The 57,671-nt window shown below is 44.3% G+C and carries 58 protein-coding genes (1 of these 58 running past the window's edge); 19 read left to right on the forward strand and 39 right to left on the reverse strand.

Translation table 11 applies throughout. The features are described from left to right. Positions 1-41: 41 nt before the first annotated feature. The 5 genes from uvrC to serC form a co-directional block, all read right to left on the reverse strand. Positions 42-1,889, reverse strand: coding sequence for an excinuclease ABC subunit UvrC (gene uvrC / locus D1155_RS00005; RefSeq protein ID WP_160200360.1), 1,848 nt, complete (start codon positions 1,887-1,889; stop codon positions 42-44). Position 1,890: 1 nt separating this feature from the next. After that, a complete protein-coding gene (locus D1155_RS00010; RefSeq protein WP_160200361.1) occupies positions 1,891-3,207 on the reverse strand; it encodes a D-alanyl-D-alanine carboxypeptidase family protein in 1,317 nt (438 codons plus the stop codon). A gap of 6 nt (positions 3,208-3,213) precedes the next feature. Further along, complete coding sequence (locus D1155_RS00015) at positions 3,214-4,116, reverse strand: serine hydrolase (RefSeq protein WP_160200362.1); 903 nt, start codon at positions 4,114-4,116, stop codon at positions 3,214-3,216. Between the two features lie 137 nt (positions 4,117-4,253). Further along, positions 4,254-5,468, reverse strand: a complete 1,215-nt coding sequence (locus D1155_RS00020; protein WP_160200363.1) for a cofactor-independent phosphoglycerate mutase — start codon at positions 5,466-5,468, stop codon at positions 4,254-4,256. A 363-nt stretch (positions 5,469-5,831) separates the two neighbouring features. Beyond that, positions 5,832-6,923: a 3-phosphoserine/phosphohydroxythreonine transaminase gene (gene serC / locus D1155_RS00025; protein ID WP_160200364.1), complete on the reverse strand. Its 1,092-nt coding sequence runs from the start codon at positions 6,921-6,923 to the stop codon at positions 5,832-5,834. Positions 6,924-7,097: 174 nt separating this feature from the next. On the opposite strand from serC, the gene D1155_RS00030 reads away from it, so the two are divergent. From D1155_RS00030 to D1155_RS00040, 3 genes are all read left to right on the forward strand, one after another. Next, on the forward strand, positions 7,098-8,231 hold the full coding sequence (locus tag D1155_RS00030) for a 3-phosphoglycerate dehydrogenase (protein ID WP_160200365.1): 1,134 nt from the start codon (positions 7,098-7,100) through the stop codon (positions 8,229-8,231). 366 nt (positions 8,232-8,597) lie between these two features. Next, positions 8,598-8,795, forward strand: coding sequence for a helix-turn-helix transcriptional regulator (locus D1155_RS00035; RefSeq protein WP_160200366.1), 198 nt, complete (start codon positions 8,598-8,600; stop codon positions 8,793-8,795). Between the two features lie 4 nt (positions 8,796-8,799). Then, entirely contained in the window at positions 8,800-9,243 is a 444-nt protein-coding gene (locus tag D1155_RS00040; RefSeq protein WP_160200367.1) for a hypothetical protein, read from the forward strand. A gap of 154 nt (positions 9,244-9,397) precedes the next feature. Here D1155_RS00040 and D1155_RS00045 read toward each other — a convergent pair whose 3' ends face one another. From D1155_RS00045 to D1155_RS00085, 9 genes are all read right to left on the reverse strand, one after another. Beyond that, a complete protein-coding gene (locus tag D1155_RS00045) occupies positions 9,398-10,531 on the reverse strand; it encodes an NlpC/P60 family protein (RefSeq protein WP_160200368.1) in 1,134 nt (377 codons plus the stop codon). A 26-nt stretch (positions 10,532-10,557) separates the two neighbouring features. Continuing rightward, positions 10,558-11,742, reverse strand: coding sequence for a G5 domain-containing protein (locus tag D1155_RS00050; protein WP_160200369.1), 1,185 nt, complete (start codon positions 11,740-11,742; stop codon positions 10,558-10,560). Positions 11,743-11,912: 170 nt separating this feature from the next. After that, positions 11,913-12,557 (reverse strand): phosphatidic acid phosphatase, encoded by a 645-nt coding sequence (locus tag D1155_RS00055; protein WP_160200370.1) that lies wholly within the window; start codon positions 12,555-12,557, stop codon positions 11,913-11,915. A gap of 10 nt (positions 12,558-12,567) precedes the next feature. Beyond that, entirely contained in the window at positions 12,568-13,458 is an 891-nt protein-coding gene (locus D1155_RS00060) for a diacylglycerol kinase family protein (protein WP_160200371.1), read from the reverse strand. 17 nt (positions 13,459-13,475) lie between these two features. Beyond that, the gene (locus D1155_RS00065; protein WP_160200372.1) at positions 13,476-14,189 is read right to left on the reverse strand and encodes a DUF1287 domain-containing protein; all 714 of its coding nucleotides are present in this window, start codon (positions 14,187-14,189) and stop codon (positions 13,476-13,478) included. Beyond that, entirely contained in the window at positions 14,186-15,013 is an 828-nt protein-coding gene (locus D1155_RS00070) for a YihY/virulence factor BrkB family protein (RefSeq protein WP_160200373.1), read from the reverse strand. The genes D1155_RS00065 and D1155_RS00070 overlap by 4 nt, the downstream gene beginning before the upstream one ends. After that, positions 15,014-15,616, reverse strand: a complete 603-nt coding sequence (locus D1155_RS00075; RefSeq protein WP_160200374.1) for an XTP/dITP diphosphatase — start codon at positions 15,614-15,616, stop codon at positions 15,014-15,016. Between the two features lie 47 nt (positions 15,617-15,663). Beyond that, positions 15,664-16,371 carry a ribonuclease PH gene (gene rph / locus D1155_RS00080; RefSeq protein WP_160200375.1) on the reverse strand — a complete coding sequence of 236 codons (708 nt, stop codon included), beginning with the start codon at positions 16,369-16,371 and terminating at the stop codon, positions 15,664-15,666. Positions 16,372-16,383: 12 nt separating this feature from the next. Further along, complete coding sequence (locus D1155_RS00085) at positions 16,384-16,932, reverse strand: manganese efflux pump MntP family protein (RefSeq protein ID WP_160200376.1); 549 nt, start codon at positions 16,930-16,932, stop codon at positions 16,384-16,386. Positions 16,933-17,055: 123 nt separating this feature from the next. Here D1155_RS00085 and D1155_RS00090 point away from each other — a divergent pair, with 123 nt between their 5' ends. Further along, the gene (locus tag D1155_RS00090) at positions 17,056-17,967 is read left to right on the forward strand and encodes a D-2-hydroxyacid dehydrogenase (protein WP_160200377.1); all 912 of its coding nucleotides are present in this window, start codon (positions 17,056-17,058) and stop codon (positions 17,965-17,967) included. A 58-nt stretch (positions 17,968-18,025) separates the two neighbouring features. Here the strand turns inward: D1155_RS00090 and D1155_RS00095 are convergent, their stop codons facing one another. The 10 genes from D1155_RS00095 to gpr form a co-directional block, all read right to left on the reverse strand. Next, a complete protein-coding gene (locus D1155_RS00095) occupies positions 18,026-19,003 on the reverse strand; it encodes an alpha-hydroxy-acid oxidizing protein (RefSeq protein ID WP_160200378.1) in 978 nt (325 codons plus the stop codon). A gap of 49 nt (positions 19,004-19,052) precedes the next feature. Beyond that, positions 19,053-20,018 (reverse strand): cation transporter, encoded by a 966-nt coding sequence (locus D1155_RS00100; protein WP_160200379.1) that lies wholly within the window; start codon positions 20,016-20,018, stop codon positions 19,053-19,055. A gap of 85 nt (positions 20,019-20,103) precedes the next feature. Then, positions 20,104-20,484 (reverse strand): DUF4190 domain-containing protein, encoded by a 381-nt coding sequence (locus D1155_RS00105; RefSeq protein ID WP_160200380.1) that lies wholly within the window; start codon positions 20,482-20,484, stop codon positions 20,104-20,106. Positions 20,485-20,493: 9 nt separating this feature from the next. Then, the gene (locus D1155_RS00110) at positions 20,494-21,606 is read right to left on the reverse strand and encodes an acyltransferase family protein (RefSeq protein ID WP_160200381.1); all 1,113 of its coding nucleotides are present in this window, start codon (positions 21,604-21,606) and stop codon (positions 20,494-20,496) included. A 32-nt stretch (positions 21,607-21,638) separates the two neighbouring features. Continuing rightward, the gene (glpK, locus tag D1155_RS00115) at positions 21,639-23,129 is read right to left on the reverse strand and encodes a glycerol kinase GlpK (protein ID WP_160200382.1); all 1,491 of its coding nucleotides are present in this window, start codon (positions 23,127-23,129) and stop codon (positions 21,639-21,641) included. A 23-nt stretch (positions 23,130-23,152) separates the two neighbouring features. Continuing rightward, complete coding sequence (hemW, locus tag D1155_RS00120; RefSeq protein ID WP_160200383.1) at positions 23,153-24,277, reverse strand: radical SAM family heme chaperone HemW; 1,125 nt, start codon at positions 24,275-24,277, stop codon at positions 23,153-23,155. Then, positions 24,261-26,069 carry a translation elongation factor 4 gene (lepA, locus tag D1155_RS00125; protein WP_160200384.1) on the reverse strand — a complete coding sequence of 603 codons (1,809 nt, stop codon included), beginning with the start codon at positions 26,067-26,069 and terminating at the stop codon, positions 24,261-24,263. Before lepA ends, hemW begins: the two co-directional genes overlap by 17 nt. 54 nt (positions 26,070-26,123) lie before the next feature. Continuing rightward, the gene (locus tag D1155_RS00130) at positions 26,124-26,282 is read right to left on the reverse strand and encodes a hypothetical protein (RefSeq protein ID WP_160200385.1); all 159 of its coding nucleotides are present in this window, start codon (positions 26,280-26,282) and stop codon (positions 26,124-26,126) included. Between the two features lie 2 nt (positions 26,283-26,284). After that, positions 26,285-27,142 (reverse strand): stage II sporulation protein P, encoded by an 858-nt coding sequence (gene spoIIP, locus D1155_RS00135; RefSeq protein ID WP_160200386.1) that lies wholly within the window; start codon positions 27,140-27,142, stop codon positions 26,285-26,287. A gap of 33 nt (positions 27,143-27,175) precedes the next feature. Beyond that, the gene (gpr, locus tag D1155_RS00140; RefSeq protein WP_160200387.1) at positions 27,176-28,063 is read right to left on the reverse strand and encodes a GPR endopeptidase; all 888 of its coding nucleotides are present in this window, start codon (positions 28,061-28,063) and stop codon (positions 27,176-27,178) included. 167 nt (positions 28,064-28,230) lie between these two features. On the opposite strand from gpr, the gene rpsT reads away from it, so the two are divergent. Beyond that, positions 28,231-28,503, forward strand: a complete 273-nt coding sequence (gene rpsT, locus D1155_RS00145) for a 30S ribosomal protein S20 (RefSeq protein WP_160200388.1) — start codon at positions 28,231-28,233, stop codon at positions 28,501-28,503. Positions 28,504-28,617: 114 nt separating this feature from the next. Continuing rightward, complete coding sequence (gene deoD / locus D1155_RS00150) at positions 28,618-29,322, forward strand: purine-nucleoside phosphorylase (RefSeq protein WP_160200389.1); 705 nt, start codon at positions 28,618-28,620, stop codon at positions 29,320-29,322. Positions 29,323-29,326: 4 nt separating this feature from the next. On the opposite strand, the gene D1155_RS00155 is transcribed toward deoD, so the two are convergent. Next, the gene (locus D1155_RS00155) at positions 29,327-29,758 is read right to left on the reverse strand and encodes a DUF2383 domain-containing protein (protein ID WP_160200390.1); all 432 of its coding nucleotides are present in this window, start codon (positions 29,756-29,758) and stop codon (positions 29,327-29,329) included. A 233-nt stretch (positions 29,759-29,991) separates the two neighbouring features. Between D1155_RS00155 and D1155_RS00160 the strand changes: the two genes are divergently transcribed. Further along, entirely contained in the window at positions 29,992-30,879 is an 888-nt protein-coding gene (locus D1155_RS00160) for an Rpn family recombination-promoting nuclease/putative transposase (protein ID WP_160200391.1), read from the forward strand. Positions 30,880-30,938: 59 nt separating this feature from the next. On the opposite strand, the gene D1155_RS00165 is transcribed toward D1155_RS00160, so the two are convergent. From D1155_RS00165 to D1155_RS00190, 6 genes are all read right to left on the reverse strand, one after another. Further along, positions 30,939-31,985 carry a hypothetical protein gene (locus tag D1155_RS00165; protein ID WP_160200392.1) on the reverse strand — a complete coding sequence of 349 codons (1,047 nt, stop codon included), beginning with the start codon at positions 31,983-31,985 and terminating at the stop codon, positions 30,939-30,941. 108 nt (positions 31,986-32,093) lie between these two features. Continuing rightward, a complete protein-coding gene (locus D1155_RS00170) occupies positions 32,094-33,518 on the reverse strand; it encodes a UDP-N-acetylmuramoyl-L-alanyl-D-glutamate--2,6-diaminopimelate ligase (protein WP_160200393.1) in 1,425 nt (474 codons plus the stop codon). Between the two features lie 166 nt (positions 33,519-33,684). Next, the gene (locus D1155_RS00175; protein WP_160200394.1) at positions 33,685-34,902 is read right to left on the reverse strand and encodes a Sapep family Mn(2+)-dependent dipeptidase; all 1,218 of its coding nucleotides are present in this window, start codon (positions 34,900-34,902) and stop codon (positions 33,685-33,687) included. A 63-nt stretch (positions 34,903-34,965) separates the two neighbouring features. Next, the gene (locus D1155_RS00180; RefSeq protein ID WP_160200395.1) at positions 34,966-35,709 is read right to left on the reverse strand and encodes an aspartate/glutamate racemase family protein; all 744 of its coding nucleotides are present in this window, start codon (positions 35,707-35,709) and stop codon (positions 34,966-34,968) included. A 12-nt stretch (positions 35,710-35,721) separates the two neighbouring features. Further along, positions 35,722-36,819, reverse strand: coding sequence for a DUF917 domain-containing protein (locus D1155_RS00185; RefSeq protein ID WP_160200396.1), 1,098 nt, complete (start codon positions 36,817-36,819; stop codon positions 35,722-35,724). 31 nt (positions 36,820-36,850) lie between these two features. After that, positions 36,851-38,131 (reverse strand): cytosine permease, encoded by a 1,281-nt coding sequence (locus D1155_RS00190; protein WP_160200397.1) that lies wholly within the window; start codon positions 38,129-38,131, stop codon positions 36,851-36,853. Between the two features lie 174 nt (positions 38,132-38,305). Here D1155_RS00190 and D1155_RS00195 point away from each other — a divergent pair, with 174 nt between their 5' ends. After that, positions 38,306-39,454, forward strand: coding sequence for a PucR family transcriptional regulator (locus D1155_RS00195; RefSeq protein ID WP_160200398.1), 1,149 nt, complete (start codon positions 38,306-38,308; stop codon positions 39,452-39,454). A 40-nt stretch (positions 39,455-39,494) separates the two neighbouring features. On the opposite strand, the gene nadE is transcribed toward D1155_RS00195, so the two are convergent. The 4 genes from nadE to D1155_RS00215 form a co-directional block, all read right to left on the reverse strand. Further along, positions 39,495-40,268 (reverse strand): NAD(+) synthase, encoded by a 774-nt coding sequence (nadE, locus tag D1155_RS00200; RefSeq protein ID WP_160200399.1) that lies wholly within the window; start codon positions 40,266-40,268, stop codon positions 39,495-39,497. Between the two features lie 4 nt (positions 40,269-40,272). Then, a complete protein-coding gene (locus D1155_RS00205) occupies positions 40,273-40,809 on the reverse strand; it encodes an isochorismatase family cysteine hydrolase (RefSeq protein ID WP_160200400.1) in 537 nt (178 codons plus the stop codon). A 76-nt stretch (positions 40,810-40,885) separates the two neighbouring features. Next, complete coding sequence (locus D1155_RS00210) at positions 40,886-41,332, reverse strand: hypothetical protein (RefSeq protein ID WP_160200401.1); 447 nt, start codon at positions 41,330-41,332, stop codon at positions 40,886-40,888. Between the two features lie 478 nt (positions 41,333-41,810). Then, entirely contained in the window at positions 41,811-42,485 is a 675-nt protein-coding gene (locus D1155_RS00215; RefSeq protein ID WP_160200402.1) for a Crp/Fnr family transcriptional regulator, read from the reverse strand. Positions 42,486-42,587: 102 nt separating this feature from the next. Here D1155_RS00215 and D1155_RS15895 point away from each other — a divergent pair, with 102 nt between their 5' ends. The 10 genes from D1155_RS15895 (at position 42,588) to D1155_RS00260 (ending at position 51,140) form a co-directional block, all read left to right on the forward strand. Continuing rightward, a complete protein-coding gene (locus tag D1155_RS15895; protein WP_279261281.1) occupies positions 42,588-42,713 on the forward strand; it encodes a hypothetical protein in 126 nt (41 codons plus the stop codon). Between the two features lie 37 nt (positions 42,714-42,750). Further along, positions 42,751-43,407 (forward strand): AbgT family transporter, encoded by a 657-nt coding sequence (locus D1155_RS00220; RefSeq protein ID WP_160200403.1) that lies wholly within the window; start codon positions 42,751-42,753, stop codon positions 43,405-43,407. Next, the gene (locus D1155_RS00225) at positions 43,407-44,087 is read left to right on the forward strand and encodes a YoaK family protein (protein WP_160200404.1); all 681 of its coding nucleotides are present in this window, start codon (positions 43,407-43,409) and stop codon (positions 44,085-44,087) included. Before D1155_RS00220 ends, D1155_RS00225 begins: the two co-directional genes overlap by 1 nt. A 140-nt stretch (positions 44,088-44,227) precedes the next feature. Then, a complete protein-coding gene (locus D1155_RS00230; protein ID WP_160200405.1) occupies positions 44,228-44,473 on the forward strand; it encodes a TM1266 family iron-only hydrogenase system putative regulator in 246 nt (81 codons plus the stop codon). After that, the gene (gene hydE / locus D1155_RS00235) at positions 44,460-45,521 is read left to right on the forward strand and encodes a [FeFe] hydrogenase H-cluster radical SAM maturase HydE (protein ID WP_160200406.1); all 1,062 of its coding nucleotides are present in this window, start codon (positions 44,460-44,462) and stop codon (positions 45,519-45,521) included. The genes D1155_RS00230 and hydE overlap by 14 nt, the downstream gene beginning before the upstream one ends. Before the next feature lie 55 nt (positions 45,522-45,576). Continuing rightward, positions 45,577-47,007 carry a [FeFe] hydrogenase H-cluster radical SAM maturase HydG gene (gene hydG / locus D1155_RS00240; RefSeq protein ID WP_160200407.1) on the forward strand — a complete coding sequence of 477 codons (1,431 nt, stop codon included), beginning with the start codon at positions 45,577-45,579 and terminating at the stop codon, positions 47,005-47,007. Further along, entirely contained in the window at positions 46,982-48,205 is a 1,224-nt protein-coding gene (gene hydF, locus D1155_RS00245) for a [FeFe] hydrogenase H-cluster maturation GTPase HydF (RefSeq protein WP_160200408.1), read from the forward strand. Before hydG ends, hydF begins: the two co-directional genes overlap by 26 nt. Continuing rightward, entirely contained in the window at positions 48,198-49,004 is an 807-nt protein-coding gene (proB, locus tag D1155_RS00250; RefSeq protein WP_160200409.1) for a glutamate 5-kinase, read from the forward strand. Before hydF ends, proB begins: the two co-directional genes overlap by 8 nt. Before the next feature lie 3 nt (positions 49,005-49,007). Then, positions 49,008-50,261, forward strand: a complete 1,254-nt coding sequence (locus tag D1155_RS00255; protein ID WP_160200410.1) for a glutamate-5-semialdehyde dehydrogenase — start codon at positions 49,008-49,010, stop codon at positions 50,259-50,261. Between the two features lie 87 nt (positions 50,262-50,348). Next, positions 50,349-51,140 carry a ZIP family metal transporter gene (locus D1155_RS00260; RefSeq protein WP_160200411.1) on the forward strand — a complete coding sequence of 264 codons (792 nt, stop codon included), beginning with the start codon at positions 50,349-50,351 and terminating at the stop codon, positions 51,138-51,140. Positions 51,141-51,269: 129 nt separating this feature from the next. On the opposite strand, the gene D1155_RS00265 is transcribed toward D1155_RS00260, so the two are convergent. The 3 genes from D1155_RS00265 to D1155_RS00275 are packed head-to-tail and all read right to left on the reverse strand — an operon-like array spanning position 51,270 to position 55,403. Continuing rightward, positions 51,270-52,166 (reverse strand): hypothetical protein, encoded by an 897-nt coding sequence (locus D1155_RS00265; RefSeq protein WP_160200412.1) that lies wholly within the window; start codon positions 52,164-52,166, stop codon positions 51,270-51,272. Positions 52,167-52,210: 44 nt separating this feature from the next. Beyond that, the gene (locus tag D1155_RS00270) at positions 52,211-53,101 is read right to left on the reverse strand and encodes a hypothetical protein (protein WP_160200413.1); all 891 of its coding nucleotides are present in this window, start codon (positions 53,099-53,101) and stop codon (positions 52,211-52,213) included. Between the two features lie 28 nt (positions 53,102-53,129). Then, a complete protein-coding gene (locus D1155_RS00275) occupies positions 53,130-55,403 on the reverse strand; it encodes a S8 family serine peptidase (protein ID WP_160200414.1) in 2,274 nt (757 codons plus the stop codon). 612 nt (positions 55,404-56,015) lie between these two features. On the opposite strand from D1155_RS00275, the gene D1155_RS00280 reads away from it, so the two are divergent. Then, positions 56,016-57,395 carry a TrpB-like pyridoxal phosphate-dependent enzyme gene (locus tag D1155_RS00280; protein WP_160200415.1) on the forward strand — a complete coding sequence of 460 codons (1,380 nt, stop codon included), beginning with the start codon at positions 56,016-56,018 and terminating at the stop codon, positions 57,393-57,395. A 262-nt stretch (positions 57,396-57,657) separates the two neighbouring features. Here the strand turns inward: D1155_RS00280 and D1155_RS00285 are convergent, their stop codons facing one another. Further along, positions 57,658-57,671, reverse strand: the 3' end of a protein-coding gene (locus D1155_RS00285; RefSeq protein WP_160200416.1) for a DMT family transporter. Its footprint extends 889 nt past the window's final position; the window shows 14 of its 903 coding nt (coding positions 890-903); the start codon falls outside the window, past its right edge — the gene reads right to left on this strand; it ends in the stop codon at positions 57,658-57,660.

The following is a 57,671-nucleotide window of genomic DNA, read 5'->3' on the forward strand; positions in this document are numbered from 1 at the left end:
TTGCTTTTTGGTGCTAATATTGCACTTATTTTTGGACTTTTTCAATTACGGTTGACACTAAAATATTCTTTTATGTTCTTTGCGATTGTTTCTGTGATGCCGGGAACCTCTGAAAGCTGTTCCAAGGAGGCTTTTTTGATATTGTCGATGGACTCAAAATGATTCAAAAGCGCATTGCGCCTGGTCGGCCCTACACCACTGATATTATCGAGGACAGAGCGAATCGCATTTTTATTTCTCAGACTTCTGTGATAGTCAATCGCGAAACGGTGCACCTCTTCCTGAATAGTTCCTGCATATTTAAACAGAATAGGTCTTTCCCGAAGTTCCATCTCTCTTCCGTCTTCAAAAACAATCGCTCTGGTTCTGTGGCTGTCATCTTTTGCCATACCCACCACCGGAATATCAAGCCCCAGCGCAAAGAGTACTTTTCTCGCTGCAGTGACCTGTCCCTGTCCGCCGTCCATAAAAATTGCATCAGGAAGCTTTGCAAATGCCGGATCTCCTGCTTTCGCTCGCTTAAATCTTCTATAAATCATTTCCTGAAGACTGCCGTAATCATTAGGGCCTTCAATGGTTTTTATCTTAAACCTTCGGTAATCCCTGCGAATCTGTTTCGTTCCTTCAAAGACCACCATTGCTCCGGCAGAATCCACGCCGTTAGTGTTGGAAATATCATAGGACTCAATCCGATATGCCTTCTTTTCTTCCGGAATATAGCCTGCCTGCCGCATCACATCTGCTACCTGCTGCCGTACTGCCGTCTGCTTTTCTTCGTTGAGCTTTGCCTTCTGTGAAAGTGTCTTAGTCATTTCGATACAATCGCTCTGTGCCATTTTCAGAAGTGCCCGCTTCTCCCCTTTCTGCGGCACAAAAATCCGTACTTTTCTGCCATCCCTGCTCAAAAATTCTTCCAGAAGTTCCTTGTCAGCAGGTTCCTCTTCTACCAATATCTCCGGCGGCACAACAGCCCACTGACTGTAATACTGCTTGATAAATTCCATTACCATTTCACTTCTCGCATCGTTTTCCCCAGTTTGAATCTGAAAGTTTTCTCTGCCGGAAAGTTTACCGTCACGGACAGTAAACAGTACGATAAAAGAATTCTCCTGGTCTTTGACTGGCAGCACCACATCCAAATCCTTATCATGAACCATGGTAACGCGCTGCGTTTCGGAAATTGCCTCAATAGATAAGATATAGTCTCTATATTTGGCGGCTTCTTCAAACTCCAATTTCTCCGAAGCCTCCTGCATTTTCTCCGAAAGACTGCGAAGCAGCGGCTTTTCTTTTCCACCGAGAAACTCAAGCACCTTGTCAATCTGCTGCCTATATTCTGCTTGGCTGATCTTTCCTGCACAGACACCACGACACTGATTGATATGAAAATTCAAACAAGGTCTGTGACTTGCAGGAAACTCTCTGGCGCTGCATCTTTTCAGCGAGTAAATATTGGAGAGCAGCTCAACGATCTGATTCACTGCACCTGCATCACTATAGGGACCAAAATACTTATTGCCGTCCTTTGCGATGATTCGCGTCTTTACAACTCTGGGGAAATCCTCTGTCGTGGTCACCTTTATATAAGGATAGGTCTTGTCATCTCGCAACAGCACATTGTATTTGGGCATATACTTCTTGATTAAATTACACTCTAAAATCAGCGCTTCCATCTCCGTACTACAGGTAATGTATTCAAATTCTGCAATATGAGAAACCAGCGCCCGTACCTTGGGGTTGGTCTTTGCCGCACTCTGAAAGTACTGTCTGACGCGATTTCTCAGAGAAATCGCCTTTCCAACATAAATAACCTGACCCAGTTTATCCTTATGCATATAAACTCCCGGACAATCCGGGAGCTTTTTTAAATTCTCTTTGATATCAAACATGTCAGAACCGCCAATCTCTTTCCTTATGTTCCTGTTCTCTTCGCATTTCCTCTAAAGCGATTTCCATCACCTTCTGCTGGCGCAGTCTTCTCTTGCGACGGCGTGCCCTAGCTCTTGCCGCAGAAATCCAGACATAAGCTACAGCTGCCACAACGATAAAAATGCCGATTAAAACTGCCGCCAAATTGGAAATACCCAGATAAGAAGTGAACCAGCCAGTTTCAATATCTTCTTTGATAATTAAGTCGACCTCATTAACAAGTTCATCACCCACATAGATTTCCAGCTTACCTGCAACAGTTCCAGATTTAACCGGTGCTTCTATATCACTGCGCATAACAGTCTGCGTCGCAACCAATGACTTAGACGCCTCTTTCGGCAAATAAGCATAACCTGTTTCTGCAGTGTAAGCCTCCACACTGGTCTTTTCTCCGTGTTTGATTCTTACCTTGCCTTTTTCTTTGTCCTTGCCAATAACCTTTACACCCTCTACCTTAGCACAGGCATAACGAATCAGTTTTTCTACATCATTGGTCCGTTCTTCTGCCGTATCTCCCAGCACTACAATAAAAAGTTCCAGTCCGTCATTCTGGTAGCCCAAAGCGATACTGCAGTTGTTGGCATCCCAATAGCCTGTCTTTCCACCATAAACGCCTGAATCCTTATCTTTTAAAAAACTGAGATGCGTCTTCAGGTTTCGTTCCTTGCTCTTATTGGTCTTTTTTACAGTGTAGGAAGTACTTCCTGCCGCCTTTCTGATAACATCGTTAGACAATGCGGTCTTAGTTATCAGCATCATGTCGTAGGCTGAAGTGTGATGACCTTTTTGCTTCATACCATTTGGATTCTTAAACTGGGTGTTTTCGCAGCCGATGTTTACAGCCGTCTTATTCATCAGCTTAACAAAATCCTTCATGTTTCCAGATACTGCCTCGCCAAGAGCATAAGCAGCATCATTGCCCGACGGCAGCAGCGCGCCGTAAATCAAATCTTTTACGGTTAAAACCTCTCCTGCTTTTAAATTCATGGAAGCCTCTTTTTGGGAAGCCGCCGCGTGAGAAATAGTTACTTCTTTGTCTAAAGGCAGATTCTGCACTGCGAGAAGCACCGTCATCAGCTTGGTTACACTATACGGAGCAATTTTTTTGTTCATATTCTTAGAATAAACAACTTCTCCTGTATTCTGGCAATATACAATAGCGCCTCCTGCCGTCACATCCGGTTTTTCCACCTGTGCGCCAAAGGCATGCGCTTCTGCAAAAAACAGCAGTATCATGACAATCAGTATAGATAATGTTTTCTTCAATGCATTACTCATAGTTTATCAATTCTCTTTCTCAGCCTGCCATGTCAGTTTTTTGTAGCTGTAATTCAAAATTCTATTGGTCGATGTGTATCTTCCGCCAGTAGTATCTTTCAGCACTACTGCGTAGACCAGTTTTCCTTTCCGCTGACAGGCTGAAACCAGTGACGCATTTTTGCCATCCCAGGTGCCGGTCTTTCCTGCAAAAACTCCAGACTTCGGGTATTTCTTTCCCGCAACCAAATAATTAGTCGTAGATATGTATCTCGCTTTATGTTTATTGGTTTTCGACATTTTATACATTTCCGTGCTGCATGCTGTTCTAATTAAATCTACCTCCATGGCAGCCTTTGCAATCTTTGCCATATCATATGCGGAAGCGTAGTGATCTTTTGCTTTCCATCCATGGGGGTTTGAAAAGTGACTGTCCACACAGCCCAGTTCCTTTGCCTTCTGATTCATAAGCACTGCAAACTTAGCCTTAGATCCAGATACACCATGAGCCAGTGCCACAGCCGCATCATTGCCCGATGGCAAAAGAGCCGCATAAATCAAGTCTTTGACTTTTACCTTTTCTCCGGCCTTTAAATAGGCTGTCGAGCCGCCGGTGTTTGCCGCCCATTTTGTTACGGTCACCGTATCCTTCGGCGATAAATGCTCCAGTGCCACCATACAGGTCAAAAGTTTGGTGGTGCTCAAGGGGTCCCGTCTGATGTGAGGATTTTTAGAATAAATAGTAGTGCCAGTTTCTCCGTCAATGACAATGCCGCTCTTTGCGCTGATCTCGGGTCTTTCCGGTTTTTCCGCGGCGTAAACAGCACTGCCTGTACCTACCGCTGTAAAAAGCAAAGAAAAAGAAAGCAGCACCGCCGCCGCCTTTCGTGCCTTATTTCTCCATAAGTGATTTTTTTGAGTCTCCATCATATACCCACCTTATTAAAATCTTTATCTCTAAATTTATTCTAACATGAATCCATGCGTTTTTGAATAGCGAACTTGCCTTTCTCTATAAAAAAATCAGCGACAGGAATTTCCCACCGCTGACTGCTTCGATAGAATTTTTAATTTTTAAAGAAATAATCCGCAAGCTCAAATCCGTTTTCAAAATAAGTACCTGCTGCGATGCCTGCCTTTTCGTTAAACTGACGACTGCTGTCTTCCGTTTTTTCATTTCTGCTGTCGTAAATTACGTATGGCACCGGCGTAGATGAATGGGTTCTGATTGCAAGAGGCGTTCTATGGTCAGGAACCTCCAGTACTTTGAAATCCTTACCATCAGCACGAAGAGCCGCCACAATCGGCTTCAGCACTTTACTATCGATGTCGGAAAGACACTGAATTTTTCCTTCCATATCCCCCTGGTGTCCGCATTCATCAGGACCTTCCAGATGGACATAGACAAAATCCTTGCCGTCTCTAAATTCTCTGATAGCGGCTTCTGCCTTTCCAGCGAAGTTAGTGTGGAGCGTTCCAGTCGCCCCCGCTACATCAACAGAGTCAAGACCTGCACAGATTGCAATGCCTTTAATCAAATCTACTGCGCTGATAGCAGTCCCTGTAATCTGATATTTATCGTAGAAAGAAGAGAGCTGCGGTTTCTTGCCCTGACCCCAAATCCACAAAGAGTTAGCCGGGTTCAGTCCTTTTTCGATGCGTGCCTTGTTGACTGGATGATCCTTTAATATCTCGTAGCTTTTTCTCATCATCTCTGTCAAAAACTCGCTGCCTACACCTTTCGGCAGATAATCTCCTACCTTCTGATCCAGCACATCATGAGGAGGTGTCAGATCAAAGCCAGTTTCACCGTTATGTACAATCAGACAGTGCCGATAGCTGGTTCCGGTATAAAACAGTTTTTCATCATCAGCAAAAGCCTCATTTACCGCCTGAATCAACTGATCTGCTTCTGCTGTAGTGATATCGCCCGAGCTGTGATCTTTGATGATTAAATCCTCATAAGCGCCTTCGCCGGAAAGCGTAATGATATTCGCTCTGTATGCTACATCAGTATCAGACATCTCAATACCGATGCTGGCAGCTTCTAGTGGTGAGCGACCGGTCAAATAGATCGTAGGATCATAACCCATTACCGCAAGATTGGCGGCATCGCTACCTGGTGCAATACCGGGTGGCACGGTTCTTACCATGCCGATTTCTCCCTTTGCCGCAAGTCCGTCGATAAAAGGCATATTGGCAACTTCCAGCGGCGTCTTTCCGCCCAGTTGCTCAATATTTTCATCGCCTGCCCCATCGGGAACCAAAATTAAATATTTCATCGATTTACTCCTTTTATTTTTAACGCAAAAGACTGTCTCAAAATAGAAACGATACTTGCACCATTTTATCCGAAAACGAGAACAATGGTGCACAAAAACCTATAATTACTGCTAATTCGCTTTCATCTGGAAACTGTAAACATCAAATCCGGAATCGAATTCTCCATAATATTCCATTTCAATCCAGAATTATGGTTCATTTTAAAGCCCATTCAAGAAAATCCGCACCATAAGCCTCTATTTCACCATAAATGATGCAGAATGTCGGTTTTACATTCTAAAAAATGCACCATTTTCGGTATTTTTAAGGAAAATGGTGCAAAAGAAGCAAAACTAATTTTGAAACAGTTCCTTCTGCATACTTTATTTGTTTTCTTCTTCGAACTTCTTCATAAATGCGATGAGCTTATCAACACCTTCCATCGGCATCGCATTATAAATGCTGGCTCTCATACCGCCTACAGTTCTGTGACCGTTCAGGTTTACCATGCCTTCTTCCTTGGCCTGCGCAACAAACTTCTTATCCAGTTCTGCATCACCTGTTACAAATACCACGTTCATCAGGGAGCGGTCTTCCTTCGCTACAGGACCTTTGAACAAGGCGCTACTGTCGATATAGTTATAAAGCTTCTCTGCTTTGGCAACATCCGCCGCGTGCATTGCCGGCACTCCGCCCATCTCTTTGATCAGCTTGAACACTTCACCTGCAATATAAATCGGGAAGCATGGCGGTGTATTATACATGGAATCCTTATCCGCATGAATCTTGTAGTCCAAATAAGTCGGCACTTTCTTATCTGCAAATCCCAGCAGGTCCTCTCTGGCGATGACGATAGTTACGCCTGCAGGCGCCACATTCTTCTGTGCGCCGGCAAAAATCAGTCCAAACTTGCTGACATCAATTTCTTCACTCAAAATACAGCTGGACATATCGGCTACTAGCGGAATATCGCCTGTATCAGGCACCTCATTAAAGTGCGTTCCGTAGATAGTATTATTGTAGCAGACATAGACATAATCTGCATCCGGTCTGATATCGTCTTTCGAGAATTTCGGAATATATGTATAAGTATCTTCTTCTGAACTTGCAATTACGCGAATATCCCCATATTTACAAGCTTCCTGGTATGCTTTCTTTGCCCAGGATCCTGTTACTACGTAGTCAGCCTTTTTAGAGGCTCTAAGCAGGTTTAATGGCACCATTGCAAATTGAAGAGTTCCTCCACCTTGTAAAAACATAACTTTGTAGTTATCAGGGATATTCATGATTTCTCTTAAGTTAGCTTCTGCATCTTCGATGATCTTTCCAAACTCTTTTGAACGGTGACTCATTTCCATTACTGACTGGCCGCAACCTTTATAATCAGCCAAGTTAGCTGCTGCATCCTCGATGACAGAAAGTGGTAACATCGATGGACCAGCGGAAAAGTTAAATACACGATTTGGTTTTGTCATTTCGTCGCCCTCCATTAGTTTTTTGAATTTATCTTACGCAGCCAAAAGCAAAATTTGCACTTAGCCCACATAAGAACGAATATTTTCTTATTATAACACTTTAATCCTTGAAAGTAAAGCGGTAAGGTGTTATAATTTTTCTAAATTAGAAAATACATTAGGAGGTACTTTTACATGTACAAAATTGGAACCTTAAATAAAATATCCCCCGTGGGACTTGCCCACCTTTCTGATAAATATACAGTCTCTGACGATATTTCTGAGGCAAACGGTATTCTGGTAAGAAGTCAGGACATGCACGAGATGCAGCTGCCTGAAAGTCTTTTATCCATTGCAAGAGCAGGTGCGGGTGTCAATAACATTCCCCTTGATAAATGCGCTGACGCAGGTATCGTTGTCTTCAACACGCCAGGTGCTAATGCCAACGCTGTAAAAGAACTGGTGCTAGGCGGATTGTTCCTTGCTGCCAGAAATATTCCTGCAGGCATCGCATGGGCGGGGACCCTGACCGAAAATGTAGGTAAAGCAGTTGAAAAAGGAAAGAGTCAGTTTGCAGGAACTGAAATAAAGGGAAAAACTCTCGGAGTTGTAGGTCTTGGCGCTATCGGCGTGCTGGTTGCTAACGCCGCCGCTGATTTAGGCATGAAAGCAATTGGCTACGACCCATATTTCAGCGTGAAAGCAGCGCACAATTTGTGCTCCTGCATAGAAGTTAAAGAAGATGTCAAAGATCTACTCCCTCTGTGTGATTACATATCCATCCATGTTCCTGCTATGGATTCTACAAAAGGCATGTTCAACAGCGAACTGTTCGCACTGATGAAGGACGGTGCAATCCTGCTCAACTTCTCCAGAGATAAGCTAGTAAACGAAGCTAACCTGCTGACTGCTTTAGAAGCAGGAAAGCTCGGCAAATATGTGACCGACTTCCCAACAGACGGTGTACTGAACAAGGAAAATATTATCTGTCTGCCTCACCTTGGCGCATCTACTGCTGAAGCAGAAGACAACTGTGCAACCATGGCGGTAGAACAGACCATGGATTATATCGAAAATGGAAATATTGTAAACTCAGTAAACTTCCCTGCTGTAAACTTAGGTGCAAAAGCGTGTGCTTGCAGAGTTGCCATTGCAACCAAGGGCGTTGAAAATCCGCTGAAGCTGGCCTCTGATTTACTTGCAAACTATAAAGTTACTGCAATTTCCGGCAATGTTCGCGGCGCATACGGCTACGTACTGGCTAATGTAGCCGAAGCTGTTGCAAATGTTCCTTCTGCTGAAGGGGTAATCAAAATCAGAGTTATCTAATTCGCAAAATTCATTATGAAGATATACTTCAGCCCGGTCATCAGACCGGGCTATTTTATAAGGAGGATTATTTTGAGTAAGAAAAATAGAATATTCAGCATCATCCAAGTTGGAAACAAAGATGATATGCCAAGCCGCGTCTATGACATCTCTCTGGTCAGTGCTGTCATTGCCAATGTCTTTTAGCAATCTTTGAAACCTTTCCCCAGGCAGATCCATACCTGCCCTTCTTAAATATTTTGAAGGAATTACAGTGATTTTTTTCACGGCGGAGAAAAATTGTAAAGTTTACTTGACATATCCTTCTCAATATCGTATACTCTATGTAAAGCTAGCTTTACATGCGGATTCAAAAGGAGTTACTATATGAAAAATCGTCTAGAAGAAATTCGTACGACTAAGGGGATCAAGCAGGATGAACTGGCAAAGGCATTGGAAGTTTCTCGCCAAACTATCAGTTCACTGGAAAACGGGAAATATAATCCCTCTATACTGCTTGCATTTAAAATCGCCAGATACTTTAAGCTGTCTATCGAAGATATCTTTATTTATGAGGAGGAATAAAACTATGCTGTGTAAAATATTGGGGAAAGATAATCCCGTGTTCAATCTTATTTTAATCATTGCCGGTGTCGTTGCTATCGCCTTTGGGATTTGGTATTCCTATATTACCCCAGAGGATGTACATCATCTGCAGATGCTGGCAGGTATGTTCACCGGCATGGGCAGTGCTTTTCTTGCCATCGGTGTCTTGAATACCCTTCGCTGCCACTTTGGCTCTGCCGAAAAGAGGAAACAGCGTGAAATAGAGCGAAACGACGAGAGAAATGTGCAGATTACCCGCTATGCCATGTCCTGGGCTGCCTTTGGTTCTGTTCTTTTCTCTGCAGTTCTCATCTTTGTACTCACTGCACTGAACCATATCCTGCCATCCATGCTGATTCTTGCAGGCGTGTATGTGGAACTGATTATATTTCTCGTTGCATACAAAATCCTTGAAAAGAAGATGTAATGTCCTATTGTGTCGAACCCAGTCTCTTTCTTATGTTGTATGATACAAATCCATGTCAGCAGAACGCAGGAAAACGTTCCAGTCATGGGCTTTTAAAAAGTAGAGAGGCAGATTCCTAAGAATCTGCCTCATATTGCATTTTTGCGTATTTAATTTATTCTACAATTCTTCTCACACAGATAACTGGTCCTGTATAGCTTACGCCGGTTACCGCAACACCCATGCCTTCGTTGACCGCATGGACAACTTGCCCGCCGCCGATATAAATCGCTACATGCCCGTAATAGCAGACCAAGTCTCCCGGCATCGCCGCGCTGAGAGAAACTTCCTTTCCGTAGTTTCTCATTGCACCAGCATCATGCGCCATGGTAATTCCAAAATGCTTATAGACCGCAAGAACAAAGCCTGAGCAATCTGCACCTTGCGTCAGACTGCTGCCGCCGTACACATACGGTGTACCCACAAAGCGAAGCGCATAATTTGCAATTGCAGAACCATTTCCCTGATAAGTTTTACCACCAGTCGGTGCAGCAAGCACACCGGTTCCCTTTACAACAATCCGTTTTTTCGGTTTTTTAATCACTTCCGAGTTGATTTCCTCGGTCTCTGTAACAATGCCATTTTTGGAAGTCACCAGTTCGGTAACCTTTTTCTTACCATAGGTGCCTTCCTGCTTTACAACCGTTGTATTCTTTAAAACTTCTGAAGAAGTTTCTTTGACAGTTCTAAACTTAATCTTTTTTTCCGAAGTAATTTCCTGCGTTACGAAAACGTCTACCATCGGCTTCATCTCATAGAGCCGAATCTCATCTCCCGGATACATCGTAGAAAAGTCATTGTCCTGGTTCATTTCCATGACCTCTTCCACTGTGAAGTCATAGTTCTGCGCAATACTCCAGAGGCTGTCGCCGCTCTTTACAGTATACGTCAGTTTTTCTTTTGTTCCGGAAAGAATATAGTCTACCGCCTCATCCACGTCAGATACTGCTGGTTTTTCTGAAACCTTGTAAGCCTTCATCTCTACAGTCATTTCCGGTGTGCATTCGATGGCTTTTACAATAGCCCCCTCTTGCACATAGTGGTTCTTCACCGCACGAATTACCTGCTTTGCTGCTGATTCAGATGTAAGCACCGCAACTGTGTTTTCGCCAATCTTTACATCCCAGTAATCTTCGCTGGCATTAGCTTTAATTGTGGATGCGCAAAATGCGGCTGAAACAGCGATTGCAAGGATAACTATCCCTGCAATCAAATATTTTTTTGATTTAATTCGTTCTATTAAGCTCATGATTCTCTTTAATCCTTCTCTTGCTCTTAGTCAAGAATGCGTCTTACGCCAATAATCGGACCTGTGTAAGTTGCACTGGTAACTCTGATTCCCAGTCTTTCATTTACTGCGTGAACTGCTTTGCCGTTTCCTGCATAGATAGCAACGTGCCCGGAATAAATCAGGATATCGCCCTTCTTTGCGTTTTTATAAGAAACTGCTTTTCCAACACCAGACTGCCCAGTCCGTGGCAAATCAATGCCAAAGTGCTTATACACAGCATATACAAATCCAGAACAATCAGCTCCGTTTGTCAAGCTAGTCCCACCGTAACGATAAGGATTCCCAACAAACTGCTTCGCATATTCTACAACCTCAGAACCTTCGACAAAATCAAAAGTCTTGCCAGCTTTTGCCGTAACAGAACCCGTACCCTTCAGTACAACCTTGTCCACTGGTTTCTTGATAGTTTGCTTAGAAATCAACTCACTATTTGTTTCCTCGCCATTTACCTTGGTGATTTTTTCCGTCACTGCTTGCTTGCCTTTAACGCCCTTGGTCTTCACCTTCTGTGTTCCCTTGGTCAAAGAACTTGTCTTCTTATAAACAGTGTTATAGTCAATTGACTTCGTAGATATAATTTCTTCCACCGTCGTTACTTCTACATATGGAACCTCTGAATACAGTACCATATACGTGCCCTCTTTGATAGTCTCATCGGTGTCATACTCACCAAAGTTCAAAGACGCCAGCTTCTTCGCAGAAATTCCCTTTTCTTTTGCAATGGATTTCAGCGTATCCCCTTCCTCTGTCTTATAAACGTAATATTCCACCTTACCTTCGCTGAGTTTAGCAATGGCTTCCTCCACATCTATTGTTCTGGCATTGCTGCTGAATGCCGAAAACTCTTCATCAATGTAGGCTGTAATTTTCTTGATTTCAATGATAGGGTCAAACTGTACTTCCAGTACATTGGAGCCCTTGGACAGGTAATAATTCGATAACCCCTCTATTACCTGATTGGCAGATTCTTCAGAATCCACATATAATACTTCTTCATCTCCAATTACGACCGCCCATAACTCGGTTTCAAACTGATCTGCCGCATGAGCCGTACCAGTAAAACCAAATACAACCGTGAACATCATGGACATAATCAATAGAACTGAGGCAGTTGCTTTAAACACCCTTTTGATTTTAGTATTGACTCTCGTCATAGAATGATTTGACATAATACTATTTCCTTTTCATGTTTTTCAATTGTCTCACAGCTATTATCCTACTTTATATGCATCAAAAAGTCAAGTTTTATACGGTTTTTTCACACAATTTTCACAAACAAAAATCGCCATAAACGTTTAAATTTAAACGTTTATGGCGATTTAATATTTCTTAATATTTCTTAAGAATTTACAGTTTTGTATTTCATATTTATTCTCAAAACAGAATAAATAATCACGCATAGTACGATTGCTGCACACACATCTAAAATCGAGTGCTGTTTCACAAAGCAGGTGGCCATACAAATCAGTCCTGCAATCACAGCTGCTGTTACCTTTACCGACATAGATTCAATCGACTTTGTGGTACAAATTCCCATAGCTGCAAAAATAGCACCCTCTGCATGAACGCTGGGCATCACATTTGTATTCGTATCCGCTTCATAAATCAGCCGAACTACCTGCGTCAGAAGATTTTCCCGAGGAAAAGTCTCCGGCCGCAAATCCTGTCCATTAGGAAAAATCAGACAAAATATAATACTTGCAGTAAAGCCGATAATAATGCAATACATGTACAGCTTAAAACCCTGCACATCACGCAATAAAAGCCAAAATCCCGTCACAAACAAAAGCGGATACCACAGGCAGTAAGGTATAATAAACCATTCATTAAATGGTATCAAATCATCTAGAAAGCAGTAGGACACCCAATAGTCCGCCGTCTCCGGCACACACTGCTCCATTAGAAAAAATCCAACCAAATAAACTGGCACATACAAAATTAGCAGCACATGACCGTATTCCTTAATCACAAACCCTCTTTTCATAGCAACCCTCTTACCTCCTCGGCACAATCAACCGAATGGCGCCTTGTATGTTCTTAATCTCAATAGTCTCACAGCCTTCCTGATATTCCCCGTCCAGTGTCCAAGGCATATCTTTGTCCGCAGTAATTTCCAGCTTACCGCTGCTGAAAAAGGACAGCATTGGCGAACTGTAATTCTGTGTAGTCAGTGCTAACAAAATCTGATTTAGTTCTAAAATGTTAGACGGCGCCTTAATGAGAAGTACCTCGAACAGACCATCATTCATATCCACCAAATCATCTGCAAGAGTTAAAAGACCTCCCACAGAAGTGGAATTACAAATTGCACCAAAGAGATAATCACCCCCATAGATGCCCTGCTCCATTTTCAGCCACAACCTGAGAGGCTTAATGGATGGAATATCCTTAATTCCTTCCAAAATATATGCTAAATGTCCCAGCGCATTTTTGATACTTTGCGGCGCTTCGTAGGAAGCTTTGGTAAACGCACCAAATGATGCAACATAGGAGAAATATCTCCCATTAAAACTGCCGATATCAAGTGCTCGTTCCTCGCCTGACACGATGTCTCTTGCCGCCTGCAAAATATCTTTTGATAAGTGAAGGCTGTTTGCAAAATCATTGGTGCTACCAGCTGGAATATATCCAATAGGCTTGTCTGCTCCCGACAGCAGCAGCCCATCTATTACCTCATTGAATGTTCCATCGCCACCAATGCACACGATTAAATCAAAATCAGCCGCTTGTCCTTTTACAATCTCCGTGCCGTCACCTCTTGCCGCAGTCGTCTTTACTACCGTCTCAAAACCTGCCCTACAAAAAATATCAATTATCTCTACAAAATGTTTGTTTGCCTGTTTTGTTCCTGCGCAAGGATTCAAAATCACTAATACCTTTTTCATCAATCCCGTGTTCCTTTCTATCTTTCTATATCAATATACAGCTTAGCTTCCTCCTGTTCCTCAATCGGCCAATTCCATAAAATCTTCTTTACTGCATTTTCGTCCCAGCGAAAATGCCCTGAGACCTTCATACCGTCTGCTGCAAAGAGACGATCTTCCTCTGCCGCAGGATCCTTCCCATGTTGAATCACATAACTTCTTCCCCAAAGATTTCGAAACGGGGATACAATCGCTACATGACTGGATTCAAAGGTCACAATATCCCCCGCCTGCCAAACAATCAGATTATCCACATCTGTACTCAGCACTTTGGAGTTTCGTTCGAAGAACCGTTCCAGCTGCGGAACCAAACGAAAGTCAATATTGGTATCTCTGATAGATATAACGTCTACATAAGCCTTTGGATAGTAGTAAGTATCTGCGTCAACCAAATCTTTAATGGATACATCAATACCCTCAAACGCCTTCCAGACCACATCCGTACAAACACCGATATCATCAGGCGGATAGCCGCCGGCAAAATAAGTATCTTCATATCGCAGTTCTTCATTGCTGATGTAAGCCCTTGCCGCCATAGTAATCATAAATCCCTGCTCTATCTCCTTAGAAGGCGCTAAATCTATTTCGTCCTGCGAAAACAGCACATAAGCAGTCACGCCTAGAGCAACCGCCAGAAACAATGACAGAAATACATAGAATCTCGCTTTTATCTGATATTTTCTTTGTCTCATTGTGCCGTTCCTCCTTTTGTGTCCTTCCATACTTTATTAAACAGAATTCCAAGACAAAGCACCCAAGATAAAAAGTAAAACCAAAACAACAAAGCTACCATGCTCGCCAGGGAACCATAAATAATGTCGTAGTTAACCGTGTAGTCTGCATAATAGGAGTACACGATGGTTACAACCAGCATGCCCACCGCGCCCAAAATACTTCCTGGAAGGATCTCCCGAAACGGCAGTTTTTCGCTTGGCAGAACGTAATAATTATACGAAACCATCAGAAAGTACAGAACCCACGCAAGAGGCCATCTAAGCCAGGTCCATAAGGTATCAATTATGGTTCCTTCAACAAGTTTTCCGAGGAACAGCTGTAAAATCAGTTTCCCATATACCAGAATAATGGCGACAAAAGCAAGAGTAAATACCGTCAGCGCCATAGTTTTCACTGCACGAAACCTCTCGCCCCAAAAACTCCCAGTTGTTCTACCGTCTGAATAGGTATAATTGGTAATTCTCATCATGGAAAACTGAGCCCTGGAAGATGCCCACAGAGCCATAATCACCAGCACAATATTAGCTGTAGTCGCAGGTTTATAATTTAGCAGCCCCCGCAAAGTGTCACCCATACCCGGCGCAACGTATTCTCCTATCCATTCATCCAGAAAATCCAGTGAAATGTCCAAAATACCGAGAAGCTGCGACAAAACGATAATGGTCGGCACCAAAGACAGCATAATATAAAAAGACATCTGTGCTGCAAAGCCCTGATAATAAGGATCGCTAAACTGCTTGATTCCAAGAAGAATCATCTTGATCCATCTATTTTTTAACAACTATATATTCTCCCTTTCTTCAAGCAGCTTTTCAAGCTGCTTAAGCGCCTTCGCTCTGTGACTGATTTGATTTTTTTCCTCCGCTGAAAGCTGCGCAAAAGTTCTCTGATATCCGTCAGGAACAAAGAGGGGATCATAGCCAAATCCGTTTTCACCTACTGGCGCATCAATGATGTGACCTTCGCACTCACCGCGAGCTGCCAGTTGTGTGCCATCTGGATAGACCATCGTAATAACCGATACAAACTTCGCCCTTCTTTCCTTATAGGAAACACCCTCTAAAAGCATCAGCAGTTTCTCATTATTCTTAGTGTCGTTTCCATCCTCACCTGCAAATCTAGCAGAATAGACACCCGGTGCACCGCCAAGATAATCCACCATCAGTCCTGAATCATCTGCAATGGTAATTTTACCGCAAACTTTCATAATTTCATTTGCTTTTTTAAAGGAGTTTTCCTCAAAGGTCTCTCCATCCTCTTCAATTTCAAATTTGGGAATGCCCGCCTCATCTCTCGAAACGATGTTCATACCAAATTTCTTAGTAATTGCTTCAATTTCCATGATTTTGTGCTGATTTCTGGAAGCAGCAATAATGGTTTCCATGATTTTGTCCTTTCTTTTAATTTACGCATGTTTCGCTTCCTGGAAGCTTATCTGTTTAAGATTTCTTTTTGTATCTGGTGTAGCTGGCTACAGCCCTTAGTTGCCAAATCAAGAAGTTCAAGAAGCTGCACTTTCGTAAATGGCGCATCTTCGCCGGTTCCCTGCACTTCGATGAACTCGCCCTTGTCGGTCATAATCACGTTCATATCCACCTGAGCATGAGAATCCTCCTCATAGCAAAGGTCTAAAATACACTCACCATCCACAATACCCACGCTGATGGCAGAAACTGCAGCGCTGACAGGAATTTCCTCAATCAACCCCTGCTCCTTCATCCACTGCATAGCTTGTACCATTGCAATATAGCCTCCTGTAATGGACGCTGTTCTGGTGCCGCCGTCTGCCTGAATGACATCGCAGTCAATCCAAATGGTTCTCTCTCCCAGCTTTTCCATATCCACAACAGAGCGAAGAGACCTTCCGATTAAACGCTGAATCTCCACAGATCTGCCGTCCGCCTTTCCCTTTTCTCTCTTTTTTCTTGTTCCGGTCGAGCCAGGCAGCATGGCGTACTCCGCTGTCACCCAACCTTTTCCTGTTCCCACAAGGTGTTTTGCCGTCGATTCCTCGACACTGGCAGTACAAATCACCTTGGTATTTCCCATCTCTATCAAAACTGAACCCTGTGGACTCATCAGATAATGGTCAGTTACTTTTACTTCTCTTGTCACATCAAATGCTCTATCTGTTCTCATACTTTTTCTCCTTTATAATAAGCCCTTAATTCCGATGATTACCAGAATCACACCGCCTAAAAGACCCGCCTTACTCTCAAAAATATTTCCAAATTTCTTCCCTACTAAGATTGCTCCAAAGACCAGCACACCCGTAATAGATGCAATAAGGCTTACCGTTGGCAAAATTGCTACACTGGCTGCGCAAAAACCTACTCCTACTGCAAAGGCGTCAATGCTGGTCGCCACTGCCTGAAAAAACAAAATTCCTGCAGTCAGTCTTTTTTCATCATACACTTTGGACGGCTCGCTCCGAAAACTTTCCCGAACCATATTGCCGCCAATGGCGCCTAAGATGAGAAAAATCACGATTCCGCTATATTTGGTAATCCATCTGGCAAAGACAGATCCCGCATAGTACCCAAGCAGCGGCATAATCCCCTGAAATATGCCAAATGCCAAAATCATGGCTATGTAATCAGTTTTTCTAAGGGGTTTAAAAATCATGGCGTTAGATATAGATACTGCCACTGCGTCCATGGCAAGACCTACGCCAATCAAAGTAATCTCAATCAGTCCCATACTCTCTCCAAATTTCCAATTTTACCTTATAGTATACCATTTTATGGGTTTTCCCGCAAGTCCTGATGTGGTATACTACTTACAGCTATTAATTATAATATGTAACAAGGAGTTTTCAATACGATGAAATTAACAATTTTAGACGCATATTCTATAAATCCAGGAGATTTATCCTGGGCACCAATCGAAGCGCTGGGTACTTTTTGCACTTATGACAGAAGTTTTCCGGAAGAAATTGTAAATCGCATCAGCGACTGCGATGGTTTCTTCGTCAGCAAATGTCTCATTACCAGAGAAGTTATGGAAAGCTGTCCGAAGCTAAAATTTATCGGAGTCACCGCAACGGGTTACGACAATGTTGATATCAAAGCCGCAAAAGAACTTGGCATAGCTGTATGTCATGTACCTGCATATTCTACAGATGCCGTTGCACAGCATACCTTTGCGCTGATTTTGGAGCTGACCAACAGAGTCGGTAGCTACGACAGTTCCGTACAAGCCGGTCAGTGGTACAAAAGTCCCGATTTTACCTTTATCAAAGAACCGCTGACTCTTTTAGACGGCAAATCACTTGGTATCATCGGCTACGGAAATATCGGAAAGCGGGTTGCCCACATTGCGGAAGCTTTTGGCATGACTGTCAACGTCTACAGCCGTAACAAGGAGGCTGCTCTTAAATCTGATTTTGTTACTTTACACTGTCCTTTGACCGCTGAAAATAAAGGATTTGTCAATAGTAAAATGATTGCCGAAATGAAAGATGGCGCAGTGCTGATTAACACCGCCCGCGGCGCACTGATCAACGAAGAAGATTTAGCGGCGGCACTTCGTTCTGGCAAACTGTCCGCGGCAGCCATAGACGTGATAGACGGCGAACCGCCGAAAGAGCCGCACCCACTCATTGGGCAGCCTAACTGTATTCTGACCCCACACATCGCATGGATGCCAAAGGAGACCAGACAGAAAGTCATCGACATCTGCGCTGCCAACCTGAAGAGTTACTTAGATGGCGGCAGACTGAACAGAATTGTATAATTATATCGAAAACTTTAAAAGCGCTGGCAGCTTTATAACGCCAGCGCTTTTTACTATCTTATCTCCAAATCATATCCTTACAAATCTCATCCAAGGCATACGCCCCGCACATCGCCATGGTGTCAGCGAGTTCCGCCTGCACCTTTGCAACATAGTCCTTTACGGCTTGTCCTTCTCCGCGGTAAACTGCATTGACAAAAGGTCTTGCCAAAAGCACTGCATCTGCGCCAAGAGCCAGCGCCTTAAACACATCTACACCGTCTCGGATTCCGCCATCTACCAGCACTTTCATAGTGCCGCCCACTTCATCAGCAATGGCTTCCAGCACTTCCGCCGTCGCCGGGCACTGATCCAGCACTCTGCCGCCGTGATTAGAAACGATGATAGCAGAAGCGCCTGCTTCCTTTGCCTTGCGTGCCGCTTTCGGCGTCATAATGCCCTTGACGATAAAAGGAATTCCTGCCTCTTCTATAATTTCTCTCATCTCTTCCACAGACTTGCTCCCTGCGGGAGGCTGGAAATTTTTTAGAAATGGAAGCCCTGCTGCGTCAATATCCATAGCCACCGCAAAGGCCCCAGATTCTTTCACCAACCCCATCTTTTCTGCAATCATGGCTTTGTTCCAAGGCTTTACTGTCGGCACACCCAGACCGCCTGCTTCTTTAATAGCAATGCTGGCAGCCTTCATCACCTCCGGGTCCATACCGTCTCCTGTAAAAGCAGCAATGCCGCTTTCCTTACAGGCAGGAACCAGAATGTTGTTATACTCCAAGTCGTTGTACTTGTCGCCGTAGTGCATATTCACTGCCCCGACAGGACCTGCAAAAAATGGCGCAGCAAAAGTTTTTCCAAAGAGAGAAAAGGCTGTGCTGACTTCTCTTTTTTCGGTCAACGTATCCATGTTGATACGAATTTCCTTCCACTTATCGTAATTTCTAATTGCCGTATCGCCGATTCCCTTTGCTCCAGGACCGGGAATTTGGTTCTTACATGCCCTGCCGTTACACTGCGGGCACAGCTTACAATGTCCTTCCATAAGTGCGTTCTCCTTTCCACAATTTATATCTACAATTTACATCTGTAATTTATATCAGCAAGAATCCCAGATAGCTTGCTACCATGCCCAGGGCACAAACAGTCTGGATTGTAGCTTTTTTAAAGCGCAGCATCACCCAGAATAGGATTGTTGCTGTGCCTCCAAAAATCAGCAGGTTTTCAATCTGGTGATCAAAAGTTGCGTAAACGCCGCTGCCCATGGACAGCACATCTGCCACAACTAAAATGATGAAGTTGAAGAGATTGCTGCCAATGATATTTCCTACAGCGATATTAAAGTTCTTCATCTTAAACAGGGCAATGGTGGAAGTCACTTCTGGTAGTGATGTGGCTACACCGAGGAAAATCGCCCCCGCAAGGCCCTGACCCAAATTTAATTTGACGGAAATTTCATCGGTCAAATAGGTCAGAATAATACTAAAAGCTATGATTCCCACTGCCGCGAAGAAGAACCTCACACCGATTTGTTTTACCGAAAGCGAAGTGCTGGACTCCGAATGATAATCCAGTACAGCCTCATCAGAGGTTACATCGTCAGCCACCGCAAGGTACTTGGCTCCCAATCCGTAAATCAGTGCAATCAAAACCGACGTGATGGACAGATGAAGAATCCTGAACTGTAAAATCCCGGCAAAATTGAGGGTAATCAGAATATAAATCACAAGCACGACCACCGTCACATGGCGATAACTCTTTGACACCTTTCCTTTCGCAAAGTTCTTTGAAAACAGCAGGATAAAAAATGCCAGAGCACCCAGATTAAAAAGGTCGCTGCCCAAAATATTACCCATGCAAAGTCCGGGTCTTTCCAGCAGAACTGTCGCTGAAATACTGGTGAAAAGTTCCGGCAACGATGTCACCGCCGAAAGCATAATCCCACCCAAAAATGCGCCGGAAAGCTTCGTATTCTTATCCAAAAGGTCGATGTAATCCGATGCTTTAATTGATAAAACAACAACGATAACTGCTGCTGCAAGATACTCTAAATAAATCAATCTTGTTCTCCTCAAATTTTATAAATATAATGTTACTAATTTACGATCTAAAATTCCTTTTAGACCAAGCAGATGGAAATTTACTTTAAAAGTAATTCAACAAATCCACCGCATAAAACGTAATAAAGAATATGGTGGCGATAATCCGCAAAACCGATAAAATCGTGCCTAGGATTGACAGTACCAGCCCCGCTGTTGCCATACCCTGGCGCTCCGCATCGTTTCTTCCCTTGATTCCAAAAACAATACCGATTACCCCTAGAACAACCGCAATCACCGCAGCAAATAATGCCATTACCATGGAAAGAATTCCCATAACAAGCGCCGCTGTCGCATCAGTGTGTGTCGCCTTTCGCTCTACTTCCGCATATTTTTCATAGTTAAAATCGACGATAGTTGCTCCGCCGCTTTTTTCCTCTTTCACTTGCGTTTCTTCACATTTATTTTCTTCTCTAAAATTATCCATATTCTACTCCTACTTTTTCTGTTTTTCAATCCACTCTGCCGTACTGATACCCCAGGATTTTAGTCCCTTTTCTAGGAACGCAAACGGCGGCAGAATGATGTGATTTACCACCCACATAAAGATAGCGTAAGTCGTATCAACAACCCAGTCGTAGCCCTTTGATACCGGTTTTGAGGCAAAAACTACCACGCACAAAGAGGCAAAGCCGAATACCATCACATAATACAAAAGGCTGCTTGCTTCCGGCATTGGAAAAATCCCTAAACTGATGCCGCCATGCTTCTTCATCCACTGGCGCACTACCAAATGCAAAATATATACTGGCATAGTATTTCTGCCCACATAAGCAAGATATGTATCCTTGCTCGGCAGAATGTTGAACATCAGAATAATCCAAAGTGCGCCGATGATAAAGAGCACTGCTCTCATCAGAATATCCAGCCACCAGCATACGCCTGTAAAGGAGCCCGGGTCTTTCATCAGATACCAGCCTACCGGTACCTGCGGCACGCCGAATGCAAGAAGACACGATACGCCGATTAAAAATACGCCAAGCACTGCACACTGCCATTTTTTCAGACACTTAATCTTTGCGATGTGCTCGGGTGTGCAGTAATATCCTAAGAAAAAGAACGGGAAGTAGGATACAATTCTGCCGAGGGACAGATAATCTGTCAGAAACGGCAGACAGCCTGCTATCAGATACAGCACAAAAGTCATGGCAAAGAAATGAGGAATTTTGATGTAGTTTTTCTGAAATACTTTGTACAGAAACAACGTCACCATAAACCACATGGCAAAAGGCGCTCTATCAAAATACAGATTTGCATTGCCCCAGAACAAAAGCCGCACGCCGTAGAAAAAGAAAATGCTCAAAATGTACGGCCACAGAAAAACTTTAAAGGCGATTTCTCTGCTGCGGTCTGGCTTCTTTGAAAAATAGCCTGACAGAAACATAAAAGCCTGCATGACAAATACGTTGATGGTTATGTATACAATTCCGCTTAAGGAGCCTTGACTAAAATGTCCCGCCATTCTGGTAAAATGTGAAATCGGAATAGACCACATACACAGACCACGGAACGCGTCAAAGACATAATCTCTCTGCTTTACTTCTCCCATTGCTAAACATCTCCTTCGTTTGTAATTTCAATCTATTTAGCCCAGTTCTGGCTGCGTTTGACCGCCTCATGCCAGCCCTGCAGTAATTCTTCTTGTGTCTTCTCCTCCATAGAAGGTACAAATTTCCTGTCGCTCTGCCAATTTTCCAGGACATCCTGCGTACTTTTCCAGTATCCCACCGCAAGACCCGCAAGATACGCCGCTCCCAGAGAGGTCGTCTCAATGCACTTAGGTCTTATCACCTGCTTTCCCAGCATATCTGCCTGAAACTGCATGAGGAAATTGTTGGCAGAGGCGCCTCCGTCCACGCGAAGCTCCCGCATCTCATGTCCCATATCTTGTTCCATAGCAAAGAGCAGATCATAACACTGATATGCCAAAGACTCCAGTGTGGCACGCACCAAATGATGCTTATTTGCTCCTCTGGTAAGTCCAAAGATTGAACCTCTTGCGTAAGGATCCCAGTAAGGGGCACCCAGTCCTACAAAGGCAGGCACGACAAATACGCCTGCTGAGTCTTTTACAGACAGCGCCATTTTTTCTGACTCACTGGCCTTTTCCAAAATTTCCAGTTCATCTCTAAGCCACTGAATAGCCGCACCACAGACAAATACCGACCCTTCCAGCGCATAAGTGACCTTTCCATCCAGTCCCCAAGCGATTGTCGTAAGCATCCCGCTTTTAGAAAAGATTGGTTTCTGCCCGGTATTCATCAAAAGAAAACATCCGGTTCCATAGGTACTCTTGGCTTCGCCCTCTTCAAAACAGGTCTGCCCAAACAGCGCCGCCTGCTGGTCTCCTGCGGCGCCGGCGATTTTCACAGGACCACCAAAGATGGTGTCCAGCGTCTGCCCGTAAACCTGACTTGAAGTTCTTGGTTCCGGCAGCATCTGTTTAGGAACGTTCAATATTTCCAGGATTTCCTCATCCCACTTCAGCGTATGGATATTGAACATCATAGTTCTGGCTGCATTGGAGTAATCTGTGATATGTACTGCGCCGCCAGTCATCTTCCAGATAAGCCAGGTTTCAATGGTCCCAAAGAGCAGATTCCCCTCTTCTGCCTTTTGCCTTGCGCCTGCCACATTTTCCAAAATCCATTTCAGTTTGGTACCGCTAAAATAGGCATCGATTAAGAGCCCTGTCTTTTCCTTGAATTTATCGGAAAGCCCGCTTTCTATCAGGGTATCGCAGTACTGGGCAGTTCGCCTGCACTGCCACACAATGGCATTATATACAGGCTGACCGGTATGCTTGTCCCAAACCACAGTAGTCTCTCTCTGGTTGGTAATACCGATGGCTTCAATATTCTCATAAGTGAGCCCCGCTTTCAGCATCGCTTCATGCGCAACCGTCATCTGGCTGGACCAAATTTCTTCAGCATCGTGCTCTACCCATCCCTCTTTCGGATAAATCTGACGAAACTCTTTCTGTGCAGCGCTGATCTGGTTTCCTTTCTTATCATAAATAATGCACCGGGAGCTGGTTGTCCCCTGATCCATTGCTAATATGTATTTTTCCATCTCATTCTCCTAATAATCTCTGGCTATACAAATACTGCCATAATCTGATTAGATATATCAATGCCTGCTTCAGAAAGCCTGAGCCTTCCATGGTCTTCTAAAAGGCTGCCGCTTTCCAAAAATGCCGTAAGTTCTTTTCTTCTATCAGCATATACTTCCCAAAACGCTACAGCGAATCGTCTTTCAAATTCCGCAAGATCAATACCGCAGGTTTTACGAAGACCTGTAAAGACAAACTCGCACATATCATCTTCTCTCGTGTTCTTGTGAAATTCCAGAAAAGGTGCTTCAGTAAAGCGAACTCCCTCTACATATGAACTGGCACCGCTGCCTATCCCCAGATAATCTGCAAGCGACCAGTATTTCAAATTATGCCTGCACTGTTTCCCCGCCTTTGCCGTATTAGAAATCTCGTAATGATCATAGCCAGCTTCTTTGAGCACCTCTATAGCGCGATGATACATGCGCCGATCCTCTTCATCGGAAATCTCTGTAATTTCCCCTCGCTGAAACATTTCATAATAAGGCGTGTCCTCTTCAATCTGCAGGCTGTAAAAAGAAATATGCGCAGGCTGCAGATTGACTGCCTGCTTAAGTGTCTTCTCCCAAATCTCCATAGTATGCCCTGGCACTGCAAACATCAGATCCAGATTGATATTATCAAAGCCACACTGCCTTGCCATCTGAAAACTTAAGACCGCATCACTGCTGTCGTGAGCCCTGCCTAGATTCTTTAAAATTCCATCATCAAAGGACTGAATGCCTATAGAAAGCCGATTGATGCCAAAAGATCTGTAAGCCAGTAATTTCTCTTTGGTCAAAGTCTTCGGATTGGACTCTATGGTAATTTCCACCTCTTTATCAAGGAAAAAACACTGGCGCAGCTGATCCATAACTTTTCCGATTAGAGAAGCCGGCAGAATCGAAGGCGTGCCTCCACCGAAAAAAACCGTATCCACAAGATACTTCTGTCCGTAAACCTCCCCATAGGCCTTGATGTCTTCGAGAAGTTCTTCTATATATGCCTCCTGTTGAGCGAGACTGCTGCCGCCGCTGGAATAAAATCCGCAGTACAGGCACTTTTGCAGGCAAAAGGGAATGTGAATGTAGATTCCCAGTTTCTGTCTTTCTTTATTTGTTGTCGTCATATTTCAGCACCGCTGTGAAAGCCTCCTGTGGCACTTCCACCTTTCCGAACTGACGCATTCTTTTCTTTCCCTCTTTCTGCTTCTCAAGGAGTTTCTTTTTCCGGGAAATGTCGCCGCCGTAGCACTTGGCGATAACGTCTTTTCTATATGCCTTGACCGTCTCACGAGCGATAACCTTCTGCCCAACCGCCGCCTGAATCGGCACCTCGAACTGGTGCATAGGGATAATCTCCTTCAGCTTCTCACAGACAAAGCGTCCCCTGTTGTACGCCTTTGACTCGTGAACAATCATGGAGAATGCGTCCACCAAATCTTTGTTGAGCAGCACGTCCAACTTGACAAGCTGAGATTTCTCGTAGCGGATAAACTCGTAGTCTAAAGAGCCGTAGCCGCGAGTCTTCGATTTCAGCGCGTCAAAGAAATCATAAATAACCTCGTTGAGGGGAAGCTCATAGTGGAGCTGTACTCTGTTTTCGGTGATGTATTCCATGTGAAGCATTTTGCCGCGTCGATCCTGACAAAGCTCCATGATAGAGCCTACGTATTCTTTTGGAATCATGATGTCCGCTTTTACAATTGGCTCTTCGATATGGCTGATTTCTGTCTGATCCGGCAGGTTGGTCGGATTCTGAATCATCTCCACACTGCCATCCTGCAGCACAACCCGATATACTACACTCGGCGATGTGGTGATAACCGCCAGTCCAAACTCCCGCTCCAGACGCTCCACGATAATTTCCATGTGTAAAAGTCCCAGAAATCCACAGCGGAATCCAAATCCCAGCGCTGTAGAAGTTTCCGGTTCAAAGAGAAATGCCGCATCGTTGACCTGCAGCTTCTCAAGTGCATCTTTGACACCCTCGTACTTTTCACCCTCTGCAGGGTAAATGCCGCAGTAAACCATAGACTGCACTTTCTTGTAGCCCGGCAGGGGTTCTTCTGTCGGTTCCTTATCCAGCGTGATTGTGTCGCCTACTCTTGCATCACGAACCTGCTTAATACTGGCACAGATGTAGCCAACCTCTCCTGCCCGCAGAGATTTAGTCGGCACATGACCCGGCGCCATAACGCCTACCTCGGTGACCTCATACTTCTTATTTGTATTCATCAGACGAATGGTATCACCCACTTTAACAGCACCGTCAAAGATACGGGTGTAAATCACTACGCCTTTGTAATTATCGTAAACAGAGTCGAAAATCAGCGCTTTCAGTTTGCCGTTCACATCGCCTGTCGGCGCAGGCACAGTCTGTACTACCGCCTCCAAAAGGTCTGTAATACCGACGCCTTCCTTTGCAGATACAAGCGGCGCCTCTGATGCATCAATACCGATCATCTCTTCGATTTCTTCCTTGGTCTCCTCTGGTCGGGAACTTGCCAGGTCGATCTTGTTCAGGCAAGGCAGAATCTCAAGATCCTCTTCCAATGCCAGATACACATTCGCCATCGTCTGCGCTTCTACTCCCTGGGTGGAGTCAACGACAAGAACCGCACCTTCGCAGGCTGCCAAACTTCGGGATACCTCATATGTAAAGTCCACATGACCCGGCGTATCGATGAGATTGAAAATATACTCATTGCCGTCCTTGGCCTTGTACACAAGACGAGTGGTCTGAAGCTTGATGGTAATGCCGCGCTCCCGCTCCAAATCCATGTTGTCCAAAAACTGTTCTTTCATATCTCGATGGGCAACCAGCCCGGTATTCTCAATAATTCTATCGGCAAGGGTCGATTTGCCGTGGTCAATATGAGCGATAATACTAAAATTCCTGATAAATTTCTGATAATCCATAAATTTCCTCGCTTTGCACGTACTTCTTCAAGATATATTTTATAGCAAGATGGCTTATTTTTCAATGTAATTTTCTAGTTTTTCTGTAAGACTTTCTGCAAAAGAATCAGTATTTCTTTCCATCATGGCACACTGCCTGTCCACATGAACTACTGCCATGGTGCCTACCATAAACAGCATGAACAAAATCACTGCATTTCTAAAAGTTTTCAAAATCATTCCTCCAGTGCATCTGCCAGAATTTCTCCGAACACCTCTGCACATCTTCTGACATCTTCAATATTGTTTCGATTATTCCCCATTTCAATTAAGATGGATTTTCCAGAAAGTTCCTGGTTATACCAGTAAGGCCGTTCCAGAATTTCTCCCGTATAGCCGCCATACTTGCTGTCCGCAATAGTATTCAGCTTCCCAAGAAAAGCGCTGTTCTCCTCATAGGTTTCCGTCGTGTTGCTGAGCACATAGGAATATACGGCGCAGGTTTTTCCGCCGACAGTCTGTACTGGACCTGCGACTTCTGCCGCCGTTGCATCTCTGTGCAAATCGATGATACATTCTATGGATGGATATTTTTTTAGCAGTGCCTTAACAGTTTCAAAACTTCTGGAGTAGGATTCGTTATACGAAGGATTGTCGTGAAGTGTCTTGTCATGAACCACACCAATCCCTCGCTCTTCCAGTACATCAGTCAGCACATCACCCGCATCACGCACCGTATTTTCTTCTTTTGTCGTATGATAATTGCCGGAAGAAGCCGGAAGATAGCTTTCTGTGGCATGGGTATGATAAATAAGCACCTTCGGTGCGCCGTTATTCTTCTTCACCTTTTTGGTCTTTATTTTTTCATCTTCCTTGCTTTTCTCTGTCTCGGTCTGCACTGCCGCTGTGATGTTTTCGTCACCGGGTTCAGTATCATTGTCTGCAATGAGCTCCATACACGGCAAGCTGCTTTCGATACACATGGCCGTCAGCTGTTGTCCACTGACCGCTTCTCCTGTCATTTTGAAAAAAAAGCCTGCCACTGACACCACATAAAGCAGTGCAAAAAAAAGTATCGTCTGTTTTTGTCTCATTGCCTTCCTCTCTCCTTGCTTATCTAAGGTACTCTAAGAGTATATGCCGGGGTGTAAGGTAATATTAACAGCTTTTGCAATGATGTCCGAAAAAGATTTGATGACAAGGTCAATGTCCGTTGAAGTGACTACCATGTCAAATTCTCTGCTGTCCATATAGTGATATGCTTTTTCTTCTGGAATTTTCATCTCCTCTAACGCCTCCAAAATAACAGTCTTTGAATCAATCACCGTAGGCACACCGATAGCGATGACTTTTGTACCCAGGGAGGCTTCATTCAGTTGCTTTCGCACATTCCCCATACCAGCACCAGGTGATATGCCTGTATCGCTGATTTGAATGGTAGTACTGACTCTATCGATATTTCTTGCAGCCAGCGCATCGATGGCGATAACTACATCGGGCTTTGTCATCTCTACTGCCTTTTCGATAAGTTCTGCCGTCTCCATGCCAGTGGTTGCAGTTACCCCCGGTGCCAATCCGCTGACATTGGACATTTCTTCATCGCCGTCACAGCCGAAAATTTTGAAAAGATGACTGGTTATCTTAATCTTAGAAACGGTATGCGGCCCCAGACTGTCCGGTGTAACCTTCTCGTTGCCAAGCCCTACAACCAGTACTTTTAGGTCGTACCGATGTTTCACCAGCTTGGAGAGCTGCCTTGCAAGAGCCTTTGCCGCTCTTTCCGAAATCCCCTCTTTTTCATCGATAATCCCCGCAACCTCCATGGTGACATACCTGCCGCAAGGCTTTCCCAGCATGGCTTCACCCTTTAGATTGACTATGTCAATGGTCGTTACTTTGATGTCTTCATCAATCTTTTCCTTGTCCATCACGATGCCGTCCTTTTCTCCCGGACGAACACCAGACTGTTCCAAATTTTCAACGCCTTCCACTGCAAGGTCTGTTCTGTATTTCAAAAAAATCACCTCCGTGATGTGTAGTTTTTCTTTAAAAAGTATGCCCGCAAAGGCGGTAAATATGTAACTTGCTAAAAAAGCCTTGCAAATTCCCACTGTTTAGGCTATACTTAATGTGCGAATTTAGCGTAACAAAGCTAAAAATTTAAATAGTGGGGTGAATAATTATGGCAAACATTAAATCCGCAAAAAAAAGAATCAGAGTAATCGACAAGAAAACGGCTAGAAACAGAAGAGTTAAGGACCATGTAAAGACTGCTCTTAAGAATTTCGATGCTGCTTTAGAAGAAGGCAACATGGAAGCTGCTGCAGAGAAATTTGTAGTAGTTGAAAAGAAATTAATGCAGGCTGCAGCAAAAGGTACTCTTAACAAGAAAGCTGCTTCCAGAAAAGTTTCCAGATTAGCTAAAAGATTCAACGCTGCAAAAGCAGCAAAATAAGTCTCACCCGTCCCCACCAGTGCATAAGTTAAATGCACATGCGAGAGCAACAAAACCGATGGATGTGTCTCCCATCGGTTTTACTTTTACCCAAAATAGAAAGGACTGATTATTATGTCACTACATATCGGCGCCGAAAAAGGCAAAATCGCAAAGACCGTTCTCATGCCGGGCGACCCGCTGAGAGCCCAGTTCATTGCAGAAAACTTCTTGGAAAACGCAGTCAGATACTCAGAGATCCGCAATATGTACGGTTATACCGGAACCTACAAAGGGGTTCCCGTCTCTGTGCAGGGCAGTGGTATGGGCATGCCGTCCATGGGAATTTATTCCTGGGAACTCTTTACAGAATACAATGTAGAAAACATCATCAGAATCGGCACTGCCGGCGCTTTCCACGAAAAACTTTCCGTAGGTGATATCTTGGTTTGCCTGGCGGCCTCCACTGACTCCAATTATCAGCATGCATTTCATGTACCGGGGCAGTACTCCCCTAGCGCCAGCTTTGAACTTTTAACAAAAGTCATGGACGCTGGAAAAGAAAACGGCATTTCCTTTAAAGCCGGAAACACCGTATCCTGTGACGTATTTTATGAGCTGGGAACCAAATGGTGGAAAGAATGGTCGTCTATGGACGTCCTAGCTGTAGAAATGGAAGCCGCAGCTCTTTATATGAACGCCGCATATCATAGCCGCAATGCACTGGCTATGATGACTGTAAGCGACCACTTTATCACCGGTGATAAAGCTACTGTCGAGCAGCGTCAAAACCAGTTTACTGATATGATGAAGCTGGCGCTGGAAGCAGCAATCAAATAGTCTTTTAAAGAAAGACCATTAATTTTTTGTACAGTTCCATTTCAATATTCATCAATCTGCCGGCCAGGGCACGTTCCTTCTGGTCGGCATTTTCATACTGACGTAAATACTTTCCCAAGGACTTCATCCCCATATGACATCCGTCAATCAAAAGCTCCGCAACACGGCTATCATCATCAGACATCATCATCTTTACTTCTGTAGTAAACCACATCATAGCTTTTGCCATTGTCGGCGGGTCCTTTTCATCTTCACCATCGTTGTTCAAAAGCTGGTGGGCAATATCTCCAACAAGCTGATGTTCCTTTCTGTATTCTTCAATCAAGTCTTTCAAATCCTGCTCTTTAACAAACTCAATAACCTGATCAAAACTATTGGTTGCATTTTTGCAGCCCGCGTTAACTTCCCGTAAAAGTCTAATACTATCTTCGTTCATGATTTCATTCTCCTTTTTGACTTAGTATTCACACGTTCAGCAACACTTATGCAAAAAAGACTTGCATTTGGGGAGAAGTCAAGTTATAATACAGTTATAGGTATAAAAGGAAATTTCAGTAATTTTTTAACGAGAGCAATCCAATTGGGTTGCTCTTTTTGCGTGCGGATTGATAAGGTCAATTCAAACCTAATTTAAACTTAACACCACAGAACCACACAAGGAGGAAAAATATGGATAAAACGATTCATTCAAACAGAAATTACCAGGATAGTGTCTTCTCAAAACTGTTTTCCAATGAAGAAACCGCTTTGGAACTTTACAATGCACTGAGCGGAACAAGCTATGGACCTGAAACAAAAATCAGAATTACAACACTAAATAATGTGCTATTCTTAGAAAAATACAACGATCTAAGCTTCACTATCGAGGACAGAATTATCGTTATGGCAGAACATCAAAGCACGATCAATCCCAATATTCCATTGCGATTACTGGGTTATTCAACAGATACATATACAAAACTTATCGATACAGACAGGCTTTACAGCAGCACCCAAATCAAACTGCCAACGCCTGTCTTTTATGTATTCTATACAGGAAATGAACCTTGGAACGTCAAAAGCCTAAGCCTTGCTGACAGTTTTATCGAAGCGCCTCCCGAAAACTCGTTAAATTTAGTAGTCAAGCTCATCAATTTGCGATACAATAAAGATAACGAAATTTTAAATCGCAGCAAAACCTTGCTGGGCTACAGCAAGCTGGTTACTTATGTAAAAAACAATTTAAGCAGTGGCGCATCTCTCGAAAATTCTATCAGATTAGCAGTCCAGCGTTGTATTGAGGAAGGCCATATCGTAGACTTTTTAAAAAAACATGGGGAGGAAATCGAGAAAATGAAGTTTTATGAATTCACGATGGAAGAATACAGAAATTTAATTGCAAAGGAAGCCGCCGAGCAGGGACTTGCGCAGGGCATCGAACAAGGCATCGAACAAGGCATTAAAATCTTTATCTTGGATAATCGCACGGAAGGCATACCCGACGATAGAATCTTCACCAAACTGATAAACCTCTTCCATCTGACAGAGGAAAAAGCATTAGAATATCTAAAACAGTGAAAGTGCGAACGGAAAACCGTTCGCACTCTTTTGATTTATATATCACTGATATTCCTTACTTACTCGTACCAATATTCTTTTAGTAATTTTTTATATTTTTTAAATACCCCAAGCCAATTTTTTCGTTGGGATTCCTTTAATTTCAAAACAACTGACGCGCCATCATCACCATAAACACGAACGCGAACCTTCTTTTGTTCGAAAATCTTAATGATTTTGTTCAACTGTTCTTCTCGGTCTTTACTATTGCTAGACAGTGTCACCCACCAATCTGAACAGGATGAATACATTCCATTTTTGTAGTTGTACCTGCTCCATTCGGTTTCATCTCCTAATTCCATGGTAACTCTTCGATTACTTGTATAAAACCGAATCTTTTCCAGATTGAGATTATAATAGCCGATAGGAGAAACAAGCGCAACGCGCCCTCTTACTGCAAGTCTCAAGGTTGCAGTCTTTCCCTTCTTTTTTATATCTATATATGATTGACAGGAACCACCCAAAATGTACATGGTTTCATAACTGAATTTTGCGTCTGATGAAATAGTTTTGCCATATAGTCTGGCATGTTCGCCGACATCTATGTTTTTATAAACAATGTTCTTTGTCGCAAGCGACTTTGCAAGTCTGGATAATTCTTTATAAGTTGGTTCTACAAATACGGTCTCATAGGTATACGACCTAAAGCAAATACATACGTCCGCCTCTGGTATCACTGTGATCTCATAAGTTCCCTCAGGCAAGTCTGTAAAATTAAATTCTTTGTAATAAGCCCGGTCTGCACGTTCAGAGGTATTGACTGTAAAAGTCTGATTGTAATTGCGGTCTCCGGTAATTAAAGAAACTTTTAATTGATATGGTGCAGTTTGCATTTCATCATAATCGGGAGATTCTTCTGTTTCCCAACACTGAATGCGCAGCTTTCCCTCCGCTCCGACCTTAACTTGATCGCTTTCCGAGTCTCCTGCTACTATAACTTCTGTCCAGTCACTAACTTTTGCCCACTCTCTTTTCTCACCGCCGTACACATGAATTGACATCATACATATCGATAGAATAAGCAGAATAGAAATCCACAATCTGTTTTTGATTCTAAACTTTTCCAAGAAAATGCTCCTTCCCGAATCATATCTTTACGATTCTAGTATTTTTTGTAATAGCCATCATATAATATCTGCACCGCTGCTTTTTTCCAATATACCCTGTCGTTCTTCTTATTTCATCTCATTCAGCACTTTTTTCGCTGCTTCGTGATCACCCATCCAAGGCACTCTGCCATCTTTATGATACATATAGGTCTCGTCCCCTTTGCCGAGAATCAGCACGCAGTCCCCGGTCTTCGCACCGGTAATGGCTGCCTCAATAGCCTTATAGCGATCCTCTATCACAACACCGTTTTCGTGTTCCATGCCAGACAAAATCATCTCGCTGATTTGTGCGACACTTTCGTCTCTCGGATCTTCTTCGGTCACATAGACAGTATCGCAATATTTGCCGGAAATTTGCCCCAGCACCTTTCGCTTTACCTTGTCCCGCTTGCCGGCACAGCCAAATACGGAAAAAATTCTTCCGCCCTTGACAATTTCTTTGGCATACTGAAAGACCTTTTCAAATCCGTCCGGCGTGTGGGCATAATCTACAATAACCGTAAAATCCTGCCCTTTATCAATAATTTCCATTCTGCCGTCCACCTGCGAAATGTGCGAAAGTTTTGGAAGCATATCCTCAATAGCCATACCCGCCTGATGCATACCAGCGATTGCGCCCAATAAATTATATAAATTATATTTGGCAGAAAGGTTCGTTTTTACCGGATACCGCTTTCCATCATGTACCAGCGTGAACTCCGAACCGCTGACATAAAGGCATACATCTTCAGCCCTATAATCCGCATCTCTGTCGATTCCGTAGGTCACATATCTGCAAGCTGTACATGCTGCTAACTCCTCAAAACTCCCCTCATCTGCGTTAAGCACTGCCACTCCGCTTTCTTTCATCTGCGTAAAGAGCAGCTTCTTCGCCTCAAAATACTGCTCCATGGTCTTGTGATAATCCAAATGATCGTAAGTCAGATTCGTGAAAATAGCCACATCAAAATCCACTGCATCTGTACGTCCCATAGCAAGACCGTGAGAGCTGACTTCCATAGCGACCGCTTCCATGCCATAATCCGCCATTTCCTTTAAATTCCCGTGAATCTCCAGTGCATCCGGCGTCGTCAGACTAGGAATTCTGCTCACATCACCGTAGCGAACTGCAATCGTTCCCATATAGCCGCAGGGCTTTTCATATACATCACTGATAATGCTGGTTGTAGTGGTCTTCCCGTTGGTTCCGGTGACACCAAAGACTGTCATCTTACAGCTTGGCTGTCCAAAAAACAAATCACAAATGCGATTCAGTTCTTTGTTAGTGTCGCTGACTTTCACATAGGTAACCCCTGCGAGCTTTTCAACCTCATCGCTGTGAACCACGCAGACTGCGCCCTTTTCACATGCCATCTTTGCAAAGCGATGCCCGTCCGCTTCCAGTCCCTTTAAACAGAAAAACATATCCCCTGCTACGGCTTTTCTGGAATCAATGCAAAGACCTTTTATTTCAATATCGGGTTGACCCGAAAATAATTCTGATAAAAACATAGTTTCATACCCTCCTGGATTTTATGGTTCCCATATGGTCTATATTTTACCATCATTATGAAAAAATAACAACGGGATATTCCAGTTTCTCCACAGCAAACCCATGAAAACAAACTGCCTGCACGAAAGAACGCAATTCTCTTTCTGCAGACAGCCTGTCGTATTTTTATTCACATGCCAGTTTTTCGATGGCAAGCCGGTAGATTTCTCTAGCTTTTTCCAGATCCTCTGTAAAAATCCATTCATTTGCCTGGTGTTCTGTCAGTTCCCTGCCTGGAAATGCCGGACCGAACGCCACGATATTATCCATGGCTCTTGCGTAAGTACCTCCGCCGATCAGCTGCGGCGGTGTATCATCACCGGTTACCTCTCGGTATGCCTCCATCAGCTTACTGATGACGAATCCGTCCTGAGCCATATAAACTGGTTTCATCGCCGCTTCAATTTCTACCGCAATCTCCGCATCAGCAAAATTATCACACAGTTTTGACACCACATCTTCTTCTGCATAAGTGACCGGATAGCGAATATCCACTGCCAGCTTCACTTTTCCATCGTCCATAGAAATCTTACCGGCATTAAAGGTAAGCCCACCGCTGGCAGAATCAGAAAGACCGATTCCACAACCAGAGCCGTCCAGGCACCAGCCGATTTTATCCATATACACCTTCGCAAAGTGACAATCTCTGGCAGCAGCCTTTTCCATCAGTTTGGTAATCGCATTTTCTCCATCCTCCGGCGTACTGCCATGAGCAGCTTTACCTGTCTCTTGAAAAACACTTCCGTCCAAAAGCTTTCCCTTTGCCCATGCCGCCACCATGTTAGGCGCGTCACCGCCGGCAATCTCCAAAAATCCTGCTTTCGCTGCATCCATAGAAAGCACTGCCATCAGAATGCCCTTTTCTCCATAAATCGCAGGAAAATCAGCGTCTGGTGTGAATCCGAAGGATGGAATTTCCTCACAGGACTTGTAATACTCCATATCTTCCCAGTCGCCGCATTCCTCCATCACACCAAAGATAATACGAACGCGCTTGTTAAGTTTTTTTCCCGATTCCAGCACATCCTTCATAGCATAAATCGCTGCCATAGCAGGCCCTTTATCGTCCATGACTCCGCGTCCATAAATGCGGTCTTCCTTTACCGTTCCGGCAAAAGGTTCGCAGGTCCAGCCCTCTCCTGCCGGCACCACATCCAAGTGGCAAAGAATACCCATCAATTCCTCACCTTCACCGATTTCTGCATAGCCCAGTTTTCCGTCTACATTCTTCGTACGAAATCCCAGTTCCTTACAAATATCTAGTACGCAGGCAAGCGCATCGAAAACTTCTGGCGTTCCGGTTACGCTGGGAATTGCAAGCAATTTCTGTAAGTTTTTAATCATTTTGTATCATCCTCCGATATTTTGCAAAATATTCATCTATGCACTCAATTATACACGAAAGCCTTAATTCCGTCTACCCTCAGTCTGAGACCAGTGCAGCGAATCAAAAGCAACTTCACCCGGTACAAAGTTGTTAAATCCCATACGCACCATAGATTCCAGCGTCACACAGCCGTTCAATACCGGCTCAATGACATTGACACGAATCCGTCTTTCAGAAAGAATCTGGAGCAAGTCGTCGTAGATATAGTACATTGCCGTACAGCCAAGACATATGACACTGACTCTGTCTTTCTGCACCATATCAGCACAGAGATCTGCCAAAGATGCAAGCACTCTCTCCTTTTCCTCTTTGATATTTTCCACCATCAAGTCCAGCGCCCGAATAGAGGTGATACGCTCTGAGACTCCAAAGGCTCTTGCCTTCTTCTCTTCATTTAAAATGCCTGCCTGATCAGTAGTAATGATGCCGATTCTCTCTCCCAAAGAAAGAGCAGTAGTTACCGCTGCTTCATAAGGTCCTACAGCCGGTATCAGCCCCATCTCTCGAAGTGCATACACGCCCGGATCATCAAAACAGTCCACAAAGACGCCATCAAAATCCTCCGCATTTTCCCGCACCGACATGACGACCTGACTGCCGTTTACCATGCCGGCAAGCTCTGTCTCCACCGTTTCAAACCCATACTGCAGACTGGAAAATTCCAGTTCCGTCTCCGCCGTCAGATGAGGTTTCAGATATGCGGCAAGTTCTTCACTGTATGCAGAAAAATCTCCTACCACAGGGATGATAAATTTTAGTTTCATCACCTGCGCCTCTTATCTTTCATTAAAAGGCACGTAATCAAAGTCAAAGCCGAAACTTCTTGGACCAAATACTTCAAGACCTCTTTCCGCTTTCCAAATTTCTGGTGCCGGCAGTACGAATACGGTCAGTTCCATGCCGTTCTCGTAATTAGGGTTAGTCACCGGTGTGCCGTCTTTGTCCACAACACAGATTAAATCTGGCACTGTAATGTCCACTTCACCATCCAGATAGGAAACTAGATGCTCGTTCTTGTACCAGAACTTATACTCGTGACCTTCATATGCGCCAGTACCTTCCAGTACAGTATCGCCAAAGATAAAGCCTCCAGTTTCTTCTACTTTCCATTCTTTTACGATACCACGGAACAGTACCTTGCCGTTTCCTGCCTCGCAGACTTTTTCGGCTACATCTTCACCATTTTCCTTTGCTTTTCGAAGGGCCTGCCCCAGCTTCAGCGTGTAAGACAAGGCATCAGGGATGATTGCACCGCGAAGCTGTTTTCCGGTAATAGCATGGTCCGCCACACCGATTTTGTTGCCGCTGGCAACAGCCACACTTCTAACAATATCCTCCGCACGCATATCATCTACAATATCTTTTACAATCATAGCATCACCAAACTGTGTTGCCAACGCAATCGGCGCCATAGGAATGTCTTTCACAAAGAAAGTGCTGTGCTGCAGCTCCGGTACAGAACGCCCTGCCGGGTCAGCGTCGATAATAGGAACACCCAGCTGGCAGGCTGCGTGAAGCGCAAAGGCAGTGTTTGCACCACCGAGTTCTGTAGAAACCGCGCCAAAAAACTTCTGACCGAAGTAATCCTCTAAGGTGCGGAATGCCAGCAGCGATTCCGGATAGTCCAGAAGCGGCAGGTGGGCATACTCCTCTCCGCCGCCTTCCAGCGAAGCAGGAGAGCCGCACATATACGGCACTGCAATGTACGCGTCATCTGGCACTTCGTCCACACTTGCTATGTACAAATCTTTACCCTGTTCAAAATCTTCCTCCATGGTGCGAAGTCCCAGTTCTAAGTCTCCACCTCCGCCAGTGCCTACAATGGTGCAACCATAAAGAATATCAATAATTTCTTGTTTTTCAAGCTTTCTCATAATTCTATCCTCCAATCAAAATTCTTCTAAATTATTCCACTGTTCCGTCCAGCTCTCTCGACTTTGACGGAATGAATTTTTCAACAACCAGGTAAACGATGAGTCCCCAGAGCAAACCAGAGTAGTCAACTTTCACCACAAAAGCTGCAATGGCAATAGCGATTACCGTCGAAATAATACCAGTCCAGTTGAAGCCTTCCACTCTGTGCCAGCTTTCCGGTTTCCCTTTTCCGACAATCCAGTAGTCCGCCATCATGACGCCGCCCATGGCGGAGAACACATAGGACAGCAGGCTCAGGAACGATTCAATGTGTCCCAGAATGCCCAGCACTGCCAGGACGATGCCTACAAGACCGGTCACCAAGGTCGCCAGCTTTCTCTTGTTATCCGGCAGATTAAAGGTCATCACCACATCCAGTCCCGCAGAATAGGCATTGAGGGAATTCGTGGTCCAGGTTGCCAGAATCAGCACAATAATGCCCAGAAACGGCAGTCCCACTGTTGCCAGTACAGACGAAATGTCGTAATCGTTTGCTACCTTTGTCATGAGAATTCCCAAAACCAGCGTAAAAATAGCCGCTGGAAGTATTCCCCAGAAAGTGGATTTGATAGTTTCCTTTCTACTCTTCTGAAATCTGGTAATATCAGAACAAGTGACAGCAGCCACTGCCGTAAAGCTGAAGGAAAGACCGATGCCCTGAATCATAGTCATGGACTGTTCTACCTCTACAGAAAGCCCGCCAGACCCAAACTTTCTAAATGCCATCACAGTACCCAGCACCATGATGATAACCAGCAGCGGAATGGAAACGGAATCCAGCTTTTTCAGCGCATTCATACCGAACACAGCACTCAGAAGCATAATCACACCCCAGATGATAGAGGATATGGTTACTGGAATTTCTAAGCCGGTTGCAATTTTCATCAGGTTAGAAAATGCATCGCCACATACGTTGCAGTTGATGCCGAACCAGCCAATCATGGAAATTGCCAGCAGCGAACTGATTAAAATTCTGGCTCCCTTCGTTCCAAAAGTTGAGCAGGTAATCACCGCACTGGGAATCCCCAAATCTGCTCCCTGCATCCCCAGAAAGAAAGAGATGAGAATCGTAAGCAGATACCCGATAATTCCCGCTGCAAGGGCTTGCCACAGCGGCATAGATGCCGACAGAATTGCACCCAGCAGAAGGCTCGGAACGCAGATAAACAGTCCTGTCTGCACAGCAGCCAGTGAAACCCACCCTTTTCGGTCTTCAGGCTTTACTCTCTCTAGAGCAAAGTCTTCCATTGACTTTTTGTTTTCTTCTAGCATAGTAAAAACTCCTTTTCTTTGATTGCACCAATCATATCAATTTTCTGATAACTTGTCATTATCGAAAAGCCTAAGAAAGAAAGCTTATTTTTGTAAATTTCACAATTCGTTATTGCTTTTTCCCAGGATTCATTTATAATTTATACAAATAGCACTGTCGAAAAGAGGAAAAAAATGAAAAAAATCACCGTTTCAGACATCCTGAACCTGGATATCTTCAGCGGCTACCGTCTGGTTGCAGGCAAAAGCGGGCTCCTGAATGAAATTCACTATATCAATATCTACGACAATCCCATCAGTGAGATTGATACAGATATTCAGCTTTTTCCCGGCGATGTCTATCTGACCTTCTTTTACTATGGGAAAGACGATACTTCTTACATCATGCATACGCTGGACTATCTGATTTCACAAAAAGGCGCTGCACTCATTGTCTTTGACGAATATATGAATACGCTGCCAAAAGATGCAATTGCCCTTTGCGACGCTGCAGGTCTTCCCGTCATTTTTCTCAATTGCCGCACCCCCTATTCTCTGGTTATTGCAAGCATTGTGGAATGTAAAATTGCCATGGAGCAGAAAAATACACTGGAAGAAAAGCTGGAAACCATTGTAAGCCGCAACAGTTCCGCCGATGAAAAACACCATCTTCTGAGAGAACTTAACCCTTCCTTCCAGCAAAATATCACGGCACTATTCGCACAGACCGAAGCAGATGTACTGCCAAGCGATATTGTCAATCTCATCTCTATCATCATTCGCGACCTTAGAAATTTTGCTGCAGAATTTCGCGGTGGAATCCTGTTTCTGCTTTCCTACCCGGACAGCAGAAACGATACTGCCGCTAAAACCATACAGCACACTGCCGACCAAATCCATACTGCCTTTCCCGGCGCACGCATTGGTGTCAGCAATCCCCATAAACTGGATGATGCGGGCAGAGCAATCTCAGAAAGTCTGCTGTGCATCACTGCCGGCAAGCCTGATGCAGCAGGGCGAATTGACTACAGCGAACTCGGTGTTGCCCGCATTCTTGTGGATTTTTTGGGAAGCCCTGCGCTAGAAGAATTTTACAATGACATCACGCTGCCGATTCAAAAGTCTGACGCACAAAACAACACCTGTCTTTTTGACACCATGCGAATCTTTGCCGAATATGAAATGGACTACAAAAAAACAGCGGAGGCAATGTTCGTACACGAAAATACCATCCGCTATCGTATCAGTAAGCTAAAAGAGCTGATTCCTTATGGAAAAAGTGATATGGACTTTCTGGAGACAATCTCTATCATCTCAAAAATCCACTATATGAAGCAGCGCTGAGCCGTTTTGTATAGCTTTTACGCCATGCGCTGCCCTACGATTACATCAGAGACTCGTCTTTTGCCAGCACCGGTCCGTCATAAGCAAAGGAGGGCATCAGTTCCAGCTTGAATTTGTTCATTTTGCGCTTATAGTCAATCTTTGCTTTGACTTCCTCATCTTCACAAACACCGGTTCTGATATAAGTGTCAAGAGCCGCATAAGTGAATCCCAGATTTTCTTCATCGGAAAGCCCTGAAAGTCCGTCGATTGGAGTCTTTTGCACCAGCTTTTCAGGAAGGCCTAGGTAAGCGCCGATGGCTTTGACTTCCTGCACAGTAAGATGGGACAGCGGGCTGAAATCTCCTGCCGCATCGCCATATCTGGTAGAATAGCCTACCCAGTCTTCCGACAAATTGCAGGTGTTGGCAACACGTCCGTTCATGGACTGCGCCACAGCGTAAGTTGCCGCCATACGAAGTCTCGCCGGCAGGTTGGTCCTCGTCTGCTTTGTCACCTCACAAGGTAGCTTATCTGTAATTTCTCCGAGCAGTCCGTCAAATCCTGCTTTAATATTAATAATAGTATGGTCTATTCCAAGATGGGATACCAGCAGCTTAGACGCGTCAATATCCGCCTGCTCGCCATTTGGCAGAAGCACACCGAACACTCTGTCCTTTCCAAGTGCGGCTACGCAAAGTGCAGCTACCACAGAACTGTCTTTTCCGCCGCTGATGGCAACAACTGCCTTGCAATCCTTGCCATTTACTTCAAAAAATTCCTGAATCCAGGAAATCACATCCCTCGTTACCTTTTCTACATCAAACTGATACATCTTTCTACCTCACTAAAATCTGACACATTTTCATCGCTTCAAGGGCGTTGTTATGGCTCTCCGGCGTTACACCAGCACAGCAGGAACCCTCCACGGTAATTGGCGTCTCAGGATAAGCAGCCTTCAAAATCATTCCGTTGGAAATCACGCAGATATCTGTGCAAACGCCGCAAAGTTCAATTTCCGCTGGTGATGCTCCCGCCAGCTTATCGCAAAGCCACTTTGGTAAATCGAGACAGCCGAAAGACGGTTTGTCTAGCGTGTTTCCTTCGGCTACGTAATCCGCCAGTTCATCAATAATCTGCCATCCATCGCTGCCCTTGATGCAGTGCGGGACCGGCAGCAGCCTGCCCTCCTGGGTATTCAGGTAGTCCTCGCCATGGGTATCCCTTGTAAAAAATACCGGCAAGCCGCGCTCTTTATAGCTTTCGATTTTTTTCTTTATATTTTCAATAATCTGCTGTGCCTCTTGATTTGCCAAAGCTCCTGTTACGAAATCCTTCTGCATATCGATGACCAGCAGAATTTTATTCTTTTCCATGATTTATATTTCTCCTTTTTTCTTTCTGCATTCCAGTTTACATCAAAAAAGCCAGGCGGTCAATGCGATACCGCCTTTATTCTGCAATGATTTCGTTCCACCGCATGAGACTAATCAGGTTCAGCAACTTCACGGAGTCGGTTCTGTATTCCTCTCCCTCTTGGTCGTACAGCCATGCGCTCTTTTGATTCTTTACAATCCGAAAAAAGATCGGATCGAACTTACTCTCTGCAAAAAAGATGCAATTGCTATAATTAAATTGAAAGATTTCAAAATGAATTTGATTTTGCTCCATCATTTCTTCCAAACTAATTTCTTCTAAATCAAAATTCTCTTTTAAATAGTTCTCATAAAGCGAATAGTCATATTCGTGCGGTGTAATCTGCAGCTTATATTCTGCCAACAGCTGTGCAATTTGTTTTTCCCCCTTAATACTGTCGCCTTTTTCCCCGATATAAACTGCAGGTCTTCCTGTATTTTCTCCCCGCAGCCATTTCCAAATCCGCCATATGATTCGTTTCATCTTTATCTCCATATTTTTACTTAGGTTAATACTTGTAATCCTATTATACTTCCCCTCCCGTAATAAATCAATCCGCGTCATTTTCGTGGATTATAAGAAAGTCGGCTGCGAAATTCTATATAAAAATAAAACGCGATGTATAGTTGACATTCGTGTCGGATATGATGTATAATGCCAGTAGGCAAAAAGTAGTTAACACGAAATGTGTGCAAAAGAAAACCCGGCAGTTGCAGCTGCCGGGTTTTCTTTTCTCCTTTTTCAGCAGGAGATGCGCGAGGCTAGTTGTTGTCATCTTTTCTGTCTAACCATTTGCAAATATAGTAGGCGATTATACTTTCCATTACAGAAAGAACAAAAGTAGTTAACAAATGTGTCCCTCCCTTCCGTTGCCGGATTGGTTATGACAACATCTGTATTATATCACACTATATCATAAAAGGAAAATATTTTTATTTTTTCCTTTTATTGTAAATTTTATTCATTCCGTGCAGTTTGTCCCTCCATCCAATAATATCTCAACTACCGAAAGATTCAGCACATAGTATCTTCCTATTTTCTCCACTGCCCCTGCACTGGCAAAATTACTCATCAACCTGGAAACAGTAACTCGATTTAAATGAAGAATTTCGCTGAGTATCTGATGGGTTAAATCCAGTTTAATAGTCACAGTATCATCTGCCCTCCTTCTGCCGCAGACCGCCGCAAATCCAAGAAGCAGCGTCAGCAGTCTGCTTTGTGACTGCGGAATCGCAAGCAATGTAATCCTGTTGAAATATAAATCACCCTGCATGTCAGAAATGCGCAGCGCGTTCTTTACAAATGAAGCATTATCTTCCACTAATAAACGTACATCTCTTCCTGAAATCACATAGCAGCTGCAGTCCGTATAAGCGCAAATCGAGGTCTGATAAGGTTTCCTGCTTATTGCGCTGATATAACCAAACGCACAGCCCACTCCCCCGATATGAGAAATCGTCTCTGTACCATCATCCAAGACCACTGTAATCAGTGCAAACCCGCTTTTAACAATCAGCATATCGCCTTCATCTACTCCCTGTATTCGAATCTGTATGCCTGCCTTAAAATTTTGCACAGGATAGTTCTCAATTGCCTTACCCCATAAAGACATCTCATAAAACAATATCGGCGCCATTTTTATCATACCACAAAAAATATTTGTCGCGTGTAACATTTGCTACAGCATAGTCTAAAAATTACGATTATACTGTTATCAACTTCACAAGGAGGTGAATTTATGGATTTCATCAACAACAATTATTCCTATCCTTCCAAAAGACAAATTGTCTATGCCAAAAACGGCATGGTGCATAGTTCCGTGCCCCTTGCCGCGCAAATTGGCATAGACACCTTAAAAATATGAGGAAGAAGCCGATGAAGACGAGGTTCCGACAGACTTTATGCCGATCACAACAAGACAGAAAATCATTCTGGTCGAATTCGTTTCCCTCATCCTAATCATGCTCTACGGCGTATTTCAATATGGATGGTTCATGCTGGAAATTGCAACCCTATTTTTAATCTTTAGCCTGATCATCGGAATTACAGGAAAAATCAGTCCCAACGCTATGGCAAAATCCTTCGTAAACGGCGCTGCTGATATGACCTTCGCTGCACTGGTCGTCGGTATTGCAAAAGCCATTCTCTTGACTTTGCAAGACGGTGTTATAATCGATTCTATCCTGTTCTATGCCTCCAACCTTCTTGACGGACTGCCAAAGATTGTTGCAGCTAACGGCATGTATATCTTCCAGTGCTTCCTGAATTTCCTCATTCCATCAGGTTCAGGACAGGCCGCTGCAACGATTCCAATCATGGCGCCGCTGGCAGATACCATCGGCATTACCAGACAGGTTGCTGTTTTAGCCTATCACTATGGCGACGGCTTTACCAATCTAATCTGTCCGACTTTGGGCTCGCTGATGGCTTGTATCGTTGTATCGAAGGTGCCTTTTGAAAAATATTTAAAATGGGTACTGCCTCTCTGCGGCATTTGGATTTTCATCGGATTCCTGTCGGTTTCCATCGCAACACTGATGAATCTGGGGCCGTTCTAATGGAAAAGAAAAACACATTTCCCCCTTGGGAGCGCCCGCTGTTTTTAATCATCATCACCTTGGTGGGCGGATACATGAACGCATATACTTACATGACCAGAGACGGGATTCTCGCCAATATGCACACAGCCAACATGTCACACCTTGGCATCAATCTGGCGCTGGGAAACTGGTATATCGCGCTGACTTATTTTCTTCCCATTGTTTCCTGTATTCTCGGCGCCGCCTTCAGTGAATTCCTCAAAGCATGGCTGGGCAGAAAGCACATGCGAAGCGACTGGCGAAAAACAGCGCTCCTCCTTGAGAGTGCCGCCCTGTTTCTGGCAGGTCTGGTTCCCAAAGATACCGCCAGCATGGCAGTGACCCTATTTATTTCCTTTTTTATGGGATTTCAGCTATGCCTTTTCCGCACCTGTATGGGAACTGCTCATAATACAACCATCTGCACCGGCAACATCAGAAACGTCGGTCAGAAATTATATAAATTTCTCACAGTAAAAGACGCAGAATCCTTAAAAACCGTCTGCACCTTCGTGGCACTGACCTTTTCTTTTGCTTTAGGCGCAGTTCCCGGCACCTTGTTTTGTCTCTGGCTTTCCGAAAAAGCCGTCTGGATTTGCGCTGTGATCATGCTGCTTCTGGCGCTGTGGATGAAAAAAGCAAGTAACTATATTTCATAAATCTTTCAGAAAAAGAGTCGTCATTACATTCCTTTGTAAGCACGGCTCTTTTTCACACGAAAAGTTTGATTTTATCAAACTTTGTGTATAAATATTACAACTTTTATGTTATCATAGAAATAATGACAAGGAGGTTTATAATGGAAAACAGAGTTGCATTAATTTCAATTATTGTAAAAGACTTAAATGTCGTAGAAGAGCTTAACGATATGCTGCATCAGTACAGCAGTTACATTATCGGCAGAATGGGACTGCCCTACAGGGAAAAAGAAATGCATATTATCAGCGTAGCCATCGATGCGCCGTCAGATATCATCAACGCGCTGTCCGGTAAGATTGGAAAGCTGCCGGGTATCAGCAGCAAGGTCGCCTATGCCAACGAATAATCCAGTAACGCGCACCATCGACGCCTTGGCGAAAGGCACTGTACCGGAAGATGACGCACTCCTTGCACTGCTTGCCTGTGATTCCCCTGAGAAAAACCAGTATCTGCAGGAAAAAGCAGATATCCTGCGTCGACAAACCTTCGGAAACCATGTCTATATCAGAGGTCTCATCGAATTTACCAACTACTGCAAAAATGACTGCTATTATTGCGGTATCCGCAAAGGCTGCAAGTCCGTGACTCGTTACCGGCTAACACCGGAAGAAATTCTGCAGTGCTGCGAAAACGGCTACGAACTTGGCTTTCGCACCTTTGTTCTGCAAGGCGGTGAAGACCCTTATTGGAATGATGACAGACTGGCGTCACTGGTCGAAGCAATTCGCGCTGCCCACCCAGACTGTGCCATCACCTTGTCTGCAGGTGAACGCTCCCAGGAAAGCTATCAGAGACTTTTTGATGCCGGCGCAGACAGATATCTGCTGCGTCACGAGACCGCAGACAAAGCACATTATCAAAAACTGCACCCGCAGGACCTTTCCTTTGAAAACCGCATGGAATGTCTGCAGCACCTAAAAGAAATTGGCTATCAGGTAGGCTGCGGCTTTATGGTCGGCTCTCCAGGTCAGACCATAGAACATATCCTGAAAGACCTGCGGTTTCTAGTAGAATTTCAGCCTCATATGATTGGAATCGGACCTTTCATTCCGGCTGCAGGCACGCCCTTTGAAAAGGAGTATGCCGGCTCTGCTGACCTGACCGTAAAGCTTCTTTCCATCATTAGGCTCCTTTTGCCAAAAGCGTTGCTCCCAGCAACCACAGCCCTCGGAACGGCATCGGAAGACGGCAGGCTTCGCGGCATCTGTGCAGGCGCCAACGTCATCATGCCCAACCTTTCTCCGGCTTCTGTCCGGAAAAACTATCGGCTCTACGACAATAAAATCGCCACCGGCGCAGAAAGTGCTGAGGGTATTTTACAATTAAAGAAACAAGTTGAAAGAATTGGTTATGAGATAGTGACCGCACGCGGCGACTATCCTGACATAAAATGAACTAAAACCTAACGGGAAAGAGATTCTGACCCGAAAGAAAGGAAGTAAAAATATCATGTACAATCCAAAATCATTACACGCAGAAGAATTTATCAGTCACGAGGAAATTTTAGACACCCTCGCTTATGCCGACGCAAATAAGGACAACAAAAAACTGGTTCGCTCCATTTTAGATAAGGCTGCCCTTCGCAAAGGCTTAAGCCATAGAGAAGCCTCCGTTCTGCTTTCCTGCGAAGACCCAGAGATTACCGAGGAAATGTACGCACTGGCAGAACAGATTAAGAAAGACTTTTACGGCAACCGTATCGTCATGTTCGCACCGCTGTATCTTTCCAATTACTGCGTCAACGGCTGTGTCTACTGTCCGTACCACCATCAGAACAAGCATATCGCAAGAAAAAAACTGACCCAGGAAGAAATCAAAAAAGAGGTCATCGCCCTGCAGGATATGGGACACAAACGTCTTGCCCTGGAAGCCGGAGAGGACCCTGTCAACAACCCAATCGAATACATTTTGGAATGTATTAAAACCGTATATTCCATTCACCATAAAAACGGCGATATCCGCCGTGTCAATGTGAACATTGCCGCAACTACTGTAGAAGAGTACAAAATGCTCAAAGATGCCGGCATCGGTACCTATATTCTGTTCCAGGAAACCTACCACAAAGAAAGCTACGAACAGCTGCATCCGACCGGACCGAAGCACAACTACAACTGGCATACAGAAGCTATGGACAGAGCCATGGAAGCTGGCATCGACGATGTCGGTCTTGGCGTACTGTTCGGTCTTGATCTCTACCGCTACGAGCTTGCCGGTCTTCTCATGCATGCAGAACATCTGGAAGCAGTACACGGCGTCGGGCCGCACACCATCAGCGTGCCGAGGATCAGACCTGCAGACGATGTAGACCCTTCCGACTTTGACGGCGGCGTAGACGGCGGTATTACCGACGACCTCTTCGCAAAAATTATCGCCATCATCAGAATCGCTGTTCCGTATACCGGCATGATCATGTCTACCAGAGAAAGTCAGGAAATGCGCGCCCGCGCGCTGCACCTGGGCATTTCCCAGATCAGCGGTGCTTCCAGAACCAGCGTCGGCGGCTACGACGAAGAAGAGCCGGAAGAAGAAAACTCCGCACAGTTTGAAACCGACGACAAAAGAACACTGGACGAAGTAGTAAAATGGCTCATGGATATGGACTATATTCCAAGTTTTTGTACCGCTTGCTACAGAGAAGGCAGAACTGGAGACCGCTTCATGACCCTCTGCAAAAACGGACAAATTCTAAACTGTTGCCATCCAAACGCGCTGATGACCCTGAAAGAATATCTGGTGGACTACGCTTCCGCAGATACCCGTAAAGTCGGCGAAGCCCTAATTGAAAAGGAGCTTTGCAACATTCCGAAAGAAAAAGTGCGTCAAATTGCAGAAGAATACATCAAGGAGATAGAACATGGCAAGAGAGACTTCAGATTCTAATTTGTCGGGTCTTTCCCAGACCCCCAGCGCAAACAGAGTGCATATCAGCTTTTTCGGCAGGCGCAACGCCGGAAAGTCCAGTCTGGTCAATGCAGTGACCGATCAGTCCCTTTCCATCGTATCTGACGTAAAAGGCACCACCACCGACCCGGTCAGCAAAGCCATGGAGCTGCTGCCTCTGGGACCTGTAGTAATTATCGATACGCCAGGCCTTGATGATGAAGGCATCCTCGGTGAAAAGCGGGTAGAAAAAACCTATCAGATACTGGCAAAGACCGATGTTGCAGTGCTGGTCATCGACGCTGCAGAAAAACCATCCTCAGACGATTTTTCTCTGATGGAACTACTGAAGAAAAAACAGATTCCTTACATCATCGTACTGAACAAAACTGACCTCCTTGCAGCTGTCCCCGGCACAAAGGATTTTGATTTTCCGTTCCTTGCAGTCAGTGCAAAAGCCGGCAGCGGCATTACAGAATTAAAAGAAAAACTAGCACAGCTGGGAAAATCTACTGCACCTGTCAAGCAACTCATCGGAGATAAGCTAAGTAAAAATGATGTGGTGATTTTAGTTACGCCAATCGACGAATCCGCCCCAAAGGGCAGACTAATTCTGCCTCAGGTGCAGACCCTTCGCGATATTCTGGACACCCACGCTATTTCTATGGTAACTCAGGTACCGGAACTTTCCGCCTGTCTTTCCGCGCTGAAAGCCCCCCCTGCTCTGGTAGTTACTGATAGTCAAGCATTTCATCAGGTGAAGGAAATCGTTCCCCGCAGCGTACCTTTGACTTCCTTTTCCATTTTGATGGCGAGATTCAAAGGTATTCTGGAAACGGCGTCAAAAGGCGCCCATCATCTGCCAACGCTTTCTGACGGCGACCGGGTACTCATTTCAGAAGGCTGTACACACCACAGGCAGTGCGAAGACATCGGCACCGTAAAACTGCCCGGCTGGATTGAGAAGTTTACGGGAAAAAAGCTGGATTTTCACTTCACCAGCGGTGGGCAGTTTCCGCAGGATTTATCCCCCTACGCCCTGGTCGTCCACTGCGGCGGCTGCATGCTAAACGAGCGGGAAATGCTTTCTCGCATGGAACTTGCCAAGAAAGCCGGCGTTCCCTTTACCAATTACGGTACACTCATCGCCCATATCAATGGGATTTTAGATAGAAGCTTGGAGATTTTTCATGAATAAAGATAAAATTACAAATAGTCGAAGAGTCGTCGTCAAAGTAGGCACCTCTACTCTGACTCACGCTGGCGGCAAAATGCACCTGCGCCACATCGAAAACCTCTGCAAAGTCCTATGCGATTTGCAGAATGCCGGAAAAGAAATCATTCTAGTTTCCTCCGGCGCTATCGGTGTCGGCATCGGCAAGCTGGGACTTTCAACTCGTCCCGAAGAAACCAGCAAAAAACAGGCGCTGGCTGCCATTGGGCAGTGCGAGTTGATGTTTATGTACGATAAATTTTTCGGTGAGTTCAGTCAGACTGTAGCCCAGATTCTGCTCACCGCAGATATCGTAGACAACGACCGAAGCCGAGAAAACGTTCAGAATACCTTTTCTGAACTGATTGCCCTCGGTATTATTCCTATCGTCAACGAAAACGACACCGTTGCCACTGACGAACTAGAGGGACTCAGTATCGGCGACAATGACACCCTGTCTGCCATCGTCGCTACATTGACGGACGCAGACCTTCTGGTCATCTTAACCGATATTGATGGGCTTTACGACAAAGATCCTAGAAAGCACCTCGACGCAAAACGCATCGCCCACGTGCCTGTCATCGATGATACAATCACCACCCTCGCAGGCGGTGCCGGTTCCAAGTTTGGTACCGGCGGTATGGCAACAAAAGTCAGTGCGGCACAGATTTCTACAAGTGCGAAAATCCCGTGCTGTGTCATTGCTGGTGACCGTCCGGAAAATCTATACGACTTATTTGATGGAAAAGACATCGGAACGATTTTTGGAAATTTGGAGGACTAGATTATGGAACATTGCTTGACTACTTTAGAAACCATGGGTCAGCGCGCTAAACAGGCTGAACGTGCTCTTCGCACTGCCCACGAAAAAGACAAGACCGCAGCGCTTGAGCTGATTGCCGACGCCCTTGTCAATCACACAGAAGATATTCTCGCCGCTAACGAAAAAGACCTTGAAGCTGCCCGCGGTGTTCTTTCCCCTTCTATGATAGACAGACTGACTTTGACTGCAGAACGTATCGCTTCCATGGCTGATGCGGTTATCGCAGTTTCCAAATGGAAAGACCCTGTGGGAGAAATTCTAGAAGAAAGAGATTTGCCAAACGGCTTACATATTCAAAAAACTGCAGTGCCTCTGGGCGTTTGCGGTATCATCTTTGAAGCTCGCCCTAACGTCACCAGCGACTGCGCAGCCCTCTGCATCAAAGCAGGTAACGCTTGTATTCTCCGCGGTGGAAAAGAAGCATTTCATTCCAACCAGGCGATTACCGAAATTATGCGAAGCGCCCTTTCTGCATCAGCCCTAGATATCAACTGCGTACAGCTGGTTTCCGATACTTCCAGACAGTCGGCTTCCGAAATGATGACCCTGACCGAATACCTGGATGTGCTGATTCCCAGAGGTGGCGCTGGACTGATTCGTTCCGTCGTAGATAACGCAAAAGTGCCTGTAATAGAAACCGGCGCCGGCAACTGCCACATTTATGTAGATAAAGCTGCTGATACCAATATGGCGCTGGACATCGTCTTCAATGCGAAAACTTCCAGACCTTCCGTCTGTAACGCTGCTGAAAAGGTGCTGGTGCACAAAGATATCGCAGAGCGTTTTCTGCCTGCCATGGCTGAGCGCCTTTCCGAAAAAAATGTTGCCCTTCACGGAGACAGTGCAGCTCTTGCAATCCTGCCGTCCGCAACCCCTGCCTCTTCTGAAGAATGGGGTCAGGAATATCTCGATTTCATTCTCGGCATAAAGGTTGTCGGCTCTATAGAAGAAGCCATTGCTCACATCGAGCAGTACTCCACCCACCACAGCGACTGCATTGTGACCGGCGATCAAGAGGCAGCAGACAAATTTCTTATCTCTGTCGACTCTGCAGCTGTTTATCACAATGCTTCCACCCGCTTTACTGATGGCGGCGAAATGGGGCTGGGCGCTGAAATCGGCATTTCCACCCAGAAACTTCATGCCAGAGGTCCTATGGGCGTAGGTCAGCTGGTATCTTATAAATACATCATCACAGGAAACGGTCAAATTCGTTAGTGGACGACGTACCAAATCCGCTGCCGATTCATAAGAATAACATATAGCAATGGAAATATTTTTATGAGTTTGGAGTGATAGAATGATATGAACGGAATCATATGGGCTTTACTGGGCACCCTGTTCACCTTCTCGGTAACTTCGCTGGGTGCCCTTAATGTTTTTTGGGTTAAGAAAGAGGTCAGCAGCAGTGTACAGTGCGTCTTCCTCGGCTTTGCAGGCGGTGTTATGGTGGCAGCTTCCGTCTGGTCGCTGCTCCTTCCAGGCATAGACAGAGCGGAGGAAAACGGACAAATCAGCTGGCTGATTATCACTGGCGGCTTCCTGCTTGGCGTCATGGTTCTTCTGATTGCTGACGCTTATATGAAGCGTACTTACATGCGCAGACTCTCCAGCGGAAAACTGGTCAGTCTGAAACAAAGCACGTTGATGCTGGTGCTTGCCATCACCATCCACAATATTCCGGAAGGTATGGCGGTAGGTCTCGCATTTTCTCTCGCCTTTGCAGGCGATGCTGATCCCGCCCTTTTCTCCGGTGCAGCTGCGCTTGCCCTTGGTATCGGTATTCAAAATTATCCAGAAGGCACTGCTGTTGCCCTTCCTCTGATTAAAGACGGAATGAGCAAGAAAAAAGCCTTTTTCATCGGCAGTATGTCTGCCATTGTAGAGCCGATTTTCGGCGTACTGGCAGCAGTTGTTGCAACCCTCATTACGCCGCTGATGCCGCTGCTTCTAGCTTTTGCGGCTGGCACGATGATTTATGTTGTCGTTCAGGAACTGCTGCCGGAAGCCCAGATGTGTGAAGGCGACAAAACCGCCACCCTGGGCTTTATTGCGGGGTTTCTGATTATGATGATTTTGGATGTGAGTTTGGGGTAATGAGGATTCTGCACCATTTTGCACTGATATGAACTAAATGGTGCAGGTTCTCAAAACGCAAAAACAAAAATCCGCACCATTTTTGCTGAAATACGACAGCATGGTGCGGATTTTTAAAGATGACAGTTCTTATTCTGATACAAATCTATATCTGATTTCATTAGCCCAGCAGGATGGACTCGAATCATCAGAAACAACTTGTAAATAGTAGACCCCTGATTCAGAAACAGAGAACTTAGCTTTCTGGTGTCCTTTTTCCTGACCCGACGGCTCTAAGATAGGCTTTTGAATCGAATTTTTTTCAGCGTCACAAAGCTGGATATCATAAGTAACTCTCCAAAAATCCCTGTCAACATAAAGCATTCCGGAACCAGGAACATTGACTTCAAAATACGTTTTTTGTTCTTTTCCCGTAGAGAAAAAGAACCCCCACTCCCCCTCTTGCAGTGACAGCTCGGTATTAACAACTGCCAATAGACTTTCATACTTTGCAATAGCATCTTCATTGGAATTTTTACTATAAACAGCTATATAGTAAACGCCCGGCTTCAGTACAATTCCTTCTCTCGGCTGGTGCTTCGGCTGTATTTCAGTCAGATTTCCCAGCGCACTATCAAGATCCATCTTTAACACTTCTTCAATATGAACCTCTGCAACGGGATTTCCCAATTCAGAACTTCGATAAACCCCGTAAGAAATATTTTTTAATGTTGAATCTTCCCACACATCCATCATTAAAATAGACGTTTCTTTAATGTCAATCTTATATCGAAATCCATATTTTCCATAACTAAGCCGCTCTTTCTCCTTAAAGTCCAATTCCTTAACGCAAAGTTCACTTCGTTCATTGGGAAGCACAAGCGGACTTTCTTCAGGAATCAATTCAGGACAATCGGATATAGTCTCAGGCTTATCACCTTGCAAAAACAGACTGATGCAACAAAATATAACCAATAACCCCACTATGCCCGTTGCTGCAATTATATATTTTTTGATTCTTAAGTTACTCTCTCTATCACGCTTCATAACAATATCCTCAAGAAATTATAACGAATGTCTTAGTACGCTATTCAGTCGTATATCCTGTGATACGATATACAACATGGATTCAGTGCCTTGTTAGATGGATGCAAATCAAGTTCTCCAGTGTGCTTCAAATAATATATACCCTCTTTCGGAAATTCAACCGTATAGAGATTCCCCTTTCCTGATTCCTTTTTTTCAAGGGTTTCAATCAGAGAAAAATCCTCATGACATAACTGCAAATCTTCTGTTTCGCAGGTACTGGTAATTTCTATTTTCTGATTGCTCGCTGCCTCAATTTTAAAAAATGTTTCCTGAACAGATTTACAGATAAAGAAATGCTGTTCCTGGTTTTCCTTGAGTTGATATACTTCTTGCAGCGTGCAGTATTGACTGCGGTAAGCAAAATCAAACTCGTCTTTTGCATTTATGGTATAAACACCAATATAGTAAGTCCCCCTTTCAAGGGTTTCTATAATCATTTCCTGATACTTAGGATAATCCTTTTCCTCTGCGCCCTCTTCCATCGCCCCCGACGCTTTTCGATTATATCCCATGTCAACTTCACTGATTGCTTTTGTCAGCTGCTCATCACGATAAATACCATAATGCAGATTTTTTTCACTGCCATCTTCCCAAATATATTGAGTCAACACCGTAGGTTCTTTTACAACCAGCTTTTTCCGAAAACCGTACTTGTGATAAGCTATTTTCTGTTTATCTGACAAGCTGATTGTATTCTCATCAATATCCCACCCATTAAAATCTGCTTCTGCCAGAACCGGTGCCAGTGCTTCACAGTCAGGGATTTCCCCCGAAGACTGCGGTCTTTCATAGGTGGCATAAATTACAGCAAAAACGATAATTAATGCAATATATACTTTGTATTTTTTCTTGGTGAAAAACTTGTCCACACTTATATATTTCCTCTCCATCATACTACATTAAAATTTCCTATAACTCAACTTACTGTGATTGCAACTTTCCAAAATCGCTTAATACAGTTGCGTTTGTATATCCCGAATCTTCTGCAAAAGTTTTCATCTTTGTAATTCTAAAATCAAGCATCTTATAATGCGATGAATTCTCACTATGAAAGTCATTGCAGGTATCGTAGCCTGATCGGTTTCCATTCTGGCGATCAACTACTTTAGAGATGACTGCTTTAGCAATGTCATATCTTCCAGAACGAATCGTGATATCATCAGCACTAGGGTGTTTAATCCTATGCCAAGTCATTAATGATCCAACCGATGATTTATCAAAGGCAGAATGTGCAAATGTATCTGTTGCAACATGCATTGCAAGTCCCATCACAAAAGCCTTCTGATTTGCATCACTCTTCCCCCAAATTGCAATATCTGCATTGCCACTCGATAATGTTTTATCTCTGTCAAGTATCCCCTGAATTCCTGCACGAATCTCATCATAACAGATTTTATTAAGTCCTGGAACGTCAGACCTTGAAACAGAAGTATATCCTTCACCTCTTCCATATGCTGCTGCAATTTTTACAAGAAACATATAGTTAGCCATATAATTACAATCCCCTGTTCCGAGTGCTCCTCCTGCATCATCATGCCATGCATATCCATGAAACTCGGGATGTCCTGTTATTCCTTGAACAAATGCATGAAGCGTTTTGTTATCTGCATAAACAGCACCTTGTTTAAATGCTGCGTTTCCCGTAAAGGCAGTATGCACTTCAGATCCCCAACTCCCATCCACTATCGGATCACTCAAATCCTCTACTGGTTCGAAATTCTCTGCAACCTCAATTTGCTCCATTGCGATTTTCTCAAATGAAATGCTCTCAACATCAGGTAAAATCTTTATTTCATCCTCCGACTTTACCGGAGGCTCCAATGACACCTCTTCGCTGATTTCTTTGTGAATTTCATCACCAACACTTTCTTCTCCCGAAAGTTCCTCCACACTCTCCACATCTGTTTCATCTTCTTGAACACTCTCAGTTGACGCAACCTCTTTCACCTCTGAAATAGACGATTCAGCTAAATCTACTTCCTGTGGAATATTCGTTTCTTCAACATGCCCATTCTTTTCACTAGCAATTTCTTCAAACTGTGCATAAACCTCATCATAAATCTCTAAAGCATATCCATAATCCACCAGCCCATATCCACTTCCTGCGGATTCAATTTTTTTTGCACTAAGCTTGATTAGAGTCTTAATAAAAGTTGCTGGTTTTGCCACATCTTTGCTCCAAAGTCGTGCTGCAATACCTGCAACTTGCGGTGCTGCAAGACTAGTCCCGGATAGAACTAAATCTTCTCCAAAGTTTGCCTGTGCCAATACAGCCTCTCCAGGAGCCATGACATCAACTTCTTCACCCTTTGCACTAAAATCACTGACATTTCCTGCTGCATTTACAGATCCCACAGCCAGTACATTTTCGAAAGCTGCCGGATAGTCAACCCCCTGTGTTCCACGATTTCCTGCAGCTGCTACAACAAGAATCCCCTTGTCTGTTGCTGTATCAATCGCAGTCTTTAGTGCCTCTGAATAAATCTGCGTACCAAAACTGATGTTGATAACCTTCACATCCTTCTCTATTGCCCAATAGATTGCTTCAACTACGCTACTGATAGGTGCTTGCTTATTTTCATCTAAAACCCTCGCAGAATGCAATTCAATATTACCGCCTGTACCTATTACATCACTACCTGTTCCGCTGCCCGCAATCATGCTCGCAACACTGGTCCCGTGTCCTGTAAAATCCTCATACAAAGGTGTTGTTACTGGAGTATCTTTTATGAAGTTTCTCCTTTCCTTCACTGTGATATTATCTGTTACATCAATACCAGAATCAATCACTGCTACTTTTACAATTTGATTGGAATATGAGGCTTCCATATTCAGCGCATCTTGATTCCAGATTTCACTAAGTGGTTTAACCATATCCTCACCAGCTTCAACTTCGGTATCTATGGTAAAATCCTTTTCTACACAAATAATATCTTTATCTGTTTCTATACGAGCAGCTTCAGAATCGGAAATTTCGACAGTTAATGCATCTCCATTTTCAGCTATCACATTGTATTCTTCTTTCAGCTTCTCAATACTGTCACCATCCTTTGTGATAACAATATATGCCTCCTTCTCTTCCTCTGCATAAACTGTGTTCCGGTCAAAACATAGTCCTAATTGCAGTATCACCAATGTAGCGATACAAATACATGTTACCATCCTGTTTGATTTCTTTTCAAATCCTTTATACATGGTTAACATCCTTTTAAATCCTATTTCCATTTCCTTAAAACAATTTACTGTTTATTCGATATTACTACATTCGTAACTTGAAGTCAACAATTATTTTATTTTATTTTATATTTGATTTATATTATTTCAGAATACATGTATCAGTCTCATGGATTTGTATAACTTCCACACATTTCACAAAATATTTTTGTGTTTTTTACAAAAACTTATTGACAACTACCAATTCCGGTGTTATGATAGGGAAGAATTAAATATGAGCTAAACCTTTGATGGAGAGTAGTAAGCTTTGAGACTTACCTTTGAGAGAGCTGTAGATGGTGAGATTACAGCAGGCAAAGACAGAACTGAATGGACTCCTGAGGGCAAACCGAACCGGCTATCTTTTTCACGATGCCGCAGTAGGGGCGACGGAGAAGGACACTTCGTAACCAAAGTCGGCATATGATAGTATGCGCAGAGTGGATGACAGGGTAAACCTATCGTCAAGCCGGGTGGCACCGCAAGAGAAATTTATACTCTTGTCCCAGCAGATATCGTCTGGGACAGGAGTTTTCTGCTTTTTGAGCTAAAATACACCCCTCTCCCGCGCACAATTGAAAGGAGAAAGAAGACATGAACAACGAAAAGAAAATCCCTTACAAAATTTATCTGGAAGAAAACGAGATGCCAACGCAGTATTACAACGTTCGGGCAGATATGAAGAAAAAGCCTGCGCCAATGCTGAATCCTGCAACGCTGCAGCCTGTAACTGAAGCTGACCTGACGCCGGTATTCTGCGAAGAGCTTGTAAAGCAGGAGCTGGACAACGATACCCCTTACTTCGATATTCCGCAGGAAATTCAGGACTTCTACAAGATGTATCGTCCTTCCCCGCTGGTTCGCGCTTACTGCCTCGAAGAAAAGCTGCAAACCCCGGCAAAGATTTATTATAAATTCGAGGGAAACAATACCAGCGGCAGTCACAAGCTGAACTCCGCAATCACTCAGGCATACTATGCTAAGAAACAAGGTCTAAAAGGCGTCACCACAGAAACCGGTGCCGGTCAATGGGGTACTGCCCTTTCCATGGCATGCGCTTATCTCGGTCTTGACTGTAACGTATACATGGTAAAGGTATCCTACGAACAGAAACCGTTCAGACGAGAAGTGATGAGAACCTACGGCGCTAACGTAACTGCCTCCCCTTCCAATACAACTGAAATCGGCAAGAAAATCCTTGCAGAGCATCCGGGAACTACAGGAAGTCTGGGCTGCGCTATTTCTGAAGCTGTTGAAGCAGCTTTATCGAAAGATGGATACAGATATGTGCTGGGAAGCGTACTTTCTCAGGTTGTCCTTCATCAGAGTGTCATCGGTCTGGAAGCAAAGGCTGCCATGGACAAATATGGAATTTCCCCTGATATTATCATCGGCTGCGCCGGCGGCGGCTCCAATCTGGGCGGACTGATTTCCCCATTCATGGGTGAAAAGCTCCGCGGAGAAAAAGACTACAGATTCATCGCAGTAGAGCCTGCCTCCTGCCCGAGTCTGACCAGAGGTAAATACGCTTATGACTTCTGCGACACTGGAAAAGTAACGCCGATGGCTAAAATGTATACCCTGGGCAGTGGCTTTATTCCTTCTCCAAACCATGCAGGCGGTCTTAGATACCACGGCATGAGTCCAATTCTTTCTGAACTTTATGATCAGGGCATGATGGAAGCAAGAAGCTACGAACAAACCGAAGTCTTCAAAGCTGCAAGCGATTTTGCCAGAGTGGAAGGCATTCTGCCTGCACCGGAAAGCAGCCACGCTATCAAAGCTGCTATCGACGAAGCGCTCCACTGCAAGGAAACAGGTGAAGAAAAGACCATTCTCTTCGGTCTGACCGGAACCGGCTACTTTGACCTGAAAGCATACGAACAGTTCAATGACGGTACCATGAATGACTACGTACCGACCGATGAAGATTTGCAAATCGGATTCGACAGTCTGCCTTCGGTAGAACGGTAAGTTTCCTGCACCATTAAATCCAAATGTGAGGACAATGATGCAAAACTAGGCAAGTAAAATAGTGCAAAGGCTATAAATTAGAAAAAGCTGGAAAATAGAATTTCCAGCTTTTTCCTTTGTGTTCCTTAAAATACATAAATTTAAGTAGTGTACAAAAAATTTCGCACCATTGACTGTGTTTTTTCGAAAAATGGTGCAGGTGGCAGCAGTAACCTGCTGAAAAGCGCACCATACAAGCTATTTATAAGGAAAATGGTGCAAGTCATTCAGTCGCAC

The organism is Anaerotruncus sp. 80, assembly GCF_009936115.1.
Classification (GTDB): domain Bacteria; phylum Bacillota; class Clostridia; order Peptostreptococcales; family Anaerovoracaceae; genus Senimuribacter; species Senimuribacter intestinalis.

What these genes read in the sequence shown, in the direction of transcription:
- uvrC (WP_160200360.1), bottom strand. Translation starts at nt 1,889, where the DNA reads ATGTTTGATATCAAAGAGAATTTAAAAAAGCTCCCGGATTGTCCGGGA.
- D1155_RS00010 (WP_160200361.1), bottom strand. Translation starts at nt 3,207, where the DNA reads ATGAGTAATGCATTGAAGAAAACATTATCTATACTGATTGTCATGATA.
- D1155_RS00015 (WP_160200362.1), bottom strand. Translation starts at nt 4,116, where the DNA reads ATGATGGAGACTCAAAAAAATCACTTATGGAGAAATAAGGCACGAAAG.
- D1155_RS00020 (WP_160200363.1), bottom strand. Translation starts at nt 5,468, where the DNA reads ATGAAATATTTAATTTTGGTTCCCGATGGGGCAGGCGATGAAAATATT.
- serC (WP_160200364.1), bottom strand. Translation starts at nt 6,923, where the DNA reads ATGACAAAACCAAATCGTGTATTTAACTTTTCCGCTGGTCCATCGATG.
- D1155_RS00030 (WP_160200365.1), top strand. Translation starts at nt 7,098, where the DNA reads ATGTACAAAATTGGAACCTTAAATAAAATATCCCCCGTGGGACTTGCC.
- D1155_RS00035 (WP_160200366.1), top strand. Translation starts at nt 8,598, where the DNA reads ATGAAAAATCGTCTAGAAGAAATTCGTACGACTAAGGGGATCAAGCAG.
- D1155_RS00040 (WP_160200367.1), top strand. Translation starts at nt 8,800, where the DNA reads ATGCTGTGTAAAATATTGGGGAAAGATAATCCCGTGTTCAATCTTATT.
- D1155_RS00045 (WP_160200368.1), bottom strand. Translation starts at nt 10,531, where the DNA reads ATGAGCTTAATAGAACGAATTAAATCAAAAAAATATTTGATTGCAGGG.
- D1155_RS00050 (WP_160200369.1), bottom strand. Translation starts at nt 11,742, where the DNA reads ATGTCAAATCATTCTATGACGAGAGTCAATACTAAAATCAAAAGGGTG.
- D1155_RS00055 (WP_160200370.1), bottom strand. Translation starts at nt 12,557, where the DNA reads ATGAAAAGAGGGTTTGTGATTAAGGAATACGGTCATGTGCTGCTAATT.
- D1155_RS00060 (WP_160200371.1), bottom strand. Translation starts at nt 13,458, where the DNA reads ATGAAAAAGGTATTAGTGATTTTGAATCCTTGCGCAGGAACAAAACAG.
- D1155_RS00065 (WP_160200372.1), bottom strand. Translation starts at nt 14,189, where the DNA reads ATGAGACAAAGAAAATATCAGATAAAAGCGAGATTCTATGTATTTCTG.
- D1155_RS00075 (WP_160200374.1), bottom strand. Translation starts at nt 15,616, where the DNA reads ATGGAAACCATTATTGCTGCTTCCAGAAATCAGCACAAAATCATGGAA.
- rph (WP_160200375.1), bottom strand. Translation starts at nt 16,371, where the DNA reads ATGAGAACAGATAGAGCATTTGATGTGACAAGAGAAGTAAAAGTAACT.
- D1155_RS00085 (WP_160200376.1), bottom strand. Translation starts at nt 16,932, where the DNA reads ATGGGACTGATTGAGATTACTTTGATTGGCGTAGGTCTTGCCATGGAC.
- D1155_RS00090 (WP_160200377.1), top strand. Translation starts at nt 17,056, where the DNA reads ATGAAATTAACAATTTTAGACGCATATTCTATAAATCCAGGAGATTTA.
- D1155_RS00095 (WP_160200378.1), bottom strand. Translation starts at nt 19,003, where the DNA reads ATGGAAGGACATTGTAAGCTGTGCCCGCAGTGTAACGGCAGGGCATGT.
- D1155_RS00105 (WP_160200380.1), bottom strand. Translation starts at nt 20,484, where the DNA reads ATGGATAATTTTAGAGAAGAAAATAAATGTGAAGAAACGCAAGTGAAA.
- D1155_RS00110 (WP_160200381.1), bottom strand. Translation starts at nt 21,606, where the DNA reads ATGGGAGAAGTAAAGCAGAGAGATTATGTCTTTGACGCGTTCCGTGGT.
- glpK (WP_160200382.1), bottom strand. Translation starts at nt 23,129, where the DNA reads ATGGAAAAATACATATTAGCAATGGATCAGGGGACAACCAGCTCCCGG.
- hemW (WP_160200383.1), bottom strand. Translation starts at nt 24,277, where the DNA reads ATGACGACAACAAATAAAGAAAGACAGAAACTGGGAATCTACATTCAC.
- lepA (WP_160200384.1), bottom strand. Translation starts at nt 26,069, where the DNA reads ATGGATTATCAGAAATTTATCAGGAATTTTAGTATTATCGCTCATATT.
- spoIIP (WP_160200386.1), bottom strand. Translation starts at nt 27,142, where the DNA reads ATGAGACAAAAACAGACGATACTTTTTTTTGCACTGCTTTATGTGGTG.
- rpsT (WP_160200388.1), top strand. Translation starts at nt 28,231, where the DNA reads ATGGCAAACATTAAATCCGCAAAAAAAAGAATCAGAGTAATCGACAAG.
- deoD (WP_160200389.1), top strand. Translation starts at nt 28,618, where the DNA reads ATGTCACTACATATCGGCGCCGAAAAAGGCAAAATCGCAAAGACCGTT.
- D1155_RS00155 (WP_160200390.1), bottom strand. Translation starts at nt 29,758, where the DNA reads ATGAACGAAGATAGTATTAGACTTTTACGGGAAGTTAACGCGGGCTGC.
- D1155_RS00160 (WP_160200391.1), top strand. Translation starts at nt 29,992, where the DNA reads ATGGATAAAACGATTCATTCAAACAGAAATTACCAGGATAGTGTCTTC.
- D1155_RS00170 (WP_160200393.1), bottom strand. Translation starts at nt 33,518, where the DNA reads ATGTTTTTATCAGAATTATTTTCGGGTCAACCCGATATTGAAATAAAA.
- D1155_RS00175 (WP_160200394.1), bottom strand. Translation starts at nt 34,902, where the DNA reads ATGATTAAAAACTTACAGAAATTGCTTGCAATTCCCAGCGTAACCGGA.
- D1155_RS00180 (WP_160200395.1), bottom strand. Translation starts at nt 35,709, where the DNA reads ATGAAACTAAAATTTATCATCCCTGTGGTAGGAGATTTTTCTGCATAC.
- D1155_RS00185 (WP_160200396.1), bottom strand. Translation starts at nt 36,819, where the DNA reads ATGAGAAAGCTTGAAAAACAAGAAATTATTGATATTCTTTATGGTTGC.
- D1155_RS00190 (WP_160200397.1), bottom strand. Translation starts at nt 38,131, where the DNA reads ATGCTAGAAGAAAACAAAAAGTCAATGGAAGACTTTGCTCTAGAGAGA.
- D1155_RS00195 (WP_160200398.1), top strand. Translation starts at nt 38,306, where the DNA reads ATGAAAAAAATCACCGTTTCAGACATCCTGAACCTGGATATCTTCAGC.
- nadE (WP_160200399.1), bottom strand. Translation starts at nt 40,268, where the DNA reads ATGTATCAGTTTGATGTAGAAAAGGTAACGAGGGATGTGATTTCCTGG.
- D1155_RS00205 (WP_160200400.1), bottom strand. Translation starts at nt 40,809, where the DNA reads ATGGAAAAGAATAAAATTCTGCTGGTCATCGATATGCAGAAGGATTTC.
- D1155_RS00210 (WP_160200401.1), bottom strand. Translation starts at nt 41,332, where the DNA reads ATGAAACGAATCATATGGCGGATTTGGAAATGGCTGCGGGGAGAAAAT.
- D1155_RS00215 (WP_160200402.1), bottom strand. Translation starts at nt 42,485, where the DNA reads ATGGCGCCGATATTGTTTTATGAGATGTCTTTATGGGGTAAGGCAATT.
- D1155_RS15895 (WP_279261281.1), top strand. Translation starts at nt 42,588, where the DNA reads ATGGATTTCATCAACAACAATTATTCCTATCCTTCCAAAAGACAAATT.
- D1155_RS00220 (WP_160200403.1), top strand. Translation starts at nt 42,751, where the DNA reads ATGCCGATCACAACAAGACAGAAAATCATTCTGGTCGAATTCGTTTCC.
- D1155_RS00225 (WP_160200404.1), top strand. Translation starts at nt 43,407, where the DNA reads ATGGAAAAGAAAAACACATTTCCCCCTTGGGAGCGCCCGCTGTTTTTA.
- D1155_RS00230 (WP_160200405.1), top strand. Translation starts at nt 44,228, where the DNA reads ATGGAAAACAGAGTTGCATTAATTTCAATTATTGTAAAAGACTTAAAT.
- hydE (WP_160200406.1), top strand. Translation starts at nt 44,460, where the DNA reads ATGCCAACGAATAATCCAGTAACGCGCACCATCGACGCCTTGGCGAAA.
- hydG (WP_160200407.1), top strand. Translation starts at nt 45,577, where the DNA reads ATGTACAATCCAAAATCATTACACGCAGAAGAATTTATCAGTCACGAG.
- hydF (WP_160200408.1), top strand. Translation starts at nt 46,982, where the DNA reads ATGGCAAGAGAGACTTCAGATTCTAATTTGTCGGGTCTTTCCCAGACC.
- proB (WP_160200409.1), top strand. Translation starts at nt 48,198, where the DNA reads ATGAATAAAGATAAAATTACAAATAGTCGAAGAGTCGTCGTCAAAGTA.
- D1155_RS00255 (WP_160200410.1), top strand. Translation starts at nt 49,008, where the DNA reads ATGGAACATTGCTTGACTACTTTAGAAACCATGGGTCAGCGCGCTAAA.
- D1155_RS00260 (WP_160200411.1), top strand. Translation starts at nt 50,349, where the DNA reads ATGAACGGAATCATATGGGCTTTACTGGGCACCCTGTTCACCTTCTCG.
- D1155_RS00265 (WP_160200412.1), bottom strand. Translation starts at nt 52,166, where the DNA reads ATGAAGCGTGATAGAGAGAGTAACTTAAGAATCAAAAAATATATAATT.
- D1155_RS00270 (WP_160200413.1), bottom strand. Translation starts at nt 53,101, where the DNA reads ATGATGGAGAGGAAATATATAAGTGTGGACAAGTTTTTCACCAAGAAA.
- D1155_RS00275 (WP_160200414.1), bottom strand. Translation starts at nt 55,403, where the DNA reads ATGTATAAAGGATTTGAAAAGAAATCAAACAGGATGGTAACATGTATT.
- D1155_RS00280 (WP_160200415.1), top strand. Translation starts at nt 56,016, where the DNA reads ATGAACAACGAAAAGAAAATCCCTTACAAAATTTATCTGGAAGAAAAC.